The organism is Stutzerimonas stutzeri (genome assembly GCF_002909485.1).
GTDB lineage: Bacteria > Pseudomonadota > Gammaproteobacteria > Pseudomonadales > Pseudomonadaceae > Stutzerimonas > Stutzerimonas stutzeri_AH.
This window is the reverse complement of record NZ_PPXG01000001.1, coordinates 1-57,671: the sequence shown is the minus strand read 5'-3', so window position 1 is coordinate 57,671 and position 57,671 is coordinate 1. Positions and strand designations below refer to the sequence as shown.

Genomic DNA, 57,671 nt, shown 5'->3' with positions numbered 1-57,671 from the left:
AACGCTTCAGCGCCGGACAGATTGCCGGTTTGCTGCTTGCGTTGAGTGGACTGCTGATTCTGCTGCTGCCGGGAAGCAGCGCGCCGGCACTGGATGGCGCGCTGCTGATGCTACTGTCCGGTGCCGCCTGGGGCATCTACTCGCTACGCGGACGGAGCGCGAGCAATCCCCTGGCAGCAACTGCGGGCAACTTCATCAAGGCTGTGCCGTTCGCCGTAGTGCTGTGCCTGCTGCTGGTTGGCCAGCAGCAATTGGATGTGCCTGGAGTCGTTTACGCCCTGCTTTCCGGGGCACTGACTTCGGGCATCGGCTATGCCATCTGGTATGCAGCATTACCCGGTCTTGCAGCAATACAGGCAGCGAGCGTGCAGCTCAGCGTTCCGCTGCTAACCGCCATTGCCGGGGCCGTACTGCTTGGCGAAGCGGTTACGTCAACGCTGCTTTTGTCCGGCACGGCCATTCTCGGCGGGATCGCCATGGTACTGACCATCAGGCACAGCGGCTGACGTCGCTACGCGAGCTGTCACCACTCGGTAAGCGACTCGCGAAAGCGTAGCGCCAGCCCCTTGAGGTTCTGCCGCCAGGCTTCCAGTTCGACACGCGACAGGGGCGGCGCTTCATCCTCGACACTGATCGCCTCGATCAGCGGCTGGCGCGGATCGCTCTTGGCCTTGGCAGGAGCCCGTGGCGGCTGAAACAGCTGTTTGTAGGCCATCAGCAACTGTCCGAGCCAGGTGCTCGGCTGCTCCGACAATTCCAGCAGCTCAGCAAGCTCCGGACTCGGCGCCGCTTCCAGCACGCTACGGGTCAGAAATGCCTCTACCATCGGTGCATCCGCACCGGGAGAACGATAGTAGCCGGCGATTTCATGGCACAGGCCAAGCAAGGCGCCGTAAAGGTGAAACAGGCAAGCCTCGCGCTCAGCCTGGATCAACCCCTGGGAATGCATGGAGGCGGACTCTTCGGCTTTGCGCCAGCTTTCCAGTGACAAGCCGGCGAAGAAGATCTTCTGGTTGGTGCGCGTGTAGAGCTCGTGAGCCATGGCATGCTCTCCGAAAGAAGATGAACAGAGAATGGACCTTCACAGGTTGCCGCACCAGATTGGCTGACGAAGCGTCAGCCAATCTGAAGAAAGCGCTCTTTCCGGCCGACCCGCTGAGCGGTCGACCGCAACAAAATCAGCGCTTGTCTTCGACCTTCCACTTGCCGCCGTCGTAGAACGCCTTCCAGCCGGTCGGCTTGCCGTCCACTTCGGTCTGCACATACTGCTCCTTGGTCTTGCGGCTGAAACGGATGACCGCGAAGCGGCCTTCCGGATCTTTCTGTGGCGCATCGAGCAGGAAGTGGTACTTGGGATCGATCTCGTCCTTATGGGGGATCAACTCACGCACCAGCGGGGCGCGGGTTTCGCGATTCTTCGGGAACTGACTGGCAGCCAGGAACAGACCCGAAGCGCCATCACGGAGCACGTAGGTGTCATCGACCTTTTCGCACTTGAGCTCCGGCATCTTCACCGCATCCATCTTCGGCGGTGCCGCCTCGCCGTTCTTCAGCAATTTGCGGGTGTTCTTGCACTCGGCATTGGTGCAACCGAAGAACTTGCCGAAACGGCCAGTCTTGAGCTGCATTTCACTGCCGCACTTGTCACATTCCAGGCTCGGGCCTTCGTAGCCCTTGATGCGGTACTGACCCTTCTCGATCTCGTAACCCGAGCAATCCGGGTTATTGCCGCAGATATGCAGCTTCTGCGTCTCGTCGAGCAGGTAGGCATCCATCGCGGTGCTGCAGATCGGGCAACGGTGCTTGCCGAGCAGCACGAGGGACTCGGATTCGCCCTCGTCATCGGCAGCGATCTCGTCACCGGGAATCAGGTTGACCGTCGATTTGCAGCGCTCCTTCGGCGGCAGGCTGTAGCCGGAGCAGCCAAGGAACACGCCGGTCGAGGCCGTGCGGATCATCATCGGACGACCGCAGACCTTGCACGGAATATCGGTCAAGGTCGGCTGATTGGCGCGCATGCCGTTTTCGCTGGCTTCGGCAACTTCGAGCTTTTTGCGGAAATCACCGTAGAACTCGTCCAGCACGTGCTTCCAGTCGCGTTCGCCCTGAGCGACGTCGTCCAGATGCTCTTCCATACCGGCGGTAAAACCGTAATCCATCAGATTGTTGAAGCTCTCGGACAGACGCTCAGTGACGATGTCACCCATCTTCTCCGAATAGAAACGGCGGTTGTGCAGCGAGACGTAGCCGCGGTCCTGGATCGTCGAAATGATCGCGGCGTAGGTGGACGGCCGACCGATACCGCGCTTCTCCATCTCCTTGACCAGGCTGGCTTCGGAGTAGCGCGCTGGCGGCTTGGTGAAGTGCTGGCTCGGATCGAGCTTGAGCAGCTTCATGTCGTCGCCCTTGTTCATCTCTGGCAAGACGTCATCCTCACCGGCCTTGCTCTGCTGCGGCATGACCTTGGTGTAGCCGTCGAACTTCAGGATGCGGCCCTTGGCGCGCAGCTCGAAATTGCCGGCAGCGACGGTCACGCTGGTGGACAGGTACTGTGCCGGTGGCATCTGGCAGGCAACGAACTGGCGCCAGATCAGCTCATAGAGGCGCTCGGCATCGCGCTCCATGCCTGACAGCTGGGTCGGCCGCATGTTGACGTCGGACGGGCGAATCGCCTCGTGCGCCTCCTGGGCGCCCTCCTTGCTCGAATAGACGTTCGGCTTCTCCGGCAGGTACTTGTCACCGAACTCGCTTTCGATGAAACCACGCACCATACCGACCGCGTCAGCGGAGAGATTGGTCGAGTCAGTACGCATGTAGGTGATGTAGCCGGCCTCGTACAAGCGCTGAGCCATCATCATGGTCTTCTTCACGCCAAAACCGAGGCGATTGCTCGCCGCCTGCTGCAGGGTCGAAGTGATGAAGGGGGCCGACGGCTTGCTGCTGGTTGGCTTATCCTCGCGCTTGCTGACACTGTACTGAGCGCCCTTGAGCTTTTCGAGTGCTGCGGTGGCCTGCGCTTCGTTCAGCGGCTTGAAGGCTTCGCCGTTCTCGCGGGCGACTTCGAAACGCACCTTGGCCTGCTGCGCACTCGCCAGGTCCGCGTGCACTTCCCAATACTCTTCTGGAACGAAGGCGCGGATTTCGCGCTCGCGCTCGACCACCAGCTTCACAGCCACCGACTGCACACGGCCTGCCGAGAGACCACGGGCGATCTTCGCCCAAAGCAGCGGCGACACCATGTAGCCGACCACGCGATCGAGGAAACGACGCGCCTGCTGCGCGTTGACCCGGTTGATATCCAGATCGCCAGGTTTGGAGAACGCTTCCTGGATCGCCTTCTTGGTGATTTCGTTGAACACCACACGCTTGTAACGACTGTCGTCGCCGCCAATCGACTCGCGCAGGTGCCAGGCGATGGCCTCCCCCTCTCTATCCAAGTCGGTTGCGAGATAGATGGTGTCGGCTTCCTTGGCCAGACGACGCAGTTCTTCGATGACCTTTTCCTTGCCGGGCAGAATCTCGTACTTGGCTTTCCAGCCATGTTCCGGGTCGACCCCCATGCGCGCCACGAGCTGGCGCTTGGCCTTCTCTTTCGGCGAGAGCGCTGGCGCGTCGGTGGCCGCAGCCTTGCCGCGCTTGACCGGCTCCTTGTTGGCAGAGCCGCTGGTAGGAAGGTCGCGGATATGGCCGATACTCGACTTCACCACGTACTGGTTGCCCAAATACTTGTTGATTGTCTTGGCCTTGGCCGGTGATTCCACGATGACCAGCGATTTACCCATGGAGAGGAGAGTTCCTGAATCGAAAGGTGAACAGAGGCGGCGCCTCCGACAGTTTGAATACCCGTACCGGCGGTAATCGGCAAGGCATCAGCGAACGTTAGTGCGCGTTTTGCGAACGGGCCGACTGGCAGAACAATCGCCCTGCCCCGGCTCCGCCTGGTGCGAATCAGAGCAGCGGTTCGATGCCGCCAAGCGGACGCCGAGGTTTTCGCTCTGTCTAAAAAGCACCGCTATATATAGTGGCGATGGACGTGAGGTCAAGCGCGGGACTGGTGGCGGCATGCCAGCTTAGCCTTCAAAAAGGCTCGCTTCGGCTTCGAGCAATGCAAAACGAGGGACCGTTTCACCGTTGACTTCGACGGTCTCGGTAAACATCGATAACGGGCGTACCCAGAGTCCGCGTTCCCCGTACAGCGCCTGGTAGAACACCACCGGCTCTTCAGTCTCGGAATGCCGTGCAACAGCGAATACACGATATTCCGGCCCCTTGTAATGGCGATAACGCCCCGGCTGCAACTGCATGCCTACCTCCACGCAAATACAAAAAAGAAAAACCGGGGCACCAGGCCCCGGCTTCCATGCACCGACTGACAACTCATGTTCCCGCAAACACGCGAGATTGGCTGTCAGCCTAGCGCAGTCATTTGCATCTGTCTGTTAGACGCGTTCGAAGACCGTACTGATCCCCTGGCCCAGACCGATACACATGGTGGCGACACCAATCGTACCGTTGTTCTGCTTCATCACGTTCAGCAGCGTGCCGGAGATACGCGCACCGGAGCAGCCGAACGGGTGACCCAGGGCGATCGCGCCACCGTGCAGGTTGACCTTCTCTTCCATCTTGTCGAGCAGCTTGAGGTCCTTGAGCACCGGCAGAGCCTGTGCAGCGAAGGCTTCGTTCAGCTCGACGTGGCTGATGTCGTCCATGGTCAGACCGGCGCGCTTGAGCACCTTCTGGGTGGACGGAACCGGGCCGTAACCCATGATTGCCGGGTCTACGCCGGCCAGCGCCATGGCGCGAACCACGGCCAACGGCTGGATGCCGAGATCCTTGGCACGCTGTGCGGACATGACGATCATGCAGGACGCGCCGTCGGTGATCTGCGAGGACGTACCTGCAGTCACGGTACCGCCCTTCGGGTTGAACGCAGGCTTCAGTGCAGCCAGGCTTTCCAGAGTGGTGTCCGGACGGATGGTTTCGTCGTAATCGAAGACCTTGAGGAAACCGTCCTCGTCGTAGCCTTCCATCGGGATGATCTCATCCTTGAAGTTGCCTTCCAGCGTGGCCTTGTGCGCCAGGCGGTGCGAACGCTCACCGAAGGCATCCTGCTGCTCGCGGGTGATGCCGTGCATCTTGCCGAGCATTTCAGCGGTCAGGCCCATCATGCCGGACGCCTTGGCGGCGTACAGCGACAGCTGCGGGTTCGGGTCGACACCATGCATCATGCTAACGTGGCCCATGTGCTCCACACCACCGATGACGAACACGTCACCGTTGTTGGTCTGGATGGCCTGCACGGCGGTGTGCAGGGCGCTCATGGACGAACCGCAGAGGCGGCTCACGGTCTGCGCCGCACTGGTGTGGGGGATACGGGTCAGCAGCGAAGCCATGCGGGCGATGTTCCAGCCCTGCTCGAGGGTCTGGTTCACGCAGCCCCAGATCACGTCCTCGACTTCGGCCGGGTCGATTTTCGGGTTGCGCGCCAGCACGCCGTCGATCAGGTGTGCGGACATGGTTTCAGCGCGGGTATTACGGTGCATGCCGCCCTTGGAGCGCCCCATCGGGGTGCGACCGAAGTCGACGATGACTGCATCTCTTGGATTCAGACTCATGAATTCTCTCTCCCTCGATTAACCGTAGAAGCGCTGGCCGTTGGCAGCCATCTCACGCAGCTTCGCGGTCGGGTGGTACAGCGGGCCCAGGTCGGCGTACTTGTCGGCCATCGCAACGAACTCGGCAACGCCGATCGAATCGATGTAGCGCAGCGCACCACCACGGAAGGGTGGGAAGCCAATGCCATAGATCAGGCCCATATCGGCTTCGGCAGCGGTCTCGACGATGCCGTCTTCCAGGCAGCGCACGGTTTCCAGGCACAGCGGGATCATCATGTAGTTGATGATGTCCTCGTCGGACAGCTCGCGAGTCTCGGCAACGATCGGCTTGAGCAGCTCGTAGGCCTCGGCATCGACGACCTTCTTCGGCTTGCCCTTCTTGTCCATCTCGTAGGCGTAGAAGCCCTTGCCGTTCTTCTGGCCGAGACGGTTGGCCTCGTACATGACGTCGACAGCCGTGCGGGTGTCGTCCTTCATGCGATCCGGGAAGCCTTCAGCCATCACGTCACGGCCGTGGTGGCCGGTGTCCATGCCGACAACGTCCATCAGATAGGCCGGGCCCATCGGCCAGCCGAACCTCTCCATCACCTTGTCGGCGCGAACGAAGTCGACACCGTGGGCGATGGCGCGGGCGAAGCCGCCGAAGTACGGGAACAGCACGCGGTTGACCAGGAAGCCCGGGCAATCGTTGACCACGACCGGGCTCTTGCCCATTTTCTTGGCGTAGGCAACGGTGGTAGCGATAGCCACTTCGCTGGTCTTCTCGCCACGGATCACTTCCACCAGCGGCATCATGTGAACCGGGTTGAAGAAGTGCATGCCGCAGAAGTTTTCCGGACGCTTGAGCGCCTGGGCCAGGTAGTTGATGGAGATCGTCGAGGTGTTGGAGGCGATGATCGCGTCTTCACGAACGTGCCCTTCCACCTCGGCCAGCACGGCGTGCTTGACCTTCGGGTTCTCGACCACGGCCTCGACGACGATGTCGACGTTACCGAAATCACCATAAGACATGGTCGGGCGAATCGCGTTGAGCGCCTGAGCCATCTTGTCGGCAGTCAGACGGCCTTTTTCGACACGCTTGCCGAGCAGCTTGGAGGCCTCGTCCAGCCCCATCTGGATACCCTCTTCACGGATATCCTTCATCAGGATCGGCGTGCCCTTGACGGCCGACTGGTAGGCGATGCCGCCGCCCATGATGCCGGCGCCCAGTACGGCAGCCAGTTTCACGTCACGCGCCTGCTTGTCGTAGGCCTTGGCCTTTTTCTTCAGTTCCTGATCGCTGAGGAACAGGCCGACCAGGCTCTGTGCAACCGAGGTCTTGGCCAGTTTGACGAAGCCGGCGGCCTCGATTTCGATGGCCTTGTCACGGGTGAAGTTGGCGGCTTTCTGGATGGTCTTGATAGCTTCGACCGGGGCCGGATAGTTCGGGCCGGCCTGGCCTGCAACAAAGGCCTTGCTGGTTTCGAAGGCCATCATCTGCTCGATGGCATTGAGCTTGAGCTTGTCCAGCTTCGGCTGACGCTTGGCCTTGTAATCCAGCTCACCGGAAATGGCGCGCTTGACCAGATCCAGTGCAGCAGCCTGCAGTTTCTCCGGCGCAACGACGGCATCGACGGCATGAACCTTGAGCGCGTCTTCGGCGCGGTTTTCCTTGCCGGATGCGATCCACTCGACGGCGTTATCGACACCGATCAAACGTGGCAGGCGCACGGTGCCGCCGAAGCCTGGGTAGATGCCCAGCTTCACTTCCGGCAGACCAACCTTGGCGGTGGTGGACATGACGCGGTAGTCCGCGGCCATGCACATCTCGAAACCGCCACCCAAGGCGATGCCGTTGATGGCGGCCACGGTGGGTACGCCCAGGTCTTCGAAATCGCTGAAGATCTTGTTCGCTTCGAGGTTGCCGGCGACCAGTTCCTCGTCGGCCATCTTGAAGTTGTCGACGAATTCGGTGATGTCGGCGCCGACGATGAATACGTCCTTGCCACTGGTAACGATGACGCCTTTCACCGACGCGTCGGCCTTGATGGCATCGACGGCCTGGCGCAGATCGTTGAGAGTGAGGCGATTGAACTTGTTGACGGACTCACCCTTGAGGTCGAAATTCAATTCGACGATGCCACTCTCAAGAGCCTTAACCGTGATGGCTTTACCTTCGTAAATCATCAACTGATCTCCAGGTATGGAAGCTGAACGTTACGTGTCTCACGTCTTCGGCCCTACTCGGCCGCGCCTTGCGGCGAACGACACCCACCGACACGATAATCCGGGTGATCGGCGCCTGCTCTGGCAAACGCTCGATTCATACGCCCGTTTGATTTGGGTCGGCACACCTTCGGGGAAAAGCTCAGCATTGTCAATCAGCTGTCTTGCCTAACCGAGCGGTGCTGCCAGCGGACATTTCGCGACCACATGGTCATCATCCACGGTGCCGATTCGCTGTCATTCACCGAGCCGATCCTGCAACGCACCGATCACTGACCGATACCACGCTGCTCCATGAATCCTAGTCCTAGCCGAGCAGGTACACTGGCGAATCCCGCTCTATGCCATCACCGGCCTTACGAGGCCGCGAAACGAATCCGGAGTTACTGCATGTCCAACGCCCCCATCGCCCGCACCGACACTGGCACCGATCCCTATCGCTGGCTGGAAAATCGCGACGCCGACGACGTGTTGGCGTACCTCAAGGCGGAGAACGCCTTCCTCGAGGAACAGCTCGCCGACCAGGCCGAACTGCGCGAGACGCTATTCCAGGAAATAAAGGGCCGTATCCGCGAAACCGATCTGTCTCTGCCCTCGCCCTGGGGGCCGTGGCTGTATTACCAGCGCACCACGGCTGGCGACGAATATCCGCGGCACTATCGCTGCCCGCGGCCGGTCGATGGCTCGCTCAGCGTAGACGAGAACACCGAACAGCTGCTGCTCGACCCTAACGAGCTGGCCGGCGGCGGTTTCCTTTCGCTGGGCGCGTTCAGCGTCAGCCAGGATCACGCCAAGCTGGCCTACAGCCTGGACCGCGAAGGCGATGAGATCTACCGGCTGTTCGTCAAGGACCTCGCCAGCGGCGACGTGACCGCCCTGCCCTTCGACGACTGCGACGGCAGCATGACCTGGGCCAACGATAGCCAGACACTGTTCTACGGTGAACTGGACGACACCCACCGTCCGCACAAGATCTACCGCCATCGGCTGGGCGAAACCGGCAGCACCGAGGTCTACCACGATCCGGACGGGCGCTTCTTCGTGCATTGCTACCGCACCAGCTCCGAGCGCCAGCTGGTGATTCTTTCCCACAGTAAAACCACCAGCGAAGCCTGGGTGCTTTCGGCGGACGAGCCGAAAGGTCAGTGGGCATGCCTGGCGCCGCGTCAGGAAGACCACGAATACTTCCCCGATCATGGCCTGTACGAAGGCCTATGGAACTGGCTGATCCGCAGCAATCAGGCGGGCATCAACTTCGCCCTCTATCACGCCAGCGAGGCGCAACCTGAGCGACGGCACTGGCAGGAACTGGTCCCGCATGACGAAGCGGTGATGCTCGAGGACGTCAGCCTGAACGCCGAGGCGATCACCCTGACCCTGCGCGAGAGTGGCCTGCCGGTGATCGAGGTACGGCCGCAGGGCGTACAGCCCTATCGCCTGCAACTGCCCGACGCGGCCTACAGCCTGCATGTACAGAACTCTCTGGAGTTCACCAGCACGGTTATCCGACTGCGCTATGAGGCGCTCAACCGCCCGGCGCAGATTCGCCAGCTGAGCCTGGCCGATGGCACCCAGCAAGTACTCAAGGAAACGCCGGTGGAAGGCCCTTTCGATGCGGACGCCTATGAAAGTCGACGCATCTGGGCGACCGCGCAGGACGGCACGCAGATCCCCATTAGCCTGGTCGGCCGGCGTGACAGTTTCGACAAGCCTGCACCTCTTTATCTCTATGGCTATGGCGCCTATGGCCACAGCCTCGACCCCTGGTTCTCACATGCACGGCTGTCGTTGCTCGACCGCGGTTTCGTATTCGCCATTGCCCATGTGCGTGGTGGTGGCGATCTGGGCGAGGCCTGGTACCGTGCCGGCAAGCTGGAGCACAAACCGAACACCTTCAGTGACTTCATCGCCTGTGCCGAACAGCTGCTGGCCGACGGCTACACGACCTCGGCGCGCCTGGCCATCAGCGGCGGCAGCGCCGGTGGACTGCTGATCGGTGCCGTACTGAACATGCGCCCTGAGCTGTTTGGCGCGGCCGTCGCCGAGGTGCCTTTCGTAGACGTGCTCAACACCATGCTCAACGCCGATCTACCGCTGACTGTCACCGAATACGATGAGTGGGGCGACCCAAATCAGCCGGAAGTGCATGAGCGGATAAAGGCCTATGCGCCTTATGAAAACGTCCGCGCCCAGGCCTACCCCGCCCTGCTCGCAGTGGCCGGCTACAACGACAGCCGTGTGCAGTACTGGGAAGCGGCCAAATGGGTTGCCAAGCTGCGGGCTACCCGCACCAACGACAATCTTCTACTGCTCAAGACCGAATTCGGTGCCGGGCACGGCGGCATGAGCGGCCGCTACCAGGCGCTCAAGGACGTGGCATTGGAGTATGCCTTCGTGCTCAAGGTGTTCGCTATGACGTGACCGGCACGCAAACTGCCGACCTGCGGCACCGAACAGCCCGCGCCGACGAGAGTCATTCATTGAGAATGTCCTCGTCGGAGCCACCCATGAACAACAACTCTTCGAATCACCTCAACCAGAACGTCCACGGCTGGGAACGTGCCATGTCCCTTGCTGGGGGTATCTATTTCCTTGCCAAGGGCGTCAGCCGCGGCGGCCTGGGAGGACTACTGCAGCTGGGCATCGGCGGCCTCGCGGTGGCTCGTGGCGTAACCGGCCATTGCGAAGCCAAGCGCGTCTTCAACGAAATCAATGAACAGGCAGGTCTGGCCGAGGGTCGCTCGCACCAGATGCCGTTGGAACGTTCCGAAGCGGACAAACAGAAGCTGCGGGCGAATGCGGAAGCCGCCACCAATGGCACCACGGTTACCGGCAACGACAGCCTGAAAAGCCCACCAGCTGGCGTTTGAATGATCCGGCCGGCACGCAGCGCGCGCCGGCCATCTACTCAATATCGTTCAAACCTGCCGTACGGCCTCATGGGCCTTGATCAGCTGATCGACCACACCAGGATCGGCCAGCGTCGAGGTATCGCCCAGCGCGTCATAGTCGTCGGTGGCGATCTTGCGCAACAGTCGACGCATGATCTTGCCCGAGCGCGTCTTGGGCAGACCCGGTGCCCACTGAATCGTATCCGGTACGGCGATCGGGCCGATCTCATGCCGCACCCACTGTTGCAGCTCCTGGCGCAACGCGTCGGTCGGCTCCACCCCGGCGACAAGGGTCACATACACATAGATCGCTTGGCCCTTGAGTGCGTGCGGCACGCCCACTGCTGCGGCTTCGGCGACCTTGGCGTGCGCGACCATGGCGCTCTCGATCTCGGCGGTGCCCATGCGGTGCCCTGACACATTAAGCACATCGTCTACCCGCCCGGTGATCCAGTAGTAGCCGTCCTCGTCCCGCCGAGCGCCATCGCCGGTGAAGTACATGCCGCGAAAGGTCTTGAAGTAGGTATCGACGAAACGGTCGTGGTCGCGGTAGATAGTGCGCATCTGCCCCGGCCAGGAGTCGAGAATCACCAGATTACCCTCCGCCGCGCCTTCCAGAAGATTGCCGAGGTTGTCGACCAACCCGGGCACCACCCCGAACAGCGGGCGCGTGGCAGAGCCCGGCTTGAGCGCGGTAGCACCGGGCAGCGGGCTGATGAGGATGCCGCCAGTCTCGGTCTGCCACCAGGTGTCGACGATGGGGCAACGCGACTGCCCGACCGTCTCGTAGTACCAGTGCCATGCCTCGGGGTTGATCGGTTCCCCAACCGTGCCGAGCAACCGCAGGCTGGAGCCATCGGCGCCTTCCACAGCCGCGGAACCCTCGGCCATCATCGCGCGAATCGCCGTCGGCGCCGTGTAGAGGATGTTCACCTTGTGCTTGTCGATGATCCGCGCAACGCGCGTGACGTCCGGGTGGTTGGGTACGCCCTCGTACATCAGCGTTGTCGCGCCGTTGGCCAGTGGGCCGTAGATCAGGTAGCTGTGACCAGTGATCCAGCCGATATCGGCGGTACACCAGTAGACGTCCCCCGGCCGGTAGTCGAACACCCGCTCATGGGTCAGCGCGGCATAGAGCAGGTAGCCGCCACAGGTATGCAGCACGCCTTTTGGTTTGCCGGTGGAGCCGGAGGTATAGAGGATGAACAGTGGCTCCTCGGCGCCCATCTCCTTCGGCGCACAAACCTCCCCGGCGACCCGCATCAGGTCGTCGTAGCAGATGTCACGATGCGGATGCCAGCGGATGTCCGCGCCGGTGCGACGCACCACGATGATCTTTTGCACACAGCGGGTTTGCGGGTGTGTCAGCGCCTCGTCGACATTTTCCTTGAGCGGCACAGGCTTGCCACCGCGAATCCCTTCGTCGGCGGTGATCACCACCTTCGAATTGCCATCGATGATGCGTCCGGCCAACGCTTCCGGAGAGAAGCCACCGAACACCACCGAGTGGATCGCGCCAATGCGCGCGCAGGCGAGCATCGCCACCGCGGCTTCCGGAATCATCGGCATGTAGATGGTCACCACATCGCCGCGATGCACATCCTGGCCGCGCAGCGCATTGGCGAACTTGCAGACCTCCTGGTACAGCTCGCGGTAGGTGATTTCGCGATGCTCGGACGGGTCGTCACCCTCCCAGATGATCGCCACTTGATCGCCGCGCTCGTCGAGATGACGATCCAGGCAATTGGCCGATACGCTCAACGTGCCGTCGGCGAACCACTTGATATCCACATGGTGGTCGTCAAACGAGGTGCGTTTGACCTCGGTGAAAGGTTGTATCCAGTCCAACCGCGTCGCCTGCTCGCGCCAGAAGCCCTCGGGATTGATCACCGACTGCTGGTACATGGCCTTGTAACTGGCTTCATTGGTCAACGACTGAGCGGCCACTTCGGGACGCACCGGGTAAACTGACGCAGCACTCATGGCAGTTCCTCGCCTGTCTTGTTGGTATGCAGAACCCTGTCCAGCAGGCGAACCCAATGACCAACCCAGCGCCTGTCAGACGAAGCAATACAGCCAAACACGCCGCTCATGGCGATATCAGCTTGCTCAAGCATAGACCGCGTGTAGTGGCATGACGTGCCTGGCACAGCCGCGAAAACGGGCCGGGCGTATCAAAGTGCTTCGGCGCCTACGTCACAGGGCACGATTTGCGGGCAAAAAAAAGCGGCCTCAAGGGCCGCTCGGTCAACCATCCGGTTGGAATACACACTTGTCCGATCACGCAGATAGACGCCGCCATTCTGTGCAGGCGGCGCTGCCGCCGAAACTGCACATTGGTCTAACAGACCATTGGCGGGCTTGCCTCAGGGCGCAGAGTTGGCTGCGCGCGCGGCCTCGATCAAATCCTTGCCGATATCGGCTTCGAACTTATGCCACGCCGGTTGCACTGCTTCACGCCACTTGGCGCGTTGCTCGTCGGTGAGCACCAGAATCTCGCTCTTGCCCGAGTCGATGACGCCCTGCTTGGCCTTCTCGTTCAGTGCCTCGGCCTGGCGGTTCACTTCTGCGGTGACCTCATCGATGATCGTCTCCAGCTCGCCGCGTACGTCGTCCGGCAGGCCATTCCAGAACTTGGTATTGGTGATCAGCAGGTAGTTGCCGATGCCGTGACCGGACTCAGTGATGTACTTCTGCACCTCGTGGTACTTCTGGCTGTAGATATTCGACCAAGGGTTGTCCTGAGCATTGACCACGCCGGTCTGCAGGCCCTGATAGATCTCGGCGAAGGCCATCTTGCGCGGCACCGCCCGCAGCGCGGTGTACTGGGCGGCCTGCAGGTCCGAGGGCTGTACGCGGAATTTCAGCCCGCGGGCGTCGGCCGGCTCGCGCAGCGGCTTGTTTGCAGTGAAGTGGCGCATACCGTTGAGCCAATAGGCTAGGCCGGTGATGCCCTTGTCTTCCATCGACTTGAGCATCGCGCGGCCCTTGTCCGACTGCTGGAAGCGCTGCGCCGCGGGCATGTCGTCGAACAGGAACATCAGGTCGAACAGCTGCAGCTGCTTGGTGTACTGCTCGAGCTTCGATGGTGCTGGCGCCAGCAGCTGCACCTCGTTCATCAGCAGCGCTTCCATCTCCTTGCCGTCGCCATACAGCGAAGAGTTGGCGAACACCTGTACCTCGACCTGGCCGGGCAGGCGTTCTTCGACGAGCTTCTTGAACAGCAGCGCGCCCTGGCCCTTCGGCGTGCTGTCGGCAGTGATGTGGGAGAACTTGATCAGGACCGGATCGGCCTGGGCGCCAAGCACGCTAAACAGTGCCGAAGCGGCGAGCAGACGGGTGATGCCACGGGTGAGTCGTGCCATGGGGTGTGAGCTCCGTTTTGTAGTTGTGTGAGCCATATCGCTGCCCGACTCTACCCCGGCACCGCCACGCGCTGAATTGCTATTTGGCCAAGCAAGACTTCGTGCTTGGCGAAGGCAGCAGCACAATCACACCGCCCGACGCGCTTCTTCAGCCATTGCCTTCGCGAGCGGTGAGGTGTTCGAGCATCTGCCGGGCGGTCACCGACAGGCTTTCCAGGTTGCGCACGCCCAGCTTGAGTTCGCGCCGCGCCCAGACATCGGTCAGCGGCACCATGGCAACGTCCAGCGCCGGCAGGTAGTTGCGCACCACCTGCTCGGGCAGCACGCCGATGCCCATGCCGGTGTGGATCATCCGGCAAATCGCCTCGAAGCTGCGTACCTGGATGCGCAGGCGCAGCGGCGTGCCCATCTGCTGTGCCGACTGCTGCAGCAGGGCATGCAGCGAGGCGTCCTGCTGTAGGCCGATAAAGTCGAAGCCTGCCGCCTCGCGCAATGCAATGCATTCGCGGCCGGCCAGCACATGCTCGCGGGGCGTTACCAGCACCAGCCGATCCTCGCGGTAGGGAAACACCTGCAGATCCTCGGCCGGCATATGCCCGGCGAAGATGCCGATATCGGTCAGCCCCTCGCGCAGTGCGCGCAGGGTGTCGCTGCTGACACGCTCCTCCAGGTCGATCTTCACTTCCGGGTGCTGACGGGTGAAGGTACTCAGGTCCTCGGGCAGGAATTCGATCACCGCCGAGGTATTGGCGTGGATGCGCACATGGCCCTTCACGCCCTGGCTGAACTCGCTCAAGTCGGCGTCCAGCTGTTGCAGGTTATCCAGCAGATTGCGCGCGTGGTGCAGCAGCGCGTGGCCGGCCGGCGTCAGCTCGACGCCCTTGGGCTGGCGATAGAGCAGGCTGACGCCGAGTTGCCCTTCCAGATCGCTGACGCGCTTGCTCACCGCCGCCAGCGCCAGGTGCTCGCGCTCGGCGGCACGGGTCAGGCTGCGCTCATCGGCGATGGCGACGAACAGGCGTAGGGTGACGAAATCGATGCGACGCATAGTGGCTTCCCGTATTCGCGGTAGACGAAGCATGCGCTGCTTAATCCGTGCTTTTCAAAGCCTCTTTCGTCTTAGCCTTCGTGAAGCGCGAAACCTCACTTGGCCAACGGCCAATTGTCCGCTGTCGATGCGTCGGTCATGCTCGGCACCATGAATCAACCGGCACAGGTGTCGTGATGAGCGAACAGACAGACAAGAACCTGCCGCTGCAGGGCCTCAAGGTGATCGAGATGGGCCAACTGATCGCCGGCCCTTTCGCCAGCAAGCTGCTCGGTGAATTCGGCGCCGATGTGATCAAGATCGAACCGCCAAAGGTCGGCGACCCACTGCGCAAGTGGCGCAAGCTCAAGGACGGCACCTCGCTCTGGTGGCACGTGCAGTCGCGCAACAAGCGCTCGGTGACGCTGGATCTCAAGGCCGCGGAAGGCCAGGAAATCGTCCGCCAGCTGGTGGCCGAAGCCGACATCCTGGTGGAGAACTTCCGCCCCGGCACGCTGGAAGAATGGGGCCTGGGCTGGGATGAGCTGTCGAAGCTGAACCCTCGGCTGATCATGCTGCGCATTTCCGGATACGGCCAGACCGGTCCCTATCGCGACCTGCCGGGCTTCGGCGTGATCGGCGAAGCCATGGGCGGCCTGCGTCACCTGTCCGGCTATCCGGGCCAGCCGCCGGTGCGGGTCGGCGTCAGCATCGGCGATTCGCTGTCCTCGCTGTATGGCGTGATCGGTGTATTGCTCGCCCTGCAGGAGCGCAACCGAAGCGGCCAGGGCCAGGAGATCGACGTGGCGCTATACGAGTCGGTGTTCGCCATGATGGAAAGCCTCGTGCCCGAATACGACGCCTTCGGCTACGTACGCGAGCCGGCTGGCAGTGCCCTGCCCGGCATTACGCCGTCAAATTCCTATCTGTGCAACGACGGCGCCTACGTGCTGATCGCCGGCAATGGCGACAGCATCTACAAGCGCCTGATGACCCTGATGGGCCGCCAGGACCTTGCCGATGATCCGCGCTTCGCCCACAACGACGGCCGCGCCCAGCACGCAGAGCTGATCGATGCCGCCATTGGCGAATGGACCATCCAGCACAGGCGCGACGAGGTGATCGAAGCACTCAAGGGCGCCCGCGTGCCGGCCGGCTATCCCTACACCGCTGCCGATATCGTCAAGGACCCGCACTACCTGGCACGGCAGATGATCGAGCAGGTGCAGACCTTTGCCGGCCCGCTCAAGGTGCCGGGCGTGCTGCCCAAGCTCTCGCGCACGCCCGGGCGCATCGGCCACGGCGGCCCGCAGCTGGGCGAGCACACCGACGACGTGCTGGCCGGCCTCGGCCTCACCGACGAACAACGCCAGGGCCTGCGCGAGCGGGGAATCATCTGAAAGAAGCAGCGGCAAGCCACAAGCTTCAAGCTTCAAGCTTCAAGCTTCAAGCTTCAAGCTTCAAGCCAACAGCGTGCCGCGTAGGGTGGATGACGCCCTCTCATACATAGCCGAACACATCAGGACTGCACCATGAGCAAACGCCTGTACATCCAGGAAGTCGCCACCCGTGACGGTTTCCAGATCGAGCCGAACTTCGTGCCGACCGCGGACAAGATCGCGCTGATCGACCGCCTCTCGCAAACCGGGCTGGCGAAGATCGAGGTCACCTCCTTCACCTCGCCCAAGGCCATCCCCAACCTGCGCGACGCCGAGGAGGTGATGCGCGGCATCCGCCGCGTGCCGGGCGTCGAGTACACCGTGCTGGTGCCCAACGTGAGGGGCTGCGAACGCGCGCTGGCCTGCGCAGTGGACGAGATCAACCTGGTGATGTCGGCCAGCGACACCCACGGCCTGGCCAACCTGCGCATGACGCCCGAGCAGTCGCTGGCGCAGTTCCGCGAGATCATCGAGGTCACCCGCGGCAGCGGGGTGTTCGTCAACGCCTCGCTGTCGACCACCTTCGGCTGCCCCTTCGAGGGCGAGGTGCCGGAGCCGCGCGTGTACGAACTGGTGCAGCGCCTGCTGGAGATCGGCGTGCAGGGCATCACCCTCTGCGACACCACCGGCATGGCCGACCCAGCGCAGGTCGAGCGCATCTGCCGCGAGGCGCTGAGCCGTTGGCCCGACGCCGTGTTTACCGCGCATTTCCACAATACCCGCGGCATGGGTCTGGCCAATGCACTGGCGGCACTGAACGCGGGCATCGACCGCTTCGACGCGTCCCTCGGTGGTCTGGGGGGCTGTCCCTATGCGCCGGGGGCCAGCGGCAATATCTGCACCGAGGATCTGGTGCACATGTTCCAGCGCATGGGGCTGGAAACCGGCGTCGATCTGGACCGGCTGCTCGAGGCCGCAGAACGCTTGCCGATGCTGGTCGGCCACGACGTGCCGAGCGCGATCCTCAAGGCCGGCAAGGCCGACCGGCGTTATCCGAAACCGTCGTCTCTCGTCGGCTGAAGCCCGCCGCCCGCACTGGCGCTACGCTCGTCAGCGGCGGCAAGGGCGCCCAAAAGCGGTGCAATAAAGGCAAAAGAGACAGCAATATGCACAGTTTGTGATCACTCGCGCTGCGCATCAGTCCGATCCGCTCATGAGTATGCAAGGGCTGCAACGGTCCTCGGCCCCCCAACACTGATGCGGAGCCCGTCGTCTGTAGCAGCGGGATGACGTCACGCCCCGCTGGGCAGGCGAATACTGCTTTTTTTTACCCGTGCTTAATATTTGGCATAGAAGTTTCAGAGGGACTTCACCTCACCGCGCTCAGGTCGTTTATCGACGGCTGCGACGGAACGGGAGACCGCAGCGCCAAAAGCGCTGCCCACTTATTGCCTTGCTTACCCTGCAGGGCGGTTTCGGGGAACAGACATGTTCGATGCGTTCGAATCCTTCAGGGCGCGTGTCAGCGCGCTTCGCAGCGATGCGGATTTCTGGTCGCTACGCCACGTAAAAAGTCAGACGCTTCACCTTGGAGTCATCAAGGCCACCCCCCTTCCGGTACACACCACCTTTGACGAAGGCGTCATGCTGACTGCCCAGGTCAACGGTTTCGAAGCCTATGCGGCAACCTCCGACCTGAGTGCGGACGGCCTTCAGCGAGCACTGGTAAAAGCCGAACAGCTCGCCGCCGCAGCGGCGTCCCACGCCCTCTCGCTGCCAACCGCCTCGCCGTCACGCACGGGCCAACGCGCCGACTATGTCTCTCTCGACCTCATGCAGGCCCTGCCGACGGTTGCCCAGTGCCTGGACCTGCTGCTTCAGGAGTGCGACGCCGTGCCGTCGGATAGCCGGATCGTCAACCGGGAAGCCCGACTGAGCTGGGAAACTCGCGAGCAGCTGTTTTTTGACAGCACGGGCTCGCAGTTGCGTTTTGCTCAGCGTTTCGTCTACCCGAACATGCAAATCACCGCCTACGACGGTCATGACAGCCAGATTCGCAGCCTCAGCGGCGGAAACTTCGCGCAGCAGGGCGGCCTCGATGTGCTGGCCAGAAGCGGGCTCTTCGGCGCCGGCGCTCGCCTGGCCGATGAGGCCCTGCAACTGCTGCTGGCGCCAAACACACCGAGCGGCAAACGCCACCTGTTGCTGATGCCCGACCAGATGATCCTGCAGATCCATGAGTCCATCGGCCACCCGCTGGAGATGGACCGGATCCTCGGAGACGAACGCAACTACGCCGGGACCAGCTTCGTGAAGCAGGACGATTTCGGGCATTACCGTTATGGCTCGCCGCTGCTGAACGTCAGCTTCGACCCGCATATCCCCGAAGAACTGGCCAGCTACTCCCACGACGATGACGGCACGCCGGCCCAAAAAGCCCTGCTGATCGAAGACGGCATTCTCAAACGCCCGCTCGGCGGCTCGCTGTCTGCCCGCCGCAGCGGTATAGAAGGGGTGGCTAGCAGCCGCGCCTGCAGCTGGAATAGACCCACCATCGACCGGATGGCCAACCTCAACGTGGAGCCGGGCGAGGGCAACCTCACGCAACTGATCGAAGGCATTGAGGACGGGATTCTCATGGCCTCGAACCGCTCCTGGTCGATCGACGATGCACGCAATAAATTCCAGTTCGGCTGCGAGTGGGGTCAGATGATCCGCAAGGGGCAACTCTGCGAAGTGGTCAAGAATCCGAACTACCGGGGTATCTCCTCGCGATTCTGGTGCAACCTCGTCGCGGTCGGCGACCACTCGACCCGGCAGGTGCTGGGCACTCCGAACTGCGGCAAGGGCGAGCCGAACCAGGCCGTCCGGGTCGGGCACGCCTCCCCCGCCTGCGTGTTTGCTGGCATCGAAGTCTTTGGAGGTGGTCAATGATGGCGCTCTCGAACACCACCCAGGCACTGGAGCATTTCCAGGGCATCCGCGAGGCGCTGCAGCGCGCGCTCAACGCCGGAGAGCACTACACGCTCTGGTACAACGCCGAAGCCTCCGATTTCGTCCGTTTCAATCATGGCAAGGTCCGCCAGGCCGGCCAGGTCGACCAGATCGAGATGACCCTCGGCCTGGCGCGCGACCGCCGGCATGCCAGTGCCCGGCTGACCTTGCAGGGTAATGTGATTCTGGACAGGCCCCGGGTTACCGAGGCCGTCAGCCAGCTGCGAGGCGTTCTGTCCGATCTGGCGCCGGACCCTTACCTGCAACTCAACCACCTCGGCTGGACCAACGAATCGTCCAGCCTGCAGATGGCGCCTGCTCCGGGAGATGTTATCGAGCAAATCGGCAATGCCTCGAAAGATCGAGACATCGTGGGGTTCTACGCCAGCGGGCCGATCTATTACGGTTACGCCGACTCTGCCGGTGCGTTCGGTTGGCATGCGGTGAGCCAGTCGAGTGTCGAGTGGAGCCTGTTCGGCGACGCCGGACGCGCGGTGAAGGCGCAACTGGCAGGGCCGGCATGGAACCCGGCGGCTTTCGAGGCACGCATGGCGCAAGCGGATCTTCATCTGGAGATGCTGCGCAAACCGGTGCGGGTCCTGCAGCCAGGCGCCTATCGCGCCTACCTGGCCCCGGCGGCGCTGGGCGAACTGCTGGGCCTGATGGCATGGAGCGCCTTTTCCGCCAGGGCGTTGCGCACCGCGCAAAGCCCGCTGCAGCAACTGTTTGCCGGGCAGCAGTCACTGAGCCCTCAACTGGGCCTGAGCGAACAGGTCAGCGGCTCACTATGCCCGGCGTTCACCCGCGATGGCCGGATCCGTGACGACCTTCGCCTGATCGAACACGGTAAGCTCGTCGGCGAATTGGTCAGTGCCCGCAGCGCACGCGAATACGGCCTCCGCGAAAACGGCAGCGACATGGAAGAGATGCCCCGCTCGCTCTGCATGGATACCGGAACCATCGAAACCGAGCAGGTACTGGCTGAACTGGACACCGGTCTGTTCATCAGCAACCTGTGGTACGTGAACCACTCCGACCTCGCCACCGCCCGCCTCACCGGCATGACGCGCTATGCGACCTTCTGGGTTGAAAAAGGCCAGATCGTTGCGCCGGTGGATACCATGCGGTTCGATGACAGCCTTTACCAGTTCCTCGGTCCGCCGCACCTGCTGGGGCTCACCCGGCAGCGCGAACTGTCGCCCAGTCATTCGACCTACGGGCGACGCCATACCGAGTCGATGTTGTTGCCCGGCGCGCTGACAACCAAGTTTGTCCTCACGCTCTGATTAGCGCACAACTTACCTTTCCGACGGCATATCTCCTACCACCCATGAGGTGAATGGGGTGGGTGATATGCCGCCGGAACGCCGCACCTTCAACCGGCATTATTAACAACATGCGGAATCACATGACTGTTTCCGTGACAGCCCTGCTTACAGTAACGAATCACGCAAATAACAGTTAAATGGACGATGCAAAAGGGTAACGCTCCTATTTAAAACACAATCCTGACACAATGGGCAACTTTGGAGCAGCGACCAATAGTGGCGGTGCAACCGCCAGCGCCGCCGCCATCGCCTGGGCCAAAGGCATCTAGAACCCCTGCATAACTCTTTGAATTATAAGTTATTTATTTATATATATCTGAATAGAAGGGATGGCATAGAGCTTGCTTTACGATTCATGAAGACGTTCTAATTAAAACCGTATATACAGTTCCTGACTAACAAGACAGGATTAATTATTTACCCGAAGTCGTTACTCTGCACCGGAAGGTCGTTCTACTCATAAAGTTAGCGAGTGCCGGAATCGGCGAACAAACAATGTGGCTCCGCTAATGAGTCGACCGGCACTTTTTCCCAAAAGGGAGAACACTAAATGGGAAACGCAGTATTGGATAACCTCAACATCAAAGGAGAAATACTGTCCTCCTCTGCCCAATCAGCATTCACGTTTCGCGTTAACGAATCGTCTCCGAACATCCTCAGCCGGCGAAACATGGGGCTGCTGGTGGGCGCGTCGCTGGTGCTCCATGCCGGCCTTGCCTGGTATCTGCTTTCGGGCGAAGCGCCCGAGGAAGTGGCGCCGCAGATCCCGGAAATGATCATCGAGCTGAGCAGCACGGCGCCTCCTCCCCCGGAACCTGCGCCAGAGCCACCTGCACCGGAACCGCCGCCTCCGCCAGAACCGCCTCCACCGCCGCCGGAGCCCGAGCCGGAGCCGGAGCCGGAGCCGGAGCCAGAACCCGAGCCGCCCGTACAGGAGGAAGCGATAAAACCCCCTCCCAAGCCGGAGCCACCGAAACCCAAGCCGGTGCCAAAACCTGTGCCCAAGCCCGAGCCCAAGCCGCAACCCAAGCCACAACCTGCGCCTGCGCCTGCGCCTGCGCCACCGCCGCAACCGGCGCCGCCCGCTCCTGTGGTTCCGGTGGCCCCACCCGGTCCGCCAAAGGAAACGCCCGCGGTCTCGGGCCTTGCGAGCCTGGGCAACCCCTCGCCGCAATACCCGTCATTGGCGTTGCGCAGGGGCTGGGAAGGCACCGTCACGCTGCGCATCCGGGTTCTGCCCAATGGCCGCGCAGGCAGCGTGGAAGTGACCAAATCCAGTGGCCGCAGCCAGCTCGACGAAGCGGCAGTGGCAACGGTCAAGGGCTGGAAATTCATCCCGGCCAAACGGGGCGATGTAGCCATCGAAGGCTTCGCCACCCAAACGATTGATTTCAAGTTGCCGCGCTGAGGCAGCAACGCCGATTGCTTAACGAGAGGGATACACGATGAACGAAACTGTCAATTCACTGATCGTTCCAGGCGTCCTCTGGGGGCTGGTGCTGTTTTCGGTAGCCACCTGGGCCATCTTCATGGTCAAGCTGGCCCAGTCCATGAAGGCCCGCCGCCAGAACAAGCATTTTCTGAAGGCATTCTGGGGCGCACCGGACCTGCTGACCGCCGCCGAGCATGCATCACAGTACCCGGGCCCGATGGCACGCATCGCCAACAGGGGCTTCCTGGCCATGGCACCGGATGAAACCCCTCGCAATACCCTGCAGCTCGCGCAGAGCATCGATCGCGGCAACCGCGTCGAGCGCAACCTGCGCCAGCAGATCCTCAAAGAGCGTCGGGCGCTGGAAGCGGGTCTCGCCGTGCTCGCCAGCATCGGCAGCACCTCCCCGTTCATCGGGCTGTTCGGCACCGTGTGGGGCATCATGGATGCGCTCACGATGATCGGCGTCACCGGCAATGCCGGCCTCGACACCGTTGCCGGTCCCATCGGCCATGCACTGATTGCGACCGGCGTCGGCATTGCCGTCGCAGTACCCGCGGTGCTCATCTACAACTTCTTCCTTCGCCGCCTGAAGCTCGCTGGCGCGCACATGGACGATTTCGCCCATGACTTCGACAGCCTGGCGCAGCGCAGCGATTTCGCGCTGAGTCGCAAACCGATCGCCCAACAGAACGCCGCCATGCGCGAGGCCAGCTGACATGTCCTTTTCTACCCAAGACAACGACGAAGTCCTCAGCGAAATGAACGTCACCCCCCTGGTGGACGTCATGCTCGTGCTGCTGGTGGTGTTCATCGTCACCACCCCGCTGATGACCAATGCCATCAAGATCAACCTGCCCAAGACCGGCGCCGTCGCGCCTGCGGAGATGAAAGACCCCGTCGTGGTCAGCGTCGATGCGGACGGCAAGTTCTACCTCGACAAATCGGAGATCGAACCCGACCTGCTCGAGCTCAACCTGCAGGACGTCAAGGCCGGCGACCCTGAAGTCAGGGTGCAGCTGCAAGCCGATGAAAACGTCAACTACGGCCAGGTGGCGAAAGCCATGGCATCCATCGAACGATCGGGAATCACCCGCATTGCGGTCATGACCTCCCACTGAATTCCTGACGACATCCATGCGGCCGGGGCGAAGCCTCGGCGGTATAGGTGAAGTGTTGCCAGGTGAAAGGCCCGGGAAGGCATAACCAGACCGGTGCAATAGCGGCTCAAGAAGCCACGCCCCAACGCCCGAGACGAGGGATAACAAAATGACGACGTACCGTAGTAGTTTTGCTCGCACCCCCCTGGCAGCAGCGATCACCCGTTACCGGTTCGTGCCGCTCTGGCTATTGGCACTCGGCGCGCCTCAGGTCGGCGCGCAGGAAATCACCGATGAATTCGAGCAGTCGCAGGCAGCCACTGTCGTGCCCTCGGTGACCGAACTCCAGCGTATCGAGGTGACGGGGTCGGCGATCCGCCGGGCCGACGCCGAAACCGCCGTACCGATCACCATCCTGCGTGCCGAAGAGCTGCAGAAGCAGGGCGTGACCACCACCCAGGAGCTGGTCAACCGCATCGTCGGCAGCCAGACCACCACCACCGCCGCCCAATCGATTGGCAGTGGAACCGGCGGTGCCTCGTTTGCCGACATGCGCGGTATCGGCGCCAACAAGACCCTGGTGCTGCTCAACGGCCGGCGGCTGGCCAACAATGCCATCGATGGCGCCGCGGTGGACCTCAACACCATCCCGTTCGCGGCCATCGACCGGGTGGAGATCCTGCGGGACGGCGCCTCGGCGCTTTACGGCACCGACGCCATCGGCGGCGTAATCAACTTCATCACCAAAAAAAGCGTCACCGAAGGCCAGTTCAGCGCGGGTTACACCTACCCTACCGAGTCGGGCGGTGCCCAAGGACGCAACTACAGCGGCAGCTGGGGTTTCGGCGATCTGCAGGAAGACCGCTTCAACGTCTTTGGGGTGGTGAATTACGACAAGCAGGACAACCTCACCGCAAGCGACCGTGACTTCACCAACGACTTCAGACCCAGCCGTGGTTTGAACGGCACCTCGGGTACCGCCTATCCGGGCAACTACACCCAGGGGGCGAACGCGACCAACCCGCTGGCCGACACCGGCTGCAACGGCGCGAACCTGATAGCCAGCAACGGCCTGTGCCGCTTCAGTACGCGTGAGTACATCGACCTGATACCGGAAACCGAAAAGACCTCGGTGTTCACCATGGGTACGTTGAAACTGGCCGATGACCATAACGTAAGCCTGGATTATTTCTGGGCACGCAACAACAACACCACAACCATCGGGCCATCCCTGCTGACCGGCCTAAGTGTGGGACCCGATACGCCCTTCTATCCGGGTAACGGCTCGACACCCTTGCCCACCAGCTTCGATCTGATCACCACCGACCCGGTAACCGTCGGCTGGCGCGAGAGCGACGCCGGCGCGCGCATACAAAAGGACCAAAATACCGGTCAACGCCTGCAACTGGTGTTCGACGGCAATCTCGCCGGTGCCTGGGACTACAACGTCGGCGCATCCTATAACGAAAACAAGGTGGTCAGCTCCCTGCGTGGCGGCTACCTCAACGACGAGCTGGCGGCTGATGCCATTGAAAACGGCATCATCAACCCGTTCGGGCCGCAAACCCAGGCTGGGCAGGAGCTGATCAACAGCATCGGGGTAAACGGCGACTACATGACTGCCGTAGGCCGGGTCAAGACCATCGATGGACGGGTGAGCCGGGAGATCGGCGACTGGTTCGGCGCCGGCCCGGCCGCCATCGCATTGGGCGGCGAGTACCGCGAGGAAGATTTCCACGCAGCCTATGACACCGGGATCACCTCGCTGGTGGGCAGCCTCGGCGTCAGTGGGGACCCGACCGTCAGCGGCGACCGCAACGTACAGGGCCAGTACGCCGAACTGAACGTGCCGGTCTTCGATAGCCTGGAGCTGAGCGCGGCGATTCGCCACGACAAGTACAGCGATGTGGGCAGTACCACTAACCCGAAATATTCGTTCCGCTACCAGCCGTTCCGGGAACTGGTGATCCGTGGCGCCTACAGCGAGGGTTTCCGCGCGCCTTCGCTGTATGAGCTGTACGATCCCACCTACATCACCTATAGCGCCGGGAGCTACAACGACCCGGTCCTGTGCGCTGGCGGTTCGCCGAGCAACGGTGGCGTGGCCAACCGCGACTGCGACCAGCAGGTGCTCAACCAGACTGGCGGCAACACCGACCTGACGCCCGAGACGGCGCGCAACAAGACACTCGGCTTCGTCTACCAGCCCCTCAGCAACCTGTCGGTGGGCGTCGATCTGTGGTGGATCGACATCTCCGGGCAGATCGCGGAGTTTTCGGAAACCTCGATCTTCGCCAACCCTGAGCTCTATGCCGACCGCATCGTGAGGGCGGCGGATGGTTCGATCGACTACATCATCACCGGCCTGTCGAACCAGGGGAAAGTGAAGACGAGCGGCATCGACCTGTCCCTCGACTACCTCTTTCCGAACAGCCCCTACGGCCAGTTCGGCCTGTCGATGCAGGGCACCTACGTGACCCGTTACGACTACCAGGACGAGGCAGGCGGCGCCTACATCGAGAACGTGGGCGACTTCCAGGGCAATGGTGTCATTTTCCGCTGGAAGCACAATCTCGTGGGCACCTGGAACGCGGGGCCATACCGGGCATCCCTGACCAACCGCTACATGTCCGGCTACAACGATTACGATACCGAAGGAAACGCTCGGGTTTCGTCGTACATGATGTGGGACCTGGCGGCCGGCTATAACTGGCGCCAGACCCTGGATCTGGACGTGGGCGTGAAGAACCTCTTCGATCGCGACCCGCCGTTCACCAACCAGGCCGTGACCTTCCAGAGCGGTTATGACCCCCGTTATACCGATCCGCTGGGAAGGACCCTTTACACCCGCGTCACCTATCGCTTCTAAGCCACAGCGGCCCCCGCCCGCGGCGGGGGCCGCCCTTTCGACAGACACGGCATGGATTCGGACCGCACGCCACCAATCGCCTGACGAGATGATGCCCTTGAACGTTTCTTGCCTGCTTCAGAACTGCTCCCTCGGGCGCTGCTCGCGGCGCCCCCTGTTTTTTATCCTTCTGGCAAGCGTCAGCGCCCTGGCCTTCGCCCAACCTGACGTGTCCATGACCGTCTACGGCGAACCTCCCAGGTATGCGGCGGACTTCCAGCACTTCGACTACGTCAACCCGGATGCCCCCAAGGGCGGCAGCCTGCGCCGCTCATCCCAGGAAACCGACCTGTTCACCTACCTGCTGCCGTACGTCGACAAGGCCACCGGCGTGTCGCAGCTCGATACCTGGGTATTCGAGCCGCTCGCCTACCGTTCACTGGACGAGCCCTACAGTGTTTATGCCCTGGTGGCCGAGAAGATGGAGCGCGACCCGGACAACCGCTGGGTGCGCTTTTTCATCAACCCAAAGGCACGTTTCCATGACGGCCACCCCATGACCGCAGAGGACGTCAAATTCACCTTCGAAACATTGATGACCCAGGGTTCACTGAGCTACCGACAGTTCTATGGCTTCGTCGAGAAGGCCGTGATCGAAGCTCCACTGACGATACGCTTCGACTTCAAGGAAGGCGCCAACCGCACGCTACCGCTCGACCTGGCCAGCATGCGGGTGTTGCCGCAGCACTGGTGGAAAGACCGCGACTTCCGCAACGGCGGCGGCTACGAGCCACCGCTGGGTAGCGGGCCCTACCGGGTCAGCAAGGTGGAGCCCGGACGCAGCGTAGCCTTTGAGCGCGTGAACGATTGGTGGGCAAAGGACTTGCCCGTCAGCCGCGGCCTGTACAACTTCGATCAGCTCGTCGTGAATTTCTACGGCGATATCGAGGTGTCCCGACAATTGCTGATTGCCGGCGCCTACGACTACAACCGCGAGTACTCCGCAACCGGCTTCACCATCCGCTATGACAGCCCTGCCTTGCGCGATGGCCGGCTGCAGAAGGCCATCCTGGCCAGGGGCAAACCCACGGCGCCACAGGGCTTTGCATTCAACCTGCTCAACCCGATCTTCCAGGACCGCCGGGTGCGCGAGGCACTGACCCTGCTCTGGGACTTCGAATGGACCAACAAGCAGATGATGCGCAACTTCTATACGCGCCAGCACAGCTACTTTCCCAACACCGAAATGGCTGCCACCGAGCTACCGACCGCGCAGGAGCTGGCCATTCTGGAACCCTTGCGGGGGCAGATTCCGGATGAAGTCTTCAGCCGGGTATACCGGGCACCTGCGACCGACGGCAGCGGCTTCGTCCGCGACAAACAGCTCCAGGCGCTGACGTTGCTGCAGGAGGCCGGCTGGCGACCGAAAGGGGATAAACTGGTCAACGCCGACGACCAACCCCTGGAATTCACCTTTCTCGACGGCCAGGGTTTCGATCGTATGCTGCTGCCCTACAAGCGCACCCTGTCGCAAATCGGCATCACCCTGAACCTGCGGCGGGTGGATACCTCGCAGTACATCAGCCGGGTCAACGGCCGCGATTACGACATGATCGTCACCGGTTTTCCGCGCAGCGGTATTCCCAACCCCTCCCCAGGCAGCGATCTCTACGACCTGTTCGGGTCCAGCAGCGCCACCTCGGTGGGCAGTTCAAATGCCATGGCGTTGCAAGAGCCGGCCGTCGACGTGCTGATCGCCGGCCTGGTCGACGCCACCAGCCGCGAGGACATGGTCCTGCATGCCCGCGCGCTGGACCGGGTCCTGCAATGGAGCCACCTGATCATTCCCAACTACTACTCGGACGGGACGCCCACCGTGCACTGGAATCGATTCGGCCGGCCGAAAATCGAGCCTGCGTATGACGTGGGCCTGGAAACTTGGTGGGAGGTGAGCCCCACCGCGCTCACCAACGAACAGATGGCCGAACGCCTGAAGGACACTGCGCCATGATCAGCTATCTACTAAGGCGCATGGCGCTGGTGGTGCCAACGCTGCTGTGCATCATCGTGATCAACTTCATCATCGTGCAGGCGGCGCCCGGTGGGCCGGTGGAACAGGCCATGGCCCGCATGCAGGGCTTCGGTGGCACGGGCGTCGGTCAGGCAGCGCCTGAAACCGGCAGCGTTTCGTCCGGCGGCAGCCGCGCCAGCCGTGGCCTCGACCCGGAGCTGATAAAGGAGCTCGAACGCCAGTACGGCTTCGATAAGCCACCCCACGAGCGGCTCTGGCTCATGCTCAAGAACTACGCGTCCCTGGATTTTGGCACCAGCTTTTTCCGGGGCGCGAAAGTCACCGACCTGATCCTGGAAAAACTGCCGGTATCTCTCTCCCTCGGGCTGTGGGCCACCCTCATCACCTATCTGGTGTCGATCCCGCTCGGCATCCGCAAAGCCGTCAGGCACGGTAGTGCCTTCGACGTCTGGAGCAGCACGGTCATCATCGTGGGTTACGCGGTACCGGCGTTCCTGTTCGCCATGTTGCTGCTGGTGGTGTTTGCCGGAGGGAGCTATCTGAGCTGGTTTCCGGCCGTGGGGCTGACGTCCGAGCATTTCGAGGAGCTGAGCCCGGCAGGCAAGGTCATCGATTACCTGTGGCACCTGGTGCTGCCGGTATCAGCGCTGGTCATCGGTGGCTTTGCCACCCTGACCATCCTCACCAAAAACAGCTTTCTCAACGAGATCAGCCGCCAATACGTGGTGACCGCCAGGGCCAAGGGGCTTACCGAACGGGCGGTGCTCTACCGCCACGTGTTCCGCAACGCGATCCTGCTCGTCGTGGCCGGACTGCCCACCGCGCTGATCGAGGTGTTCTTCGCCGGTTCGCTGCTGGTCGAGGTGATCTTTTCCCTCGATGGCCTGGGGCGAATGGGCTATGAGGCAGCGCTGTACCGCGACTACCCGGTGGTATTCGGCACCCTGTTCATCTTTACCCTGTTCGGGCTGCTGGTAAAAATCATCGGTGACCTCAGCTACACCCTGATCGACCCACGTATCGACTTCTTAGCGAGGACCGCCTGATGCCTGCTCTCTCGCCGATCAATCGCCGCCGACTCCAGCGCTTCAAGGCCAACCGCCGCGGCTGGTGGTCGCTCTGGCTGTTTACTGCGTTGCTCGTCATCTGCCTGTGCGGCGAACTGGTCGCCAACGACAAGCCGCTCCTGCTCAGCCACAACGGCACGCTCTACTTTCCGATCTTCAAGCCCTATCCGGAAACCGAATTCGGCGGGCAGTTCCCCTTTCCGCCGGATTACCGCAGCGAATACGTGCGCCACCTGATCGAGGATCACGGTGGCTGGATGCTGTTCCCGCCGATCCCGTTCAGCTACGACACGGTGAACTACGACCTCACGGTCCCCTCTCCGAGCCCACCCTCCACGGAGAACTGGCTGGGCACCGACGAACAGGCGCGCGATGTGCTGGCACGCCTGCTTTACGGCACACGGGTATCGATCCTGTTCGCGCTGGCACTGACCCTGATCAGCGTCATCGTCGGCGTGACCGTCGGCGCCCTGCAGGGCTATTACGGCGGAAAGGTCGATCTGTTCGGCCAGCGGCTACTGGAAATCTGGTCGGGCCTGCCGGTGCTCTATCTATTGATCATTCTCTCGGGCTTCGTCGAGCCCGGCTTCGGCTGGCTGCTGGGCATCATGGCGCTGTTCTCGTGGATGGCGCTGGTGGACGTGGTGCGCGCCGAGTTCCTGCGCGGGCGTTCCCTAGAATACGTGAAAGCCGCCCGGGCGCTGGGCCTTTCGGACCGCATGATCATGTGGCGCCACATCCTGCCCAACGCGCTGACCTCCACCATGACCTTCGTTCCCTTCATCCTCACCGGGGCCATTACCACCCTGACCGCGCTGGATTTCCTGGGCTTTGGCATGCCGCCTGGCACCGCTTCGCTGGGTGAGCTCATCGGCCAGGCCAAACGCAACCTGCAAGCCGCCTGGCTGGGCCTTACCGCCTTCGCCGCGCTGGCGACCATTCTCAGCTTGCTGCTATTCATCGGCGAATCGGCCCGCGACGCCCTTGACCCGAGGTCCGCATGAACCAAGACAACCTGATTGAAATCCGTGACCTGAGAGTGGCCTTCGCCGGGCAGGAGGTGGTTCACGGCATCGACCTGGACATCCGTCGCGGCGAATGCCTCGCGCTGGTCGGCGAGTCCGGCTCGGGCAAGTCGGTGCTGGCCCACTCGCTGTTGCGCCTGTTGCCCGCGTCCACCCGGACCTCCGGAGCCATCCGCTATGCGGGCGAAGACCTGCTTGGAGCCTCGGAAAAACGGCTTCGCGAATTGCGCGGTAACCGAATCGCGATGATCTTCCAGGAACCCATGACATCGCTCAATCCGCTGCACACCGTCGAACGGCAGATCGGCGAGATCCTGTCTCTGCACAAGGGGCTCACTGGCAAGGCGGCACGGGCGCGCAGCGTGGAGTTGCTGGAACTAGTGGGCATCCGCGAGCCGACCGCACGGCTCAACGCCTATCCCCACCAATTATCTGGCGGCCAGCGGCAGCGGGTGATGATCGCCATGGCGCTGGCCAATGAGCCCGAGCTGCTGATTGCCGACGAGCCCACCACGGCGCTGGACGTGACCGTCCAGGAAACCATCCTGCTGCTGCTCAAGGACCTGCAGGCGCGCCTCGGGATGTCGCTGCTACTGATCAGCCACGACCTGAACCTGGTGAGCAAGATCGCTCAACGTGTCTGCGTGATGCGCCAGGGCAGCCTGGTGGAGCAGAACGAATGCCGCAGCCTGTTTTCTGCGCCGCACCACCCCTATACCCGCCTGTTGCTCGATGCGGAGCCCTCCGGCGACCCGCTACCCTCACGCAGTGACGACACGCTGATCCGGGCCTGCGGCCTGCGTGTCTGGTTTCCCCTGCCCAAGCCGTTGTTCAGCCGCCAGCAGCGCTACGTCAAGGCTGTGGATGGCATCAGCTTCGAACTCACGCGCGGGCGTACCCTGGGCATCGTCGGCGAATCCGGTTCGGGCAAGTCGACCCTCGGCCAGGCGCTGCTGCGCCTGGTGGGTTCCCAGGGCGAGATCCACTTCGGAACCCAGCGCCTGGATGCACTGAGCGCGAAGGCCATGCGCCCACACCGCAGGCACCTGCAAGCGGTGTTCCAGGATCCGTTCGGCAGCCTGAGCCCGCGCATGTCGGTTGAACAGATCATCCGCGAAGGCCTGGACATCCACCGCATCGGGACCGTGGCCGAGCGCGAGCTCGCGGTGATCCGCGTCCTGCAGGAAGTCGGCCTCGATCCGCAGACGCGCCATCGCTATCCCCATGAATTCTCCGGGGGCCAACGCCAGCGCATCTCCATCGCCCGAGCGCTGGTCCTCGAACCCGAGGTGATCCTGCTCGACGAACCCACCTCGGCGCTGGACCGCACCGTGCAGAAGCAGATCGTCGACCTGCTGCGCAACCTGCAGGCGGTACATGGGCTGACCTATCTGTTCATCAGTCACGACCTGGCGGTGGTCCGCGCCCTCGCCCACGACCTCATGGTCATCAAGGACGGTATCGTCGTCGAACAAGGCGATGCCCGGCAGATTTTCCAGGCACCGAGCCACCCCTACACACAGGAACTGCTGCGTGCCTCTGGACTGGCCGAGCAGCAATCCGCAGCCGGCTGGGCGAGGACGGCAATCTGATGGGGCAGCGACCGGCCTGTGCTCGACTGCACGCGCGGCCGCCGCCGCGCCCCAACCATCGAGGTCATTGCGGAAGTAACCTCAGCGGTCAATCTTTAATATCGGTTTCACGGCGTCCGGCCTGTGAATTGGGATGAAAAGGGGCCTGGTTCCGCTGCCCCTGCGGACCACCCAACCTGCGTCACAATTCGTCGAAGCACATGACCATCGCCAATAAGCTGGCTAACGCCTTGCTCCTTCACGGTTTCTTCTAAGGATGGTCTGAAGCAGCCTGTATTTCCGGTCGACTTCAGCCTGCGCCGTTTTTGAAAGCGGAAAACCGATCCAAAATGATCAGTTCGCCCACCGATATCGGTGTTTATGGCCGCCGCGATAACTTCGCCGCAGCCATTTCCCACATTACAGGCGCACCTCTCCTGCATTCGCCAGCAAATGTCTGCGAGCCATCCAGAGGTTCGACAGGGCGAACAGCGTCACCAGTTGCGCCGTGTTCTTCACCAGTCCGCGGAAGCGCACCTTGGTATAACCAAACTGCCGCTTGATCACCCGGAACGGGTGCTCGACCTTGGCGCGCACCTGAGCCTTGGCTTTCTCGATCTTGCGCTTGGCTTTGTATAGCGCACTGCGTTTATCGAGCTTCTTGTAGGTGCTACGTCGTGCCGCCACCTGCCAGATAACCTTCCGATCAGCATGCTCCGGACGTTTCTCAACGCCAATGTAGCCCGCGTCCGTACAAACTACGTTCTCGTCGCCATGCAGCAACTTGTCGACCTGAGTAACGTCCGCAACGTTGGCCGCCGTACCCACTACGCTGTGCACCAGGCCAGACGTGTCGTCCACGCCGATATGCGCCTTCATACCGAAGTGGTGAGTCGACCGCAGGAACTGCCCCCACAGCCGCTCGCAGAACCGTACGTGACACTCTCGCGTCATACGGCTCCCGTTATCCAACCTTGTTGCCCAGCCACTCGCCAGTGATGGAACAGTCGGGGTGCCGCCATACGCATCTTTTCCACCCATCGGCTACCACGCCGCTTCCGCCTGTGAAGGGCCTTGTACTTTCGTCGGGCCCAGCGTTCAAGTGCGCGGTCAATGTGTTGGAAGATGCCAAGCATGGACGTCCGATAAAACGAGCCATAGTAGTGCCACCACCCCTGTATCACCGGATTGTATAGCCGAGCCACATCGGCCAGCGTCACGTGGGTTTGACTATTGAGTCGCCACCTGCGCACCGTTTGCCGCATCCGCTTCAAGGCACCCTCGCTCGCTCCCGGAAGGAAGCTCGTGAAAAGCCTGCCTTCTTTGCTGAGTGCCTTCCTCGGCCTGAACATAAAACCCAGGAAGGTGAAGCTCACATGCAGATGCTGTTCGGTACGGTTGCTGTCCTTGCAATACACGATCTTCGATTTCTCAGGATGCATCGTCAGCCCGCAGTCCGCTAGCCGTGACGCGATGGTTCGCATCATATATTCCGCCTGCTTCCGACTACGGCAGTGAACCACCGCATCGTCTGCATACCGGGCGAACGGACAGTTCGCGCTGGTGCGTTGCATCCACATGTCGAAGGCGTAGTGCATGAACAGATTCATCAGGATTGGACTGACTACTCCTCCTTGCGGAGTGCCGCGGTCGCGTGGAACGCAAACGCCGTCCTTCGTTTCGAACGGAGCAACCAGCCACCGCTCAATGTACAGAAGAATCCAGTCTTCCTTGATGTGGGCGCGTACCGCTTTCATCAGCAGCCCATGATCAATCTGATCGAAAGCCGCCTTGATATCAAACTCCACGACCCAGTCATATCGCCAGCAGCGTTCACGAGTGATTGCCACGGCCTGCTTCGCCGACCGTCCAGGCCGATACCCATAAGAGTCCGGATGGAAGATCGAGTCCAGCTCTGGCTCGATGAGAAGCTTGACTACGGTTTGCGCAACACGGTCAGAGACCGTGGGCACTCCCAGCTTGCGCATGCCTCCCGACGCTTTGGGAATCTCCACCTGCTTCACCGGCGGCGGGAAGTATGATCCCGACGACATCCGGTTCCACAGCTTGTAAAGATTCTTCGACAGGCCCTGCTCGAAGTCGGCAATGGTTTCATCGTCGACGCCAGCAGCACCACGGTTAGCTTTAACCTGCTGGTATGCCTCCCATACCGTGCGCTTCGCTAATCCATAAGGTTTCGCCGATATCATGCTGCTCATCCCCGGAGGTTGACAGCATTCGTCGGCAGGATAACGCCGCCCCTTCGCTCCACCGCCATTACAGAGGCTTCATCACTACTACGGGAGGCTCCGCCCCTCGCTCCAGCATCGGTATTCTTCCTCATGGTGTTGGCCATTTGTCATTTTCCTTCGCATCTGGAGCAAGGTTCTCACGTTCCATACCAAAGCCTATATGGAGATCATGCCGCCTATACACCGGCTGCCATCGGGTCCGTAAGCAGGTAACGCCCCGACTCGTCCTGAAGCCAATACTCAACCTCAGTTTCGACAGCACCTTGGGCATAACGATGCGTCATCGGACGGTTTGCTTTCGCTCATCTTCTCCATACTCACCTGCCACCCTCAGGGGTGACTTTTCCTCGGTCGCTCACCACCACGCCTTTTGGGCGCAGCAGCACCGGGTGGTTTGAAGTCCGCTCCTGCAAGCCGACTTCGGAAGGCCTACTTCCATCTTCGGTACAGCATCACAGGTCAACTGACCTGTGTTCGTGACACACAATATTGGTTTCCCTTCTTGGTCTGGTGCATCTCCGGGTCGCGTTTGCCATCTTTATTCTTCGTCGAACTCGGCGCATTGATCAGCGTGGCATCGACGATGGTGCCCTGGCGCAGCGACAGGCCACGGTCGCCAGGTAGCCGTTGATCACGGCCAGGATTCCAGCAGCCAGTTCGTGCTTCTCCAGCAAACGACGGAAGTTGAGGATGGTGGTTTCGTCCGGAATGCGCTCCAGGCTCAACCCTGCGAACTGGCGCAGAATGGTGGTCTCGTACAGCGCCTCCTCCATCGCCGGATCGCTGTAGCCGAACCAGTTCTGCATCAAATGTACGCGCAGCATCGCCATCAGCTGATACGCCGGACGACCACCTTCACCCTTGGGGTAGTGCGGCTCGATCAGGGCAATCAAACCCTTCCACGGCACCACCTGATCCATCTCGATCAGGAACAACTCTTTGCGGGTCTGCTTGCGCTTGCCGGCGTACTCGGCGTCGGCGAAGGTCATTTGCTTCATCGGGAAACTCGGGCAACGGGATCGGCGTATTTCACCAGATTCGGGAAGTCTTTTTCAGACCATCCTTAGGTCTCGCCGCCCGCAGCATGTAGCAACGGCTCAATCCCCCTGACAGAACTGCAGAATCGCCTCGGCCACCGCCTGCGGCGCTTCGCGCTGGGGGAAATGGCCGACGCCTGGCAATAGCTGTCGGTGGTAAGGGCCGCTGAACAAGGCCTCGCGGCCCGCCGAGGTTTCCGGTGCGTTGCAGGTATCGGCTTCGCCGTGCAGCACCAGCGTCGGCACGGCGAGCACCGGGGCCGGTTGCAGCAGCGCCTCGTCCGATGCATAGGCAGGATCGCCGTCGACGAAGCCCCAGCGGTGGCGATAGGAATGCAGTACCACGGCAGCCCAGTCCGGATTATCGAAAGCTTCCAGGGCCTGGATAAAATCCGCCTCGGCGTACCAGCCGGCCGGTGACCAGGTATCCCACAGCAGCCGCGTAAAGGCCGCACGATCCTCGGTTACCGTCTGCTCCCCGCGCGGGGTGGCCATGTACCAGTGGTACCAGTAGTTGCGCGCCTGGCTTAGCGAGATGTGCTGGTTCGGGTCATTGGTGCCATAGCCCACCGCGAGCATTACCAGCCGTGCGGCGGCGTGATGGCGCAGCCCGCAGGCATTGGCCACCGCCCGCGCGCCCCAGTCGTGGCCGACCAGCACCGGCTGGTCGAGGCGCAGCGCATCGATGAAATCCAGCAGATCGCGGCCCAATGCGGCCAGCTGGCCGCTGCGCGGGGTCAGTGGGTCGATAAAGCGCGTCTGCCCGAAACCACGCAGCGTCGGGCAGAGCACCCGGTAGCCGGCAGAGGCCAGGCGCTCGGCGACCTCGGTCCAGCTCTCCGCGCAATCCGGCCAGCCGTGCACGAGCACGGCCACCTGTTGGCCACGGGGATTCCATTCGAGATAAGCGATATCCAGCACCGGCGTGCTGACAAAGGCATAGCGACTCATACCGGCGTCTCCTTACGTTGGTCGAGCGGTCAGCATAAGCGTTCGTCTGGGTAAAAAAAGCAGGCCCGTCTCATCTGGACGGGCGCCGCACGGTTGACCGATAAGAACCTGGGCGGGAGCACACTGCGCCCGCTCAGGCGGATGGTTTGGCGTCAGGAGCGGTTGGCTGCCTGGGCCGCCTCGATCAGCTCGACGCCGATCTCGCTCTCGAACTTCTTCCACACCGGTTTCATCGCCTCGCGCCACATCGCGCGTTGCTCGGGGGTCAGCTCGATGATTTCGGTCTTGCCGGAGGCGGCGATGGTCTGGCGCGCCTTCTGATTGAGTTCGTCCGCCTGGCGGTTAACCTCGACGGTGACCTCAGCCATGATCGCTTCCAGCTCGCTGCGCACATCATCCGGCAAGCCTTTCCAGAACTTGGTGTTGGTGATCACCATGTAGTCGATCAGGCCATGATCGGACGCGGTCATGTACGGCTGTACCTCATGGACCTTCTGGCTTTCGTAGTTCGACCAGGTGTTCTCGGTGCCATTGACCACACCGGTCTGCAGGCCCTGGTAGACCTCGGCGAAGCTCATCTTGCGCGGGTTGGCGCGTACCGCCTTGAACTGCTCGTCGAGCACCGCGGAGGCCTGCACGCGGAACTTCAGGCCGCGCGCGTCCTTGGGTTCGCGCAGCGGCTTGTTGGCCGAGAGCTGCTTGGTGCCGTTGTGCCAATAGGCCAGACCGGTGATGTTCTTGTCCTCCATCGCGGTCAGCAGCGCCCGGCCCTGCGGGCTGCTCTGGAAGCGGTCGGCAGCGGCCAGGTCGTCGAACAGGAACGGCAGATCGAATATCTGGATGGCCTTGGCGTAATGCTCGAACTTGGCCAGCGAAGGCGCCAGCATGTGCACATCACCCAGCAGCAGGGCCTCCATTTCCTTGCCGTCGCCGAACAGCGAGGAGTTCGGGTAGACCTCGACCTTCACCTTGCCCGGCAGGCGTTCCTCGGCGAGTTTCTTGAACAGCAGGGCGCCCTGCCCCTTCGGCGTGTTGTCCGCCACTACATGGGCGAACTTGATGGTCACGGGATCGGCATGCACCAGTCCGGCGACGGTGAAAGAAAGCGCGCAGGCGAGTGCCTTGAGCTTGTTACTCAGCATGGAAGTACCCTCTTGTTTTTGTCGGTTGGTACGTTTCGCAGGCAAGCGTTGCGGTCAGGGCACCGCTTGTCCGGCACGTTGCAGCAGGCGACGGGCACGGCCGATGACGGGGGCGTCGACCATCTGTCCGTCCACCACGAAAACCCCATCGCCGGAAGCTCCGGCGGCGAGGATGCGTTGCGCCCAGGCCAGTTCCGCGGCACTGGGCATCAGGGTTTCGTGCACCACCGCCACCTGGCTCGGATGGATGCACAGCAGGCCGCCAAAGCCCATGTCACGCGCATCGGCAGCGGCACGGGCGAGGCCTTCGAGGTTCTTGATGTCGGGAAAGACGCTATCCAGCGGTGCTGCCAGCCCGGCCAATCGCGACTGCAGCAGCAGCGCATAGCGTGCCTGGTCGAGCATGCGCTCGGCGCCGGCGGTGCCATTGGCCAGGCCGAGATCGAGACCCAGGTCCAGCGCGCCGAAGGACAGCCGCTCGACACCCTGGGCGTGGGCAATTTCCGCCAGATTGGCCAGCCCGCGGGCACTTTCGACGATTGGCCAGACCGGCTTGCCGTAGCTGGCCGCCAGCGCAACCTGCACCGCGCTTTCGACCTTCGGCAGCAGCACGCCGGTGACGCCGGCATGACGGGCACAGAGCGCGAGGTCCGCGGCCTGCTCGGCATGGGTTGGCGCGTTGATGCGCACCAGCAGGCGCGCCGCCGGGTTGGCCGCGAGGAAGGCATCGAGGTTACCCCTCGCCTCTGCCTTAAGGTTCTCTGCGACCGCATCCTCGAGGTCGACGATGACCGCGTCGGCGCCGCTCGCCAGCGCCTTGGGAATGCGTTCCGGGCGGGTCGCCGGGACGAACAGCGCGCTACGGATGATCGATGAGTTCATGGGCTGGCTCCTGGGCACGCTCATACCGCGCCCTGCTCGTGCAAGCGCTGAATGTCGCCGGGGGCGTAACCCAGCTCGGCCAGCAGGCTGTCAGTATGCTGGCCCAAGGCGGGGATTGGGTCCATGCGCGGGGCGAAGGCACTGTTGCGCCCCGGCGGCAGCAGCGCAGGCAGGCGACCGGCCGGGCTGTCCACCTCGCTCCATCGCTGGCGCGCCTTGAGCTGCGGATGCGCCCAGACACCCGCCATGTCGTTGACATGCGCATTGGCGATGGGCGCGGCATCCAGCCGGGCGATCACCTCTTCGGCGCTCAGGCGACTGAACGCCTCGACGATGAGCGCACGCAATTCGGTGCGATGCTCCGAACGCCGGGCGTTGCTCGAGAAGCGCTCGTCCTGCGTCAGTTCCGGCTGCAGCAGCACCTTGTCGCAGAACGCCAGCCACTCACGCTCGTTCTGCAGACCGAGCATCACCGTGCCGCCGTCGCCGGTGGGGAACGGGCCGTAGGGGTAGATGGTGGCGTGGGCGGCGCCGGCACGCGGCGGCGGCGGCGCGCCCTTGTAGGCGTAATACAACGGGTAGCCCATCCACTCCACCAGGCTTTCGAGCATGGAGACGTCGACGCGGCTGCCCTCGCCCGTCTTGTCGCGCAGCATCAGCGCCGAGAGCACTCCGGTGTAGGCGTACATGCCCGCGGCGATATCGGCGATGGAGCAGCCGGCCTTGGCCATCTCGGTTTCGCCCGGCCCGCCAGTGACGGAGAGGAAGCCGCCCTCGCTCTGGATCAGCAGGTCATAGGCCTTCTTCTGCTCGTAGGGACCGCCTTCGCCGTAGCCGGAGATGTCGCAGACGATCAGCCGCGGAAAGCGCTCGTGCAGCGCCTCGAAGGACAGCCCCATGCGCGCCGCGGCACCGGGCGCCAGGTTCTGCACCAGCACGTCGGCCTTGGTCAGGAGCTGGTCGAGCACCTGGGCGGCGGCGTCCTGTTTCACGTCCAGGCTCAGGCTTTCCTTGGAGCGGTTGGTCCAGACGAAATGCGAGGCCAGCCCGTCGACCCGCTCGTCGTAGCCGCGGGCGAAGTCGCCGGCACCGGGCCGCTCGATCTTGATCACCCGCGCGCCGAGGTCGGCCAGCTGGCGCGTGCAGAACGGCGCGGCGATGGCGTGCTCGAGGCTGACCACGGTGATGCCATCGAGTGGGCGGGGTTTGACTTGGGTGTCGTTCATGTTCGGTTCCTGCAAATTCGGCGTAGGGTGGAAATCGCCGAAGCCATTTCCACGCGTTTGTTCAAGTCCCCGTGACTCTGGCGCCCTGTTGGTGGATGAGGCTTCGCCGTCATCCACCCTACAAGTCACGCAAGCGCGCCCAGCTGCTGCAGCTTGCGTAGGCGCCAGACCTTGTCGATCAGCACGCCCGCCTCGCCATCGCTACGCGCAGCGGAGAACTGAACCAGGCGGCGAAACTTGTCCTCCAGCTCGGCGCGGCTCAGCGTGTTGCCCGGGTCGCCCTTCGGCTCGTCGATGGCGCCGTGCAGCGTACGGCCGTCGGTGGTGGTCACGTCGACGCGACCGAGCCAGCGCGCCGGGTAGGCGCCGTCCACCTCTGGATCGAGGGTCATCGAGACCCTCTCGCAAAACTCGCCGACGCGCGGGTCGCTGAGCGCATGGCTGTGGAATTCGGTCAGGCCGGCCTTGCCGTACAGGGCGATCAACCCCAGCACGGTGCCCATGGAGAACTTCGCCTGATGGACACTTTGTGGCACGGTCACGCGACCGAGCACGTCGATCGCCCCCTGATGCACGCGGGTGGTGACGCTGGAAATGTCATCGGCGTGCAGGCCTTCTCGCCGCATCAGCGCCAGCAGCGCATCGGCGGCCGGATGGGTATGCCGGCAGGAGGCGTGGAACTTGAACGAGGTTTCCGCCAGCGCCCAGCGGGTGCCGAGGCGGTCGGACAGCTTGCTCGGATCGGCATCGCTGGACATACCGGCAGCCATGCCCTGCTCTCCTTCGAGGATGTCCTGCGCGCCGGCCAGGCCATCGGCGGTCAGGTAGGCGGCGAGCAGGCCATCGGCAGCCGCCTTGGCGGTGTGCAGCTGCTTGGAGTCCGCCGCGTCACGGAGAAACTCCCACAGCCCCGCCGCTTGCGTACCGGCGCTGCCGAGCAGATGGGTGAACTGCTGCTGGTCGAAATCCATCAGCTTGCCCACCGCTACCGCCGCCGCCAGCGTGCCGACGGTCGCGGTGGTGTGGAAGATGCGGTAATGCGAGCGGCCGAGGAATTCGCCGATGCGGATACCCGCCTCGTAGCCGGCGACCGAGGCCACCAGAAGCTCGCGGCCGGACTTGCCCAGATCCTGCGCCGCCGCCAGCGCGGCCGGGAATACCACCGTGGCCGGGTGCAGCACGGAGCTGTTGTGCAGATCGTCCTGCTCCACCAGGTGCGAGCTGGCGGCGTTCACCAGCGCGGCGAAATAGGCCGAGCTGCTCTGGCCGTTGACCAGAATGCACGCCGGCCCGTCGGCCGGGCCCATTCTCTGCGCGTAACGCTCGAACAGCGGAATCGGATGCGAGCCTGCGCTGGCCAGGGCCGAGCCGAGCCAGTCGAGAAAGAGGTCTTCGGTGCGGGCCAGCACCGGCTCGGGGATCTGCTCGTAGGCAAGCCCGGCGAGGAATTCGGTCAGGGCACGGGTGTGCTGGCTCATGCGTTGGGCTCCAGCGGATTCTCTAACGGAATGGACAGTTCGATGAGGTTCTGGTCGGGGTCGCGCACATACACCGAGCGGATCGGTCCGGTCGCCCCGGTGCGCTGCACCGGACCTTCGACGATGGCGACCTGCTGCGCCTGGAGATGGGCGATCACCTCGGCCAGCGGTGTGGCGACGATAAAGCAGAGGTCCGCCGAACCCGGCGTCGGCCGCTCGGCCTTGGGTTCGAATTCGCGTCCGGCCTGGTGCAGGTTGATCTTCTGGTTGCCGAAGGCGAGCGCCTTGCGCCCTTCGCCGAAGGTCACCGCCTGCATGCCGAGCACGCGGGTGAAGAAGTCGATCGTTGCCTCGAGGTCGGCGACGGTCAGCACCAGGTGGTCGAGATGGCTGATATTCATGACGCACTTCCTCTTTTTTGTAGGGTGGAAATCGCGAAGCATTTCCACCACCTGTGTCGCCTGTTTCGATACGCATGGAAAAGGCTTCGCCGTTTTCCACCCTACATTTGGCTTCGTTAAAACGAGCGCGGCAGCTCCAGCAGATGCTCCGCCACGTACGACAGGATCAGGTTGGTCGAGATCGGCGCCACTTGGTACAGCCGCGTCTCGCGGAACTTGCGCTCGACGTCGTATTCGTTGGCGAAGCCGAAGCCACCGTGGGTCTGCAGGCAGGCGTTGGCCGCTTCCCAGCTGGCCTTGGCAGCCAGATACTTGGCCATGTTGGCGGCGGCGCCGGCGTTGCGGCCGCTGTCGTATTCCTCGCAGGCACGCCAGCGCATCAGGTCGGCGGCCTCGATCTCGATGTGCGCCTCGGCAATCGGGAACTGCACGCCCTGGTTCTGGCCGATAGGCCTGCCGAACACCACGCGATCACGGGCGTAGGCGGCGGACTTCTCGACAAACCAGCGACCATCCCCGATGCACTCGGCGGCGATCAGGGTGCGTTCGGCATTCAGACCGTCGAGGATGTAGCGGAACCCCTTGCCCTCCTCACCGATCAGGCTGCTGGCGGGGATTTCCAGGTTGTCGAAGAACAGCTCGTTGGTCTCGTGATTGACCATGTTGGCGATCGGCTGCACGGTCAGGCCGTTGCCGATGGCTCCACGCAGATCGACCAGGAAGATCGACATGCCTTCGGACTTGCGCTGCACCTCGGCCAGCGGCGTGGTGCGTGCCAGCAGGATCATCAGGTCCGAATGCTGAATGCGCGAGATCCACACTTTCTGCCCGTTGATCACGTACTTGTCGCCCTGCTTCACCGCGGTGGTCTTGATCTTGGTGGTGTCGGTACCAGTAGTGGGCTCGGTGACGCCCATGGACTGCAGCCGCAATTCCCCGCTGGCCAGCTTCGGCAGGTAGTAGCGCTTCTGTTCTTCGCTGCCGTGCCGGAGCAGCGTAAACATGTTGTACATCTGCCCATGAACGGTGCCGGAGTTGCCCCCGCAGCGGTTTACTTCTTCGAGAATCACCGAAGCTTCGGCCAACCCAAGCCCAGATCCGCCGTACTCTTCCGGGATCATCGCTGACAGCCAGCCGGCCTCGGTCAACGCCTTGACGAAGGCGACCGGGAAGCTTTTCTCCTCATCGAGCTTGCGCCAGTATTCGGCCGGAAAATCGGCGCAGAGCGCACGTACGCCTTCGCGGATGGCATTCAGTTCTTCGTTCTTGTGCAGGGTCATCTCGGTTCCTCAAAAACTGGCGATGCTGCATTGCGTATTGCTGATGGGTGGAGAGATGTGGACTTGCCCCCATCCTTGTCGGCTGGCCTCTTCCCCTCACCCCAGCCCTCTCCCTCAGGGAGAGGGGGCTGCTTATGTGCTTGGCTCGACTGACTGGTGTTGCTTCACTTGGGAAGCTCGCCAGCTACGTATCTCCGCGACCCCCGTCCCCCTGCTGAAGCAGTCCCCTCGCCCCTCCGGGGAGAGGGTTAGGGTGAGGGGGGAAGCAACCACTCGATCAGTCGAATTCCACTTCCGCTTTCTGCGCCAGGCCGTTGTGATCGCCGGCCCAGAGTTTGGCCTTACCCGGCTCAACGATTCGACCTCCGACCTCAAACTCCTGCGGCACCACCAGAGGACGCAGGCCGCGGTAGGCGAAGCGGCGCAAGCGTGCATCCGGATGGGCACGGCAGAAGGCCCGCAGGTTGAGCGTGGCGATCAATGGGCCGTGTACAACCAGGCCCGAGTAGCCTTCGGTTTCAGTGACGTAGGGCCAGTCGTAATGAATGCGGTGGCCGTTGAAGGTGACGGCTGAATAACGGAACAGCAGGGTTGGCGTCGGGGTAACGGCCTCCAGCCAATCGCCGGCTACCATCGGCTCACCGCTGCTGGTTTTTGGCGGGCTGGGTTCGCGGTAGACGATGTCCTGCTCTTCGCGGATGGCCAGGCGCCCGTCCTGCAGATAGTCGTGCTGCACCGTGACGAATAGCAGTGCGCCTGTGCGGCCGTGCTTTTCCTCGATGTGCTTGATGGTGGATACGCGATTCGCCTCGGACCCGGCCGTCAAAGGCTCGATGAACTCGACACGCCCGCCGGCCCACATGCGGTTGCGGTTGTCGGCTGGCGGCAGAAACCCACCACGCGCCGGATGACCGTCTTCGCCCAGGCCAATTTCGGGTAAGGGCTCCTGAAAGAAGCACCATTGCCACAACGGCGGCAGTGCTTCGCCATGGGCAGGGGTGGCTTCGCCGAGCGTTGCAGCAATGCGCATCAGCAGGTTGCGGCTGAGCTGGTCATGGACTTCTTCGCTACGGCCGATCCAGGCAGTTACGTCGGTCATCTGAGGCTTCCGGCTGTATTGTTTCAGAAAGAATGCACCACGCCCGGCATACTGAGAATTTGCAATTACCGAGACCGGCGTTCGGCTAAGCTGAACGCCCACTGACTCTTCGAGCGTGCACATGCATTTCGATCTGGTCGATCTTCGCCTCTTCATTCACATCGCCGAATCGCCCAGCCTGACTCAGGGCGCACGCCGCGCCCACTTGTCGCCAGCGGCGGCCAGCGCCCGCATCAAGGCGCTGGAAAGCCAGCTGTACAGCCGCTTGCTGTATCGCGACAGCCGCGGTGTTGAGCTGACGCCGGCCGGGTGCAAGCTGCTGCAGCATGCGCGGCTGATCATGCGTCAGGTTGATTACCTGAAAAGCGAGTTCACCGAATACGGCACCGATGCCGCCGGGCACATCCGCATATTCGCCAATACCACGGCGGTGACCGAGTTCCTCCCGGAAGTGCTGGCCGGCTTTCTCGCTCAACGTCCGGGCGTAACGGTGGATCTGCAGGAACGCCTGAGCCGCGACATCGTGCGAGGTGTGCTGGACGGCAGCACGGACATGGGCATCATCGCAGGCCCGGTGTGCGCCGACGGGCTGCAGGTGCTGCATTTCAGTACCGACAGGTTGCTGCTCGCCGTGCCGATCGGCCATGCGTTGGCGAACGAACCACGCGTGACGCTGCGCCAGACCCTGCACTATCAGCACATCGGGTTGCATGAAGGCAGTACGCTGCTGACCTTCCTGCGCGATCAGGTGGAAAAGCTGGGTAGTCAGTTGTCCCTGCGCATCCAGTTATCCAGCTTCGAGGCGGTGTGTCGGATGATCGAGGCTGGCGTCGGGATCGGCATCATTCCGGAATCCGCAGCACGGCGACATAGCCGCACCATGCAGCTTGCGCTGGTGACTCTGGACGAGCCCTGGGCGGTGCGCGAACGCAGCATCCTGGTCCGCGAACTGGACGCACTGCCCGGCAGCGTGCGCGCGCTGATTGCGACCCTGGTCCCCAGCCACAACGCGTGAGCGAACGTTACGTCCCGGATGCTGCCGAAAGGCGGGTAGCCCCGCTTCGGCGGACCATCGCAGGGAGCCCCAATGTCCGCACTCACCAACAGGCTGTTTCGCCTGTATCACCGGGTAACCGGCAGCATCGCGTTTTACCCCACGCTAATCGCCGTTGGCCTCGCCGGCCTGTGCATCGTATCCATCGTGCTTGAGATGACATGGCTGCAGTCATACAAAGAAGATCTGGACCTGGGGTTGGTTAAGAACGCTGAGAACGCCCGCCTGATTCTCGGGACGCTGGTCGCCGGCATCATCTCGTTGATGGTATTCAGCTTCTCGATGGTGATGGTGGTGCTCAACTCAGCCGCCTCGTCGCTGTCGCCGCGGGTCATTCCCGGGCTGATCAGCAGCCGCAGTCATCAGGTGGTGCTCGGCGTCTACCTCGGCACGATCATCAACTCGCTGATGCTGATCTCAACGATTCAGGAAGGCGACGATATCAACGTACCGAGCCTGGGCATCTTTCTGGCGCTTGGCCTCGGCGTCATTTGTTTGTGCCTGTTCGTTTACTTCATCCGCTCCATTTCTCTATCGATCCAGGTCGACTTCATCCTCAGCCGCGTCTACAAGCAAACCCATGCCCAGCTGCAACAGCGCATCGAGCGACTGGAGCACTGCAAGGTCGCAGAATGGCCGGACGACAGCGATTGGCAGACGATCCGGGCGCGGCGCTCCGGCTATTTCAAGGCACTGAACATTTCTGCCGCGCAGGCGCTGCTCGACGAACAGGACGCCTGCATGACCGTGCAGGTGCACTATGGCTTTTTCGTCATGCCTGGGCACCCACTGATACGACTGAACCGCGAGCTGGACGAACGCTGCGTGGCGCAGCTGCTCGACTGTTTCGATTTCTACGTCGAGGAATACGCCCACCGGCATTTCTTCTTCGGCTTCAAGCAGATCATCGAGATTGCCGTACGCGCGCTAAGCCCGGGCATCAACGATCCGGGAACGGCGATCAAGGCGATCGACATGATGGGCGTGCTGCTCAGCGAACGGATGAAGTTGCCGGACCACGATGTCGCCCCCGAGCAAGGCGCGCCACGGATCTTCCTCAGCGAGCTCGATCTGCATCAGATGCTCCTGCTGGCGTTCGGCTCGCTGCGCGCTTACGGCAAAGAGGATCTGCAGGTGCTGCTGACCTTGCTTCAGGCGTGCAAGAACCTTTTGTTCAGTGCGACGGACGCCGAGGACGAGCGCGTAATCCTGCGCCACGCTCAAGCAATCCTCGAACAGGCGGCTGCCTCGCTAGACGGCGCATTGGATCGGCAGGCTGTAGCCGAGGCGGTGCAGCTATTAAATCTGGCCGTACGACACGCAGCGCCGCTGGAGAACACCCTCGCCAGGCAGTGCTGAAAGACGTGCTCTACCCGATAGCAGCGGCGTGGTGTCGCTCGCTTACTCAGCACTTCAATCCAGCTCTTTTAAACCAAACAGTTGCCTTCCGACGTTCACAATACAAAACGCACCGCGACTTGTTTTCAGCTATCTCGTTATTTAGGGTGTTACCGATGAAAACCTTGATTGCACCTATCAGCTCCCTGCTCGCTGGCGTGGCACTGCTTCTGCTGGGACACGGGCTGCTCAATACCCTGCTTACACTACGCGGCGTTGCCGAAGGCTATTCGACCGGTCTGATCGGTCTGCTGATGTCCGGCTATTTCGCAGGCTTCTTGATCGGCACCTGGCTTGCACCATCGCTGATCCGGCGCATCGGCCATATCCGCACCTTTGCCTTCTATGCCGCGCTTGCGGCGGTGGCTGTGCTGTTGCACGTGCTGATCGTAAACCCGTGGGTATGGCTGGTGCTGCGGGTGCTCTACGGCGTTTCGCTGGTCACGCTGTACATGGTTATCGAAAGTTGGCTGAACGCTCAGGTCAGCGGCGAGAAGCGCGGCCAGGTATTTGCTCTGTACATGGCGGTTAACCTCGGCGCGCTAGCGGCCGCTCAACAGCTGTTGAGCCTCGATACGCCGATGAACTTCACGCTGTTCGCGCTGGCGGCGATTCTCATCAGCAGCGCGCTGATGCCGATCACCCTGACCCGCCAGGCGCAACCCGCGCTGCCGGACATGCCGGCCACCGACTTGCTGCAACTGGCCCGTATCGCTCCGCTGCCGTTGATGGCAGCCGGTATTTCCGGGCTCACACTGGGCGGCTTCTGGGGCCTGGCGCCGGTGTATGCGAGCCAGGTCGGTTTCGATGCGGCCGGCGTCGGCCTGCTGATGAGTATCACCATCCTTGGTGGCGCAGTGCTGCAATGGCCGATCGGGCTGTTCTCGGACAAACATGACCGGCGCGTGGTGCTGCTCTGGGTGGTGGCGATCGCCGCGGTGCTGGCATTGATCATCACACCAATTCTCGCGGGCTCTTTGCTGCTGGGGCTGATGTTCCTCTGGGGCGGACTGGCATTCTCGATCTACTCGATCGCTGTGGCCCAGATGGTCGACCAGCTGAATCCGGACGAGATCCTATCCGGCTCCAGCGGCCTGTTGCTGGCCAACGGTTTCGGTGCAGCATTCGGGCCGGTAGTCGCAGGTGGCTTGATGCATCTGTTTGGCGCCATCGCGCTGCCACTGTTCTTCGCGGTGACGTTGGGCATTCTTGCAATCTACTCGTTCTGGCGCCCGCGCCGCGTTGTGGATCTGGTGACCGAACCGCACGGCCACTTCACGCCGATGCTGCGTACCAGCCACACGGTGTTGGAGCTGATGCCTGACACACCAGAAGTCGAACCCGCGCCAGCAGCGGCCGATGAGGCCGAGATGGTCGACGAACATCCGGCTGCTCAGGAAGAGCCCGTTTCGCCACGAACAGGCACCCTATAAACCCAAGCAAGGCGGGGCCATGGCGGCCATGGGCCGGTCAGAATTCAATTTTGCCGCGCCCTGCCTTGATCGCACCACGCTTGCTCTTGCCCTCCAGCCTGCGCTTCTTCGAACCAAGCGTCGGCTTGGTCGGGCGGCGTGCCTTCTCCACCTTGGCCACGCTGCGAATCAAGTCTGCCAAGCGCTCCAGTGCGTCGAGACGATTCTGCTCCTGAGTACGATAACGCTGCGCCTTGATGACTACCACGCCCTCGCCGGTGATCCGGCTGTCACGCAGAGCCAACAGTCGCTCCTTGTAGAACGCAGGTAAAGAAGACGCCTGAATGTCGAAGCGTAGGTGCAAGGCGCTGGATACCTTGTTGACGTTCTGGCCGCCCGCCCCCTGGGCGCGTATGGCGGTCAGCTCGATCTCGGCATCAGGCAACTGCACGGTATTGGAAATTTCCAGCATGAAAGCTCGCGACGGAGACGATAGACGCCTGTGATTGTCCTATGCCGTGCGTGCCGCCGACACACTTTTTAGAACATTGCCCACCTGATGCCAGCAGTCGTTCGGCTAAGGTAATCCCCCGCCCCCAACGGATCTGAACATGGACTCGATCACCCAGGCCCTGCTTGGCGCCAGCGTGCAAGGCGTGATGCTCGGCCGCTGGCAGGGCCGCAAGGCGCTCGTTTATGGCGCCGTACTCGGCACACTGCCGGATCTAGATGTGGTCATCGACTACGGCGATGCGGTCGCCAACATGACCTATCACCGCGGCTTCAGCCATTCGCTGTTCGTTCTGAGCCTGCTCGCCGTTCTGCTGACCTGGCTGATCAGGCGATTCCGCCCAGACGAGCGATACACCGGTACACGACTGTTCCTCAGCATCTGGCTGGTGCTGATCACTCACGTCCTGCTGGACGCCTTCACCAGCTATGGCACCCAGCTGCTCTGGCCGCTGACCACGCCTCCTATCGCCTGGTCCAGTGTGTTCATCATCGATCCTCTCTACAGCGTGCCGCTGCTCGTTGCGGTGCTAGTGGGTCTGCTGTTTGGCCTGCGCGAACGCACAGCGAAATGGCCCGCCTACGCCCTGGCCATTTCCACCTGTTACCTGGGGTTCACGTTGGCCGGCAAACAGATGGCCGAACACCGCGTGCAGGCCACCATGGCCAGCCAAGGAATTCAGGCGGAGCAGATGTTCAGCACGCCAACACCTTTCAACAGCTTGCTGTGGCGGGTGATCCTCGTGGATGGCGAGCACTATTACGAAACGCTGGTCAGCTGGTGGGACGACGCGCCGCCGACGCTGGTGCGCTTGCCGCGCAACGCTCATCTGGCTGCCGAGCTGCGTGGCTCAGAGCAATACGAGCGATTGAAGTGGTTTACCGGGAACGTGCTGCGCTATGACGTGGATGACGACCAGCTGCTGGTAACCGATTTACGATTGGGCATGACAGGCTTTCATCCATTCCGCTTCCCGCTGGCGGAGCGCTCCATCGAAGGCTGGCGCCTGATCGAGCAGCCCGAGCGCCTACCGGCCAATCGAGGCGACATGAGCCGCCTGGCAAGCTTGTGGCAACGGATCTGGCAACAGGAGCCGGCGCTACCCCTGGCAGCCTGGGCGGCCGAGCTGAACGGAAGTCGCTGAGTAAGCGGCTCGAAGCCCGAGCCGCTTATCTCCCCACCACGCGTCAGGTTCGGAACTGACGGACCAGTTCCTGCAGCTCCAGACCCAGACGTGCCAGCTCAGCGCTGGCGCTGGCAGTATGCTCCGTGGCACTGGCGCTCTGATCGCCGATATCCCGGACGCGGGTCACGCTTTCGGAAATGTTCTCTGCTACGGCGCTCTGCTGCTCGGCCGCTGCAGCAATCTGCTGGTTCATCTGTTCGATGGTAGACACCGACTCGGTGATCCGTCCCAGTGCGACACCTGCCTCGTTAGCCAGGCCCACAGTGCTCTGAGTAAGGTCCCGACTGGTCTGCATCTGCTCAACTGCCTGCTGCGCCACCCGCTGCAGATTCGCGATCAGCCCTTCGATCTCCTCGGTGGAATCATGGGTGCGCCGCGCCAATGCACGGACCTCGTCGGCCACCACTGCAAACCCGCGGCCCTGCTCGCCGGCACGGGCCGCTTCAATGGCTGCATTGAGTGCCAACAGGTTAGTCTGCTCGGCAACCGCACGGATCACCTCGAGCACGCTGCCGATACGCCCGCTTTCGGCGTGCAACGCTTCGATCGCATGGGCCGATTGATCCACCTCCCCGGCCAGGTTGCCGATCTGCTTAACCGCATCCTGCACCACCAGATCCCCTTGGCGCGCCTGCTGGTCCGCCTGGCGAGCAGCGATGGAAGCCTGCTCGGCATTGCGCGCAACTTCCTGCACGGTGGCAGCCATCTCATGCATCGCCGTGGCCACTTGCTCCGTTTCGACCCGCTGAGTCTGTACGCCGGCACTGGTCTGCGCGGTCACAGCTGAAAGCTGGTCGGCAGCAGCCGCAATCTGGCTGACGCCTCCACCGATACGGCCGATCAGGTTGCGTAGGCTTTCGGTCATGCCGTGCATGGCATTCTGCAGTTGCCCGACCTCATCACGACGGGTGCTCGCCTCGGAATACGTCAAGTCGCCACTGGCAACACGCTGAGCTTGTTGAACAGTACTGCGAAGCGGGCCGACGATCATTCGCGAGATCAGCGTAGCAGCCAACAGCCCAACGAAGATTGCCAGCGCACCGATCACCCCGAGCAACATGTAGCTGCTGCTGCGCTGTTGCTGCATGGCCTTGCTGGCATTGGCCAGCGCCTCGTCAGCGGCAGCAATTACCACCTCCGACTGCTGGGCCATCGAACGTTCGAGCTCGAGCCGTTCACCGCGATTCTGGCGAAACTCGTCAAAGGCCAACCGGTACTGGTCGAGCTCGGCCAACGCCTTGTCCATGGACGCCTTTTGGTCGTCGTTCAGCCAAATCTTCAGGTTGCTGCCGATGGTGGTAACGTTCCCGTGCAGGTCGCTCCAGCTAGTGGCCGCTTCGTCAGAGCTGTTGGCGACGAATACGTTTTCCAAAGTGCGCATGTCCAGGATCTGCTTGGTCAGCCCGGATGTCGCTTCGGCAACGGTAAGCGGATCACTCCCCTTGAGCCGGTCGCCTTCCAGGCGCAACACCCGCACCGCGTCGTACATATCAAGCTCAATGAACTCGAACTCTTCACGGCTGACCTGCGCAGCGTCCTGCATTCGCGTGCGCAGAGCCACGCCCCGCTCGATCAACTGCATGTAACGGTCGAACTGTCGCCCATACTCTTCCGCAGCTTGGCTTATCCGGCTCAAGTAAGCCCGTTCGACTGCACTGGAGCTTGTCGTCAAGCCGGAAAGCTCTTCGCTGAGCTGTTGCAGCGACTTGTGCAACGCATCGGCAGAAGACTGCTGCCGGGTCAGAGCATAATCCCGCTCTGCACCGCGGGCCGACAGGATGGACGCGTTTACACTAGACAGCTGCTCGATCTGCTGAGCTCGGCCAAGAATCTCATCGACGGCTACAAATCCGGTGCTGGCTACGCCGAGTGTGAGCAGCAGTACCAGGCCAAAGCCGCCAACGAGTTTTTTGCCTACCGAAAGATTGGTGAATAGATTCGCCACTGGTTCCATCAGAGAGATTCCACAAAAAGAAGCACGATCGGGAAGTCGGCAGAGATTACTAATAGTTGAGTGTTTCAGCTGGATATTTTTGACGCCTTAGGACTGACAGCTGGAATGCTGACCGCCTTCGCCCTGGCGAATATATAACTCACTCCCTCGGACACGCGGGGAGTGCTTCGCAGAGGCCGTCCCTGAACTTTTAGCGTGATTCCGTCGGGCGAAAGCCAGCCCACGGGAAAAGCTCCGTGCTCCGAGTTAACACAGCCTATGGCAGGCTTGGCTAGTGCTGCAGGTGCCCGTACAGCCGAGCGTAAAGCCCACCATCGGCAATAAGCTGTTGATGGTCACCGTCTTCAGCGATGCGGCCTCCGTCGAAGACCAGCACGCGATCAGCCTGCTTCACCGCCGACAATCGGTGAGCGATGATCAAGGTCGTACGCCCCTGAAGAAACCGGTTGAGCCCTTGATGCAATGCGTATTCCGTCGCTGCATCCAGTGCAGAGGTGGCTTCGTCGAGAATCACAACTTTCGGCTCAGCGAGGATCATTCGCGCGACCGCCAAGCGTTGCCGCTGGCCTCCAGACAAGCGCACACCGGAACGCCCGACAATGCTGTCCAGGCCGCTCGGCAACTGGCGAATCGTATCTGCCAACTGAGCAATCTCCAGGGCTCGCCAGCAGGCCTCGTCATCGAGCTCACGCCCCATCATCAGATTGGCTCGTACGGTGTCGTTGAACAACGCCGGGTGCTGCAGCACCACCGCAACGTTATCGCGTACAGTGCCCAGCCCAATGTCTTCGATCGGTACGCCGCCGAAACGTATTTGCCCCGACTGCGGTTGATACAAGCCCAGCAGTAGCTGCACAAGCGTGCTCTTACCGCCCCCGCTGGCCCCTACGATGGCGACTTTCTCGCCTGGTGCGATGCTGAGGTCGAGCCCTTCGAGAATGGGCTCTTCCTGGTAGGCGAACCGCAAGCCGCGCACATCGATCGCGACTGTCGTCTGACCGGTGAACGGGTCGCGCCCACCGACATGCTGCGGCTCGTCCTCCCGCGCCAATAACTGGTTGATGCGGCCCAGCGCGCCGCCGGCGGCGTAGAAGGCATACTGCAGGCTCAGCAGTTGTTCCACCGGACCGATCATGAACCAGAGGTAACTGAACACCGCCAGCATTTGCCCAATCGACAGGTCTGAAAACAGTACGGTGAGCATCGCGGCGGCACGAAAAACATCGATACCGAACTGGAACAACAGCCCACTGGCCCGGTTTGACGCATCGGTCTTCCACTGCGAGGCGATCGCATAGTCGCGTACTTCCCGTGCGCGCAGGCCCAACCGCCCCAGAAAGAATCCCTGACGGTTACCGGCGCGCACCTCCTGAATAGCATCGAGGGTTTCGGTCAACGCCTGCGTGAAGCGCGACGTACTGTCGTTTTCCAGCTTCTTCAGGTGCTTTACCCGCTTACCCAATTGCACCGTGGCGTAGATCACCAACGGGTTGAACAAAAGGATCAGCAGCGCCAGTTGCCAGTGCATCCATACCAGAATGGCTGCCGTACCGATGATCGACAACACGGCGACGAGCAGACGACTGAGCGTGTCGCCGATGAATTTGTCGATGGTCTCCAGATCGGTAACCAGATGCGCGGCTACCGTACCGCCGCCGAGGCTTTCGTATTCTGCCAGAGCAATGCGCTTTAGCCGCTCGATCAAACGTATGCGAATGCGGTACACGATGTCCTTCGACAATCGCGCGAACAGACGCGCCTGCAGTACGTTGAACACTAGCGCAGAAGCCCGCAAAACCAGCGTTATGCCAAGCATGAGCCCGATGTAACCCGCCGCGCTTTCCCAGCCGGTCGGCAGGAAGCGGTCCATGACCTGTAACGCAGAGTCACCCGCTCCGAGCAGCACCTCGTCGACCAGCAACGGCAGTAATAATGGAATAGGCACACTGCAAAGCGTCGCTAACACGGCAACCAGATTTGCCAGTATCAGGGCTTTGCGGTGGTGCAGCGCGAGCCGACGGATCTCCGCCCAGCTGAGTTGGTCAACCATGGGCGTTGCGCTCCAGCCAACGTGCCAAAAGCGGCGCCAGGACAGGCAGCGTCTGATAACCGTTGGTGAGTAGGGCCAGTTGGCCCTCATGCTCGGCCAGCAAGGTCGGGAAGCCCGCAATACCCAGATTCTCCACCCAAGTGAAGTCAGCCGCGGTCGCTATCCTGGTGGCAGGGTCATCGTAACGCTCCGCGAACTGGCTGCGCGGCAGCCCTGCCTCCTCTGCCAGCTCTACCAACAATGCTGCCCGGGTCACGTCCTGCCCCCGCTCGTAGAATGCCTGCTGAATCAATAGTGACAATAACCAAACCCGTGCACCGTCTAGACCACGGGCTGCAACTAGGGCACGACAGACCGGCTCGGTGTCGTAGATCAATCCTTCAGGCAAACCTTGGTCAAAATTGAACGGCTGGCCAGTCGCCGAATGCACGGCCTGCCAGTAGGAAACCGTGCGCTCACGCCCGGCCTGATCCATCACCATCTGCTCACGGCGCAAACCGCCCACCCTCAGCTCGAGCGATACGCCCTGCCCCAGGGCCTGATCGGCCAGAGCCTGCATTACGGGGGCGAAACCCCAGCACCAGGAGCACATTGGGTCCATCACATAGATCAGTCGAGCCACTTCGATACTCCAATGGCGGGTTGGCGCAGCAGCCAGTTAACTCAGCGGTCCGGTGCTCGCGGGTCGCGGCCGATGGGATGCGGCTGATTGCGCTGACGCGCCAGCTCTATCTGTTTCTGCCGTTCGCGGGCGCCGGCGCGAGTCTTCTCACTCAACGTATCCCAGCAATGCGGACAACTGATACCCGAAGCGTAGTGCTCCGATTGCCGGTCTTCCACGGATAGCGGCGCGCGGCAGGCGTGGCATAGGTCGAACTCGCCGACACTGAGATCATGGCGTACGGTCACCCGGTTATCGAACACGAAGCAGTCACCCTGCCAGCGACTTTGCGCCTCGGGCACATCTTCCAGATACTTGAGGATGCCGCCTTTGAGGTGATAGACCTCTTCGAAACCCTCACCGAGCATGTAGCTCGACGCCTTTTCGCAACGAATTCCGCCAGTGCAGAACATCGCAACCTTCTTGTGCTTTGCCGGATCGTAGTGGGCCTTGATGTAGTCGGGAAACTCGCGAAACGAGTTCGTCTTGGGATCGACGGCGCCCTCGAACGTGCCGATCGCCACTTCGTAGTCGTTGCGCGTATCGATCAGCAGCACCTCGGGATCGGCGATGAGCTCGTTCCAGTCCCGCGGCTCCACGTAAGTCCCGACCCTCTTGTTGGGGTCGACACCCTCAACGCCAAGCGTGACGATCTCCTTCTTCAGCTTGACCTTGGTGCGATAGAACGGCTGCTCATCGCAGTACGATTCCTTGTGGTCGATATCGGCCAACCGAACATCGCGGCGGAACCAGTCGAGCAGCGCATCGATCGCCTCACGCGTACCGGACACGGTGCCATTAATGCCCTCTTCCGCGAGCAGCAGCGTCCCCTTGATGCCGTGTTGAAGAAGTGTTTCGAGCAGGGGTTCGCGTAGCGCAACGTGGTCAGGCAGCAATACGAACTTGTAAAGCGCTGCCACAACAATACTTTGTGTCATGAATACTTCCACCAGTGGTCACCCGCGTAAAGGGTGGACCGGATACAAACGAAAACGCCGGCGTGGGCCGGCGCGAACGAGAAGCCTAACAAAGAACGCGCAGCACGGTCCTGCGCAACAAAGCGCTACTTATGTCCGCCAGCACAGACAGGGGATGCAGGAACTGCAAGCTGTAGCGCCCATTCCTCAGGCGTATAGGTGTGCAAGGCAAGGGCGTGAATCTGTTGCATCATCTCGCCCATCGCCGCGTATGCCTTCTGATGACGCTTTACTGAATTCAGACCAGCAAACTGCTCGCTGACAATCACCGCTTTGTAGTGGGTTTCTTGCCCGCGGCTATGCGTATGGCTTTCATCGAGCACTTCAAGGTGCTCCGGCTGCAGGGTTTGCAGGGCATTTTGAATTAGATCGAGCTTGCGCATGCCTGGTTCTCTTAAGGCTTTTGGTTTTCGAGTTCAGCTGTCATATCTGACAGCAGCTTGTTCACTTCCGGTACTACGGCTTCCAACTTGACCTGGGTGAGCTGCGCTGAGCGCGCGTTGAGCTCCGGCAACTTGGTGAGCATCTTCTTGCCCAGCGGCGACTGATAGAAGTCGATCAGCTGGTTGAGCTCGGCCTCGGAAAAATGACTGGTGTACAGACTGACCAGATCAGGTTTCAGCTTGTCCCAACCTATAGCCTTGTCCAACGCCGCGTTAGCCTGAGCCTGATAACGTTCAAGCATCGCCTTCTTGTTCTCAGGTGCCTGAGTTTCGGCAAACCGTTGCGCGAACATCTGCTGCACCTGGGCATAAACGGGCACTGCGAGCCGGTCAGCATTGGCTAACTGCAGAAAGCGCTCTGCACTTCTCTCATGACCTGCATTGTCGGCGAAAGCCGATGAGCTGGCGCAGATAAACAGCATTGCACAGCGCAAGGCCTGGATACGAAACGTGGGCATAGGAAATCCCCGGGAAGGCTATAGGTAGCCCTCAATGGACACATTCTGCGCCGGTAGTTCCAATGCCTCAAGCAGCGAGACAACGTAACGGAACTGCCAATGCAGCAGCACAGCCTAAATCAGCACTATCGAGCAGGAGCATGGCATGACACGTATAGAAACCGACAGTCTGGGACAAGTCGAAGTACCGGAACAAGCATACTGGGGCGCACAGACACAACGCTCGCTGAGCAATTTCGCAATCGGCAGCGAGCGCATGCCGATCGAGGTGATGCATGCCCTAGCGCTGATCAAAAAAGCCGCAGCACGGGTAAACAATCGAATTGGTGATTTGCCCCCAGACATTGCTCGCCTGATCGAGCAAGCCGCGGATGAGGTTCTGCACGACCAACACGATGATCAGTTTCCATTAGTGGTTTGGCAGACTGGCAGCGGCACCCAGAGCAATATGAACGTCAATGAGGTCATTGCCGGGCGCGCCAACGAACTTGCCGGGGGTAATCGAGGTGGCAAAACACCCGTTCACCCCAACGACCACGTCAATCGTGCCCAGAGCTCAAATGACTGTTTTCCAACAGCAATGCATATTGCCGCGGCAAAAGCCGTCCAAGGCAATCTGCTGCCCGCGTTGGCAGAACTTTCGGGAGGACTGGCAGAGCTCGCCGCGCGGCACAACAAGCTAATCAAGACCGGACGCACCCATATGATGGATGCGACTCCAATCACCTTCGGCCAGGAGATGTCGGCGTTCGTCGCCCAGCTCGATATCGCCGAGCGTACGATTCGTCAGTGCCTGCCGGCTGTGTACGAGCTTGCCCAAGGGGGCACCGCTGTAGGAACCGGGCTGAACTCACCTCACGGCTTCGCAGAAGCGATTGCAGCTGAATTAGCGGCTCTCTCCGGGCTGCCGTTCGTCTCCGCACCTAATAAGTTCGCAGCGCTGGCTGGGCATGAGCCGTTAGTAGCCCTTTCCGGAGCGCTGAAAACGCTGGCAGTGGCGCTAATGAAATTGGCCAATGATCTTCGCTTGCTTAGCTCAGGCCCGCGCGGAGGCATTGCCGAGGTACGACTACCAGCTAACGAGCCAGGCAGTTCGATCATGCCTGGCAAGGTCAATCCAACCCAGTGCGAAGCATTATCAATGCTTGCCTGCCAGGTAATGGGTAACGACACAACGATTAGCTTTGCAGCAAGCCAGGGACATCTTCAACTGAATGTATTCAAGCCGGTGATCGTTCACAACCTGCTTCAATCCATCCAGCTTCTTTCCGATGGCTGCCGCAATTTCAATTCCCATTGCATTGCGGGGTTGGAACCAGATGCAGCGCGTATGGCAGAGCATCTTGAGCACGGACTTATGCTGGTAACGGCATTGAATCCCCATATCGGCTACGACAAAGCCGCTGAAATTGCTAAAAAGGCTTATGCGGAAGGCGCTACGCTGAGAGAGGCGGCCATGGAGCTTGGTTATCTGACCAGCGATGAATTCGACCAATGGGTCCGCCCTGAGACCATGCTTGAGTCTGGGCAGCGAGAGTGATAGTCGCGACAACGACGTTGATCAAATCCCGTCCACGCTCGTGACCGCGCTAACTCCTGCAGACATAAAAACCTGCAGGGATGTGGAACAGGACGGCAACTGCTCGTGCGAGCTTGCCTATTCCGTTACCGCACTCTTCCTGAACTTTCCTCCGCCCAAAAGCAAACCCCCGACCGGATTTCTCCGATCGGGGGTTTGGGGTAAGAGCTTGACGATGACCTACTCTCACATGGGGAAACCCCACACTACCATCGGCGATGCGTCGTTTCACTGCTGAGTTCGGGATGGGATCAGGTGGTTCCAACGCTCTATGGTCGTCAAGCAATTCGGTTGGGGAGTCGGTGTTGAGTCGCTTCCCCTAATTGGGTATGTGATGTCTGTTTCGGTGTTGCTTGCGAGT

The 57,671-nt window shown here is 61.8% G+C and carries 44 protein-coding genes, 1 rRNA gene and 2 pseudogenes (1 of these 47 running past the window's edge); 20 read left to right on the top strand and 27 right to left on the bottom strand.

Annotated features, from left to right (window positions below; translation table 11 throughout):
- On the top strand, nucleotides 1-506 hold the 3' portion of the coding sequence (locus CXK91_RS00240) for a DMT family transporter (protein ID WP_103454430.1). It extends 331 nt beyond the left edge of the window; only the last 506 of its 837 coding nucleotides appear in the window; the start codon falls outside the window, past its left edge; the stop codon is at nucleotides 504-506.
- Nucleotides 507-523: 17 nt separating this feature from the next.
- Here CXK91_RS00240 and CXK91_RS00235 read toward each other — a convergent pair whose 3' ends face one another.
- The 5 genes from CXK91_RS00235 to fadB all read right to left on the bottom strand — a co-directional run bounded on the left by CXK91_RS00235 (nucleotide 524) and on the right by fadB (nucleotide 7,781).
- Nucleotides 524-1,042: a DUF6586 family protein gene (locus CXK91_RS00235; RefSeq protein ID WP_103454429.1), complete on the bottom strand. Its 519-nt coding sequence runs from the start codon at nucleotides 1,040-1,042 to the stop codon at nucleotides 524-526.
- A gap of 136 nt (nucleotides 1,043-1,178) precedes the next feature.
- On the bottom strand, nucleotides 1,179-3,782 hold the full coding sequence (gene topA / locus CXK91_RS00230; RefSeq protein WP_103454428.1) for a type I DNA topoisomerase: 2,604 nt from the start codon (nucleotides 3,780-3,782) through the stop codon (nucleotides 1,179-1,181).
- A gap of 288 nt (nucleotides 3,783-4,070) precedes the next feature.
- The gene (locus CXK91_RS00225; protein WP_103454427.1) at nucleotides 4,071-4,304 is read right to left on the bottom strand and encodes a DUF1653 domain-containing protein; all 234 of its coding nucleotides are present in this window, start codon (nucleotides 4,302-4,304) and stop codon (nucleotides 4,071-4,073) included.
- Between the two features lie 135 nt (nucleotides 4,305-4,439).
- Nucleotides 4,440-5,615 carry an acetyl-CoA C-acyltransferase FadA gene (fadA, locus tag CXK91_RS00220; RefSeq protein ID WP_103454426.1) on the bottom strand — a complete coding sequence of 392 codons (1,176 nt, stop codon included), beginning with the start codon at nucleotides 5,613-5,615 and terminating at the stop codon, nucleotides 4,440-4,442.
- An 18-nt stretch (nucleotides 5,616-5,633) separates the two neighbouring features.
- Nucleotides 5,634-7,781, bottom strand: a complete 2,148-nt coding sequence (fadB, locus tag CXK91_RS00215; RefSeq protein WP_103454425.1) for a fatty acid oxidation complex subunit alpha FadB — start codon at nucleotides 7,779-7,781, stop codon at nucleotides 5,634-5,636.
- Nucleotides 7,782-8,210: 429 nt separating this feature from the next.
- Between fadB and CXK91_RS00210 the strand changes: the two genes are divergently transcribed.
- Both CXK91_RS00210 and CXK91_RS00205 read left to right on the top strand, forming a co-directional pair.
- Nucleotides 8,211-10,241 (top strand): S9 family peptidase, encoded by a 2,031-nt coding sequence (locus CXK91_RS00210; RefSeq protein WP_103454424.1) that lies wholly within the window; start codon nucleotides 8,211-8,213, stop codon nucleotides 10,239-10,241.
- Nucleotides 10,242-10,327: 86 nt separating this feature from the next.
- Nucleotides 10,328-10,690 (top strand): YgaP-like transmembrane domain, encoded by a 363-nt coding sequence (locus tag CXK91_RS00205; RefSeq protein ID WP_103454423.1) that lies wholly within the window; start codon nucleotides 10,328-10,330, stop codon nucleotides 10,688-10,690.
- A gap of 48 nt (nucleotides 10,691-10,738) precedes the next feature.
- Here the strand turns inward: CXK91_RS00205 and acs are convergent, their stop codons facing one another.
- From acs to CXK91_RS00190, 3 genes are all read right to left on the bottom strand, one after another.
- Complete coding sequence (gene acs, locus CXK91_RS00200) at nucleotides 10,739-12,694, bottom strand: acetate--CoA ligase (RefSeq protein ID WP_103454422.1); 1,956 nt, start codon at nucleotides 12,692-12,694, stop codon at nucleotides 10,739-10,741.
- Between the two features lie 383 nt (nucleotides 12,695-13,077).
- Entirely contained in the window at nucleotides 13,078-14,076 is a 999-nt protein-coding gene (locus CXK91_RS00195; RefSeq protein WP_103454421.1) for a TRAP transporter substrate-binding protein, read from the bottom strand.
- Nucleotides 14,077-14,224: 148 nt separating this feature from the next.
- Nucleotides 14,225-15,124, bottom strand: coding sequence for a LysR family transcriptional regulator (locus tag CXK91_RS00190; RefSeq protein WP_103454420.1), 900 nt, complete (start codon nucleotides 15,122-15,124; stop codon nucleotides 14,225-14,227).
- Nucleotides 15,125-15,300: 176 nt separating this feature from the next.
- Here CXK91_RS00190 and CXK91_RS00185 point away from each other — a divergent pair, with 176 nt between their 5' ends.
- The 12 genes from CXK91_RS00185 (at nucleotide 15,301) to CXK91_RS00130 (ending at nucleotide 31,900) form a co-directional block, all read left to right on the top strand.
- On the top strand, nucleotides 15,301-16,503 hold the full coding sequence (locus tag CXK91_RS00185; RefSeq protein ID WP_103454419.1) for a CaiB/BaiF CoA transferase family protein: 1,203 nt from the start codon (nucleotides 15,301-15,303) through the stop codon (nucleotides 16,501-16,503).
- Between the two features lie 132 nt (nucleotides 16,504-16,635).
- Complete coding sequence (locus CXK91_RS00180; RefSeq protein WP_020306076.1) at nucleotides 16,636-17,562, top strand: hydroxymethylglutaryl-CoA lyase; 927 nt, start codon at nucleotides 16,636-16,638, stop codon at nucleotides 17,560-17,562.
- 408 nt (nucleotides 17,563-17,970) lie between these two features.
- Nucleotides 17,971-19,416 (top strand): TldD/PmbA family protein, encoded by a 1,446-nt coding sequence (locus tag CXK91_RS00175; RefSeq protein WP_011912872.1) that lies wholly within the window; start codon nucleotides 17,971-17,973, stop codon nucleotides 19,414-19,416.
- Nucleotides 19,413-20,762, top strand: coding sequence for a TldD/PmbA family protein (locus CXK91_RS00170; protein ID WP_103454418.1), 1,350 nt, complete (start codon nucleotides 19,413-19,415; stop codon nucleotides 20,760-20,762). Before CXK91_RS00175 ends, CXK91_RS00170 begins: the two co-directional genes overlap by 4 nt.
- Nucleotides 20,763-21,354: 592 nt before the next feature.
- Entirely contained in the window at nucleotides 21,355-22,212 is an 858-nt protein-coding gene (locus tag CXK91_RS00165; RefSeq protein ID WP_011912870.1) for an energy transducer TonB, read from the top strand.
- A gap of 37 nt (nucleotides 22,213-22,249) precedes the next feature.
- A complete protein-coding gene (locus CXK91_RS00160; protein WP_020306074.1) occupies nucleotides 22,250-22,954 on the top strand; it encodes a MotA/TolQ/ExbB proton channel family protein in 705 nt (234 codons plus the stop codon).
- Between the two features lies 1 nt (nucleotide 22,955).
- Nucleotides 22,956-23,357 carry an ExbD/TolR family protein gene (locus CXK91_RS00155; protein ID WP_011912868.1) on the top strand — a complete coding sequence of 134 codons (402 nt, stop codon included), beginning with the start codon at nucleotides 22,956-22,958 and terminating at the stop codon, nucleotides 23,355-23,357.
- 148 nt (nucleotides 23,358-23,505) lie between these two features.
- Complete coding sequence (locus tag CXK91_RS00150) at nucleotides 23,506-26,205, top strand: TonB-dependent receptor (RefSeq protein WP_011912867.1); 2,700 nt, start codon at nucleotides 23,506-23,508, stop codon at nucleotides 26,203-26,205.
- A 214-nt stretch (nucleotides 26,206-26,419) separates the two neighbouring features.
- The gene (locus CXK91_RS00145) at nucleotides 26,420-28,195 is read left to right on the top strand and encodes an extracellular solute-binding protein (RefSeq protein ID WP_413787562.1); all 1,776 of its coding nucleotides are present in this window, start codon (nucleotides 26,420-26,422) and stop codon (nucleotides 28,193-28,195) included.
- Nucleotides 28,192-29,262: a microcin C ABC transporter permease YejB gene (locus CXK91_RS00140; RefSeq protein ID WP_011912865.1), complete on the top strand. Its 1,071-nt coding sequence runs from the start codon at nucleotides 28,192-28,194 to the stop codon at nucleotides 29,260-29,262. Before CXK91_RS00145 ends, CXK91_RS00140 begins: the two co-directional genes overlap by 4 nt.
- On the top strand, nucleotides 29,262-30,287 hold the full coding sequence (locus tag CXK91_RS00135) for an ABC transporter permease (RefSeq protein WP_011912864.1): 1,026 nt from the start codon (nucleotides 29,262-29,264) through the stop codon (nucleotides 30,285-30,287). Before CXK91_RS00140 ends, CXK91_RS00135 begins: the two co-directional genes overlap by 1 nt.
- On the top strand, nucleotides 30,284-31,900 hold the full coding sequence (locus tag CXK91_RS00130; protein WP_011912863.1) for an ABC transporter ATP-binding protein: 1,617 nt from the start codon (nucleotides 30,284-30,286) through the stop codon (nucleotides 31,898-31,900). Before CXK91_RS00135 ends, CXK91_RS00130 begins: the two co-directional genes overlap by 4 nt.
- Nucleotides 31,901-32,299: 399 nt before the next feature.
- Here CXK91_RS00130 and CXK91_RS00125 read toward each other — a convergent pair.
- The 11 genes and pseudogenes from CXK91_RS00125 to CXK91_RS00070 form a co-directional block, all read right to left on the bottom strand.
- Nucleotides 32,300-32,770 (bottom strand): annotated as a pseudogene (locus CXK91_RS00125) (IS5 family transposase); the annotation flags it as partial.
- Between the two features lie 59 nt (nucleotides 32,771-32,829).
- Nucleotides 32,830-34,098, bottom strand: a complete 1,269-nt coding sequence (gene ltrA, locus CXK91_RS00120) for a group II intron reverse transcriptase/maturase (protein ID WP_020309288.1) — start codon at nucleotides 34,096-34,098, stop codon at nucleotides 32,830-32,832.
- Nucleotides 34,099-34,617: 519 nt separating this feature from the next.
- Nucleotides 34,618-35,129 (bottom strand): annotated as a pseudogene (locus CXK91_RS00110) (IS5-like element ISPst5 family transposase); the annotation flags it as partial.
- A gap of 99 nt (nucleotides 35,130-35,228) precedes the next feature.
- A complete protein-coding gene (locus CXK91_RS00105; RefSeq protein ID WP_103454417.1) occupies nucleotides 35,229-36,119 on the bottom strand; it encodes an alpha/beta fold hydrolase in 891 nt (296 codons plus the stop codon).
- 152 nt (nucleotides 36,120-36,271) lie between these two features.
- Entirely contained in the window at nucleotides 36,272-37,261 is a 990-nt protein-coding gene (locus tag CXK91_RS00100; protein ID WP_102833643.1) for a TRAP transporter substrate-binding protein, read from the bottom strand.
- 54 nt (nucleotides 37,262-37,315) lie between these two features.
- Entirely contained in the window at nucleotides 37,316-38,143 is an 828-nt protein-coding gene (locus CXK91_RS00095) for an HpcH/HpaI aldolase/citrate lyase family protein (protein WP_103454416.1), read from the bottom strand.
- Between the two features lie 20 nt (nucleotides 38,144-38,163).
- Nucleotides 38,164-39,369 carry a CaiB/BaiF CoA transferase family protein gene (locus CXK91_RS00090; RefSeq protein WP_103454415.1) on the bottom strand — a complete coding sequence of 402 codons (1,206 nt, stop codon included), beginning with the start codon at nucleotides 39,367-39,369 and terminating at the stop codon, nucleotides 38,164-38,166.
- Between the two features lie 125 nt (nucleotides 39,370-39,494).
- Nucleotides 39,495-40,847, bottom strand: a complete 1,353-nt coding sequence (locus CXK91_RS00085) for an MmgE/PrpD family protein (RefSeq protein WP_103454414.1) — start codon at nucleotides 40,845-40,847, stop codon at nucleotides 39,495-39,497.
- Nucleotides 40,844-41,248 (bottom strand): VOC family protein, encoded by a 405-nt coding sequence (locus CXK91_RS00080; RefSeq protein WP_103454413.1) that lies wholly within the window; start codon nucleotides 41,246-41,248, stop codon nucleotides 40,844-40,846. Before CXK91_RS00080 ends, CXK91_RS00085 begins: the two co-directional genes overlap by 4 nt.
- A gap of 116 nt (nucleotides 41,249-41,364) precedes the next feature.
- Nucleotides 41,365-42,528: an acyl-CoA dehydrogenase family protein gene (locus CXK91_RS00075; RefSeq protein WP_103454412.1), complete on the bottom strand. Its 1,164-nt coding sequence runs from the start codon at nucleotides 42,526-42,528 to the stop codon at nucleotides 41,365-41,367.
- A gap of 277 nt (nucleotides 42,529-42,805) precedes the next feature.
- Nucleotides 42,806-43,627, bottom strand: coding sequence for an FAS1-like dehydratase domain-containing protein (locus tag CXK91_RS00070; protein ID WP_103454411.1), 822 nt, complete (start codon nucleotides 43,625-43,627; stop codon nucleotides 42,806-42,808).
- A 121-nt stretch (nucleotides 43,628-43,748) separates the two neighbouring features.
- On the opposite strand from CXK91_RS00070, the gene CXK91_RS00065 reads away from it, so the two are divergent.
- The 3 genes from CXK91_RS00065 (at nucleotide 43,749) to CXK91_RS00055 (ending at nucleotide 47,512) form a co-directional block, all read left to right on the top strand.
- Nucleotides 43,749-44,642 (top strand): LysR substrate-binding domain-containing protein, encoded by an 894-nt coding sequence (locus CXK91_RS00065; RefSeq protein ID WP_103454410.1) that lies wholly within the window; start codon nucleotides 43,749-43,751, stop codon nucleotides 44,640-44,642.
- A 72-nt stretch (nucleotides 44,643-44,714) separates the two neighbouring features.
- Nucleotides 44,715-46,040, top strand: a complete 1,326-nt coding sequence (locus CXK91_RS00060; RefSeq protein WP_103454409.1) for a DUF2254 domain-containing protein — start codon at nucleotides 44,715-44,717, stop codon at nucleotides 46,038-46,040.
- Nucleotides 46,041-46,195: 155 nt separating this feature from the next.
- Nucleotides 46,196-47,512, top strand: coding sequence for an MFS transporter (locus CXK91_RS00055; protein ID WP_103454408.1), 1,317 nt, complete (start codon nucleotides 46,196-46,198; stop codon nucleotides 47,510-47,512).
- A gap of 37 nt (nucleotides 47,513-47,549) precedes the next feature.
- Here CXK91_RS00055 and arfB read toward each other — a convergent pair whose 3' ends face one another.
- Entirely contained in the window at nucleotides 47,550-47,963 is a 414-nt protein-coding gene (arfB, locus tag CXK91_RS00050) for an alternative ribosome rescue aminoacyl-tRNA hydrolase ArfB (protein WP_103454407.1), read from the bottom strand.
- Between the two features lie 139 nt (nucleotides 47,964-48,102).
- Between arfB and CXK91_RS00045 the strand changes: the two genes are divergently transcribed.
- Complete coding sequence (locus CXK91_RS00045; protein ID WP_103454406.1) at nucleotides 48,103-49,146, top strand: metal-dependent hydrolase; 1,044 nt, start codon at nucleotides 48,103-48,105, stop codon at nucleotides 49,144-49,146.
- Between the two features lie 43 nt (nucleotides 49,147-49,189).
- Here the strand turns inward: CXK91_RS00045 and CXK91_RS00040 are convergent, their stop codons facing one another.
- From CXK91_RS00040 to CXK91_RS00015, 6 genes are all read right to left on the bottom strand, one after another.
- Complete coding sequence (locus tag CXK91_RS00040) at nucleotides 49,190-51,142, bottom strand: methyl-accepting chemotaxis protein (protein WP_103454405.1); 1,953 nt, start codon at nucleotides 51,140-51,142, stop codon at nucleotides 49,190-49,192.
- 271 nt (nucleotides 51,143-51,413) lie between these two features.
- Complete coding sequence (locus tag CXK91_RS00035; RefSeq protein ID WP_103454404.1) at nucleotides 51,414-53,192, bottom strand: ABC transporter ATP-binding protein; 1,779 nt, start codon at nucleotides 53,190-53,192, stop codon at nucleotides 51,414-51,416.
- A complete protein-coding gene (locus tag CXK91_RS00030) occupies nucleotides 53,185-53,793 on the bottom strand; it encodes a DsbA family protein (RefSeq protein WP_256055779.1) in 609 nt (202 codons plus the stop codon). The genes CXK91_RS00035 and CXK91_RS00030 overlap by 8 nt, the downstream gene beginning before the upstream one ends.
- 62 nt (nucleotides 53,794-53,855) lie before the next feature.
- Nucleotides 53,856-54,791: a rhodanese-related sulfurtransferase gene (locus CXK91_RS00025; protein ID WP_103454403.1), complete on the bottom strand. Its 936-nt coding sequence runs from the start codon at nucleotides 54,789-54,791 to the stop codon at nucleotides 53,856-53,858.
- A 125-nt stretch (nucleotides 54,792-54,916) separates the two neighbouring features.
- Complete coding sequence (locus CXK91_RS00020; protein WP_103454402.1) at nucleotides 54,917-55,213, bottom strand: BolA family protein; 297 nt, start codon at nucleotides 55,211-55,213, stop codon at nucleotides 54,917-54,919.
- Between the two features lie 11 nt (nucleotides 55,214-55,224).
- The gene (locus CXK91_RS00015; RefSeq protein ID WP_103454401.1) at nucleotides 55,225-55,731 is read right to left on the bottom strand and encodes a DUF2059 domain-containing protein; all 507 of its coding nucleotides are present in this window, start codon (nucleotides 55,729-55,731) and stop codon (nucleotides 55,225-55,227) included.
- A gap of 145 nt (nucleotides 55,732-55,876) precedes the next feature.
- Here CXK91_RS00015 and CXK91_RS00010 point away from each other — a divergent pair, with 145 nt between their 5' ends.
- Nucleotides 55,877-57,271 (top strand): class II fumarate hydratase, encoded by a 1,395-nt coding sequence (locus CXK91_RS00010; RefSeq protein WP_103454400.1) that lies wholly within the window; start codon nucleotides 55,877-55,879, stop codon nucleotides 57,269-57,271.
- Between the two features lie 206 nt (nucleotides 57,272-57,477).
- On the opposite strand, the gene rrf is transcribed toward CXK91_RS00010, so the two are convergent.
- Nucleotides 57,478-57,593 (bottom strand): 5S ribosomal RNA (rrf, locus tag CXK91_RS00005).
- Nucleotides 57,594-57,671: the final 78 nt, after the last annotated feature.

What these genes read in the sequence shown, in the direction of transcription:
- CXK91_RS00235 (WP_103454429.1), bottom strand. Translation starts at nt 1,042, where the DNA reads ATGGCTCACGAGCTCTACACGCGCACCAACCAGAAGATCTTCTTCGCC.
- topA (WP_103454428.1), bottom strand. Translation starts at nt 3,782, where the DNA reads ATGGGTAAATCGCTGGTCATCGTGGAATCACCGGCCAAGGCCAAGACA.
- CXK91_RS00225 (WP_103454427.1), bottom strand. Translation starts at nt 4,304, where the DNA reads ATGCAGTTGCAGCCGGGGCGTTATCGCCATTACAAGGGGCCGGAATAT.
- fadA (WP_103454426.1), bottom strand. Translation starts at nt 5,615, where the DNA reads ATGAGTCTGAATCCAAGAGATGCAGTCATCGTCGACTTCGGTCGCACC.
- fadB (WP_103454425.1), bottom strand. Translation starts at nt 7,781, where the DNA reads ATGATTTACGAAGGTAAAGCCATCACGGTTAAGGCTCTTGAGAGTGGC.
- CXK91_RS00210 (WP_103454424.1), top strand. Translation starts at nt 8,211, where the DNA reads ATGTCCAACGCCCCCATCGCCCGCACCGACACTGGCACCGATCCCTAT.
- CXK91_RS00205 (WP_103454423.1), top strand. Translation starts at nt 10,328, where the DNA reads ATGAACAACAACTCTTCGAATCACCTCAACCAGAACGTCCACGGCTGG.
- acs (WP_103454422.1), bottom strand. Translation starts at nt 12,694, where the DNA reads ATGAGTGCTGCGTCAGTTTACCCGGTGCGTCCCGAAGTGGCCGCTCAG.
- CXK91_RS00195 (WP_103454421.1), bottom strand. Translation starts at nt 14,076, where the DNA reads ATGGCACGACTCACCCGTGGCATCACCCGTCTGCTCGCCGCTTCGGCA.
- CXK91_RS00190 (WP_103454420.1), bottom strand. Translation starts at nt 15,124, where the DNA reads ATGCGTCGCATCGATTTCGTCACCCTACGCCTGTTCGTCGCCATCGCC.
- CXK91_RS00185 (WP_103454419.1), top strand. Translation starts at nt 15,301, where the DNA reads ATGAGCGAACAGACAGACAAGAACCTGCCGCTGCAGGGCCTCAAGGTG.
- CXK91_RS00180 (WP_020306076.1), top strand. Translation starts at nt 16,636, where the DNA reads ATGAGCAAACGCCTGTACATCCAGGAAGTCGCCACCCGTGACGGTTTC.
- CXK91_RS00175 (WP_011912872.1), top strand. Translation starts at nt 17,971, where the DNA reads ATGTTCGATGCGTTCGAATCCTTCAGGGCGCGTGTCAGCGCGCTTCGC.
- CXK91_RS00170 (WP_103454418.1), top strand. Translation starts at nt 19,413, where the DNA reads ATGATGGCGCTCTCGAACACCACCCAGGCACTGGAGCATTTCCAGGGC.
- CXK91_RS00165 (WP_011912870.1), top strand. Translation starts at nt 21,355, where the DNA reads ATGGGAAACGCAGTATTGGATAACCTCAACATCAAAGGAGAAATACTG.
- CXK91_RS00160 (WP_020306074.1), top strand. Translation starts at nt 22,250, where the DNA reads ATGAACGAAACTGTCAATTCACTGATCGTTCCAGGCGTCCTCTGGGGG.
- CXK91_RS00155 (WP_011912868.1), top strand. Translation starts at nt 22,956, where the DNA reads ATGTCCTTTTCTACCCAAGACAACGACGAAGTCCTCAGCGAAATGAAC.
- CXK91_RS00150 (WP_011912867.1), top strand. Translation starts at nt 23,506, where the DNA reads ATGACGACGTACCGTAGTAGTTTTGCTCGCACCCCCCTGGCAGCAGCG.
- CXK91_RS00145 (WP_413787562.1), top strand. Translation starts at nt 26,420, where the DNA reads ATGACCGTCTACGGCGAACCTCCCAGGTATGCGGCGGACTTCCAGCAC.
- CXK91_RS00140 (WP_011912865.1), top strand. Translation starts at nt 28,192, where the DNA reads ATGATCAGCTATCTACTAAGGCGCATGGCGCTGGTGGTGCCAACGCTG.
- CXK91_RS00135 (WP_011912864.1), top strand. Translation starts at nt 29,262, where the DNA reads ATGCCTGCTCTCTCGCCGATCAATCGCCGCCGACTCCAGCGCTTCAAG.
- CXK91_RS00130 (WP_011912863.1), top strand. Translation starts at nt 30,284, where the DNA reads ATGAACCAAGACAACCTGATTGAAATCCGTGACCTGAGAGTGGCCTTC.
- ltrA (WP_020309288.1), bottom strand. Translation starts at nt 34,098, where the DNA reads ATGAGCAGCATGATATCGGCGAAACCTTATGGATTAGCGAAGCGCACG.
- CXK91_RS00105 (WP_103454417.1), bottom strand. Translation starts at nt 36,119, where the DNA reads ATGAGTCGCTATGCCTTTGTCAGCACGCCGGTGCTGGATATCGCTTAT.
- CXK91_RS00100 (WP_102833643.1), bottom strand. Translation starts at nt 37,261, where the DNA reads ATGCTGAGTAACAAGCTCAAGGCACTCGCCTGCGCGCTTTCTTTCACC.
- CXK91_RS00095 (WP_103454416.1), bottom strand. Translation starts at nt 38,143, where the DNA reads ATGAACTCATCGATCATCCGTAGCGCGCTGTTCGTCCCGGCGACCCGC.
- CXK91_RS00090 (WP_103454415.1), bottom strand. Translation starts at nt 39,369, where the DNA reads ATGAACGACACCCAAGTCAAACCCCGCCCACTCGATGGCATCACCGTG.
- CXK91_RS00085 (WP_103454414.1), bottom strand. Translation starts at nt 40,847, where the DNA reads ATGAGCCAGCACACCCGTGCCCTGACCGAATTCCTCGCCGGGCTTGCC.
- CXK91_RS00080 (WP_103454413.1), bottom strand. Translation starts at nt 41,248, where the DNA reads ATGAATATCAGCCATCTCGACCACCTGGTGCTGACCGTCGCCGACCTC.
- CXK91_RS00075 (WP_103454412.1), bottom strand. Translation starts at nt 42,528, where the DNA reads ATGACCCTGCACAAGAACGAAGAACTGAATGCCATCCGCGAAGGCGTA.
- CXK91_RS00070 (WP_103454411.1), bottom strand. Translation starts at nt 43,627, where the DNA reads ATGACCGACGTAACTGCCTGGATCGGCCGTAGCGAAGAAGTCCATGAC.
- CXK91_RS00065 (WP_103454410.1), top strand. Translation starts at nt 43,749, where the DNA reads ATGCATTTCGATCTGGTCGATCTTCGCCTCTTCATTCACATCGCCGAA.
- CXK91_RS00060 (WP_103454409.1), top strand. Translation starts at nt 44,715, where the DNA reads ATGTCCGCACTCACCAACAGGCTGTTTCGCCTGTATCACCGGGTAACC.
- CXK91_RS00055 (WP_103454408.1), top strand. Translation starts at nt 46,196, where the DNA reads ATGAAAACCTTGATTGCACCTATCAGCTCCCTGCTCGCTGGCGTGGCA.
- arfB (WP_103454407.1), bottom strand. Translation starts at nt 47,963, where the DNA reads ATGCTGGAAATTTCCAATACCGTGCAGTTGCCTGATGCCGAGATCGAG.
- CXK91_RS00045 (WP_103454406.1), top strand. Translation starts at nt 48,103, where the DNA reads ATGGACTCGATCACCCAGGCCCTGCTTGGCGCCAGCGTGCAAGGCGTG.
- CXK91_RS00040 (WP_103454405.1), bottom strand. Translation starts at nt 51,142, where the DNA reads ATGGAACCAGTGGCGAATCTATTCACCAATCTTTCGGTAGGCAAAAAA.
- CXK91_RS00035 (WP_103454404.1), bottom strand. Translation starts at nt 53,192, where the DNA reads ATGGTTGACCAACTCAGCTGGGCGGAGATCCGTCGGCTCGCGCTGCAC.
- CXK91_RS00030 (WP_256055779.1), bottom strand. Translation starts at nt 53,793, where the DNA reads ATGGACCCAATGTGCTCCTGGTGCTGGGGTTTCGCCCCCGTAATGCAG.
- CXK91_RS00025 (WP_103454403.1), bottom strand. Translation starts at nt 54,791, where the DNA reads ATGACACAAAGTATTGTTGTGGCAGCGCTTTACAAGTTCGTATTGCTG.
- CXK91_RS00020 (WP_103454402.1), bottom strand. Translation starts at nt 55,213, where the DNA reads ATGCGCAAGCTCGATCTAATTCAAAATGCCCTGCAAACCCTGCAGCCG.
- CXK91_RS00015 (WP_103454401.1), bottom strand. Translation starts at nt 55,731, where the DNA reads ATGCCCACGTTTCGTATCCAGGCCTTGCGCTGTGCAATGCTGTTTATC.
- CXK91_RS00010 (WP_103454400.1), top strand. Translation starts at nt 55,877, where the DNA reads ATGACACGTATAGAAACCGACAGTCTGGGACAAGTCGAAGTACCGGAA.